Annotated in this window: 45 protein-coding genes, 5 tRNA genes, 1 pseudogene, 1 riboswitch and 1 other annotated feature; of the genes and pseudogenes, 46 read left to right on the top strand and 5 right to left on the bottom strand. The window is 38.4% G+C overall.

The features are described 5' to 3' along the window. Positions 1–34 precede the first annotated feature (34 nt). From IGL30_RS11785 to IGL30_RS11745, 9 genes are all read left to right on the top strand, one after another. Positions 35–108 (top strand) — tRNA-Asp (locus IGL30_RS11785). A 3-nt stretch (positions 109–111) separates the two neighbouring features. Continuing rightward, positions 112–184, top strand: a tRNA-Phe gene (locus IGL30_RS11780). Between the two features lie 4 nt (positions 185–188). Beyond that, positions 189–259 (top strand) — tRNA-Gly (locus IGL30_RS11775). Positions 260–274: 15 nt separating this feature from the next. Beyond that, positions 275–348, top strand: a tRNA-Ile gene (locus IGL30_RS11770). A 12-nt stretch (positions 349–360) separates the two neighbouring features. Further along, positions 361–432 (top strand) — tRNA-Glu (locus IGL30_RS11765). A gap of 343 nt (positions 433–775) precedes the next feature. Beyond that, a riboswitch (SMK box riboswitch) is annotated at positions 776–854 on the top strand. Beyond that, a complete protein-coding gene (gene metK / locus IGL30_RS11760) occupies positions 852–2,045 on the top strand; it encodes a methionine adenosyltransferase (RefSeq protein WP_034868017.1) in 1,194 nt (397 codons plus the stop codon). It overlaps the preceding riboswitch by 3 nt. Positions 2,046–2,212: 167 nt before the next feature. Next, a complete protein-coding gene (locus IGL30_RS11755; protein ID WP_081128890.1) occupies positions 2,213–3,688 on the top strand; it encodes an MDR family MFS transporter in 1,476 nt (491 codons plus the stop codon). A 154-nt stretch (positions 3,689–3,842) separates the two neighbouring features. Further along, the gene (locus IGL30_RS11750) at positions 3,843–4,631 is read left to right on the top strand and encodes an alpha/beta hydrolase (RefSeq protein WP_088745553.1); all 789 of its coding nucleotides are present in this window, start codon (positions 3,843–3,845) and stop codon (positions 4,629–4,631) included. Between the two features lie 130 nt (positions 4,632–4,761). Next, entirely contained in the window at positions 4,762–5,307 is a 546-nt protein-coding gene (locus IGL30_RS11745) for an acyl-CoA thioesterase (protein ID WP_010736958.1), read from the top strand. A gap of 153 nt (positions 5,308–5,460) precedes the next feature. On the opposite strand, the gene IGL30_RS11740 is transcribed toward IGL30_RS11745, so the two are convergent. Beyond that, positions 5,461–6,117: a TetR family transcriptional regulator gene (locus IGL30_RS11740; RefSeq protein WP_088745552.1), complete on the bottom strand. Its 657-nt coding sequence runs from the start codon at positions 6,115–6,117 to the stop codon at positions 5,461–5,463. Between the two features lie 117 nt (positions 6,118–6,234). Between IGL30_RS11740 and IGL30_RS11735 the strand changes: the two genes are divergently transcribed. The 8 genes from IGL30_RS11735 (at position 6,235) to IGL30_RS11700 (ending at position 18,472) form a co-directional block, all read left to right on the top strand. Further along, on the top strand, positions 6,235–7,947 hold the full coding sequence (locus tag IGL30_RS11735; RefSeq protein ID WP_088774983.1) for an ABC transporter ATP-binding protein: 1,713 nt from the start codon (positions 6,235–6,237) through the stop codon (positions 7,945–7,947). 2 nt (positions 7,948–7,949) lie between these two features. After that, positions 7,950–9,719, top strand: coding sequence for an ABC transporter ATP-binding protein (locus tag IGL30_RS11730; protein ID WP_081128884.1), 1,770 nt, complete (start codon positions 7,950–7,952; stop codon positions 9,717–9,719). A 230-nt stretch (positions 9,720–9,949) separates the two neighbouring features. Continuing rightward, positions 9,950–10,990, top strand: a complete 1,041-nt coding sequence (locus IGL30_RS11725) for a collagen binding domain-containing protein (RefSeq protein WP_244661490.1) — start codon at positions 9,950–9,952, stop codon at positions 10,988–10,990. A gap of 102 nt (positions 10,991–11,092) precedes the next feature. Continuing rightward, positions 11,093–12,622 (top strand): hypothetical protein, encoded by a 1,530-nt coding sequence (locus IGL30_RS11720; RefSeq protein WP_375371699.1) that lies wholly within the window; start codon positions 11,093–11,095, stop codon positions 12,620–12,622. A 159-nt stretch (positions 12,623–12,781) separates the two neighbouring features. Beyond that, positions 12,782–14,770, top strand: coding sequence for a prealbumin-like fold domain-containing protein (locus tag IGL30_RS11715; RefSeq protein WP_260221943.1), 1,989 nt, complete (start codon positions 12,782–12,784; stop codon positions 14,768–14,770). 51 nt (positions 14,771–14,821) lie between these two features. Continuing rightward, positions 14,822–16,114 (top strand): pilin N-terminal domain-containing protein, encoded by a 1,293-nt coding sequence (locus IGL30_RS11710; protein ID WP_240210923.1) that lies wholly within the window; start codon positions 14,822–14,824, stop codon positions 16,112–16,114. Then, positions 16,107–17,621 carry a SpaH/EbpB family LPXTG-anchored major pilin gene (locus IGL30_RS11705; RefSeq protein WP_123874940.1) on the top strand — a complete coding sequence of 505 codons (1,515 nt, stop codon included), beginning with the start codon at positions 16,107–16,109 and terminating at the stop codon, positions 17,619–17,621. The genes IGL30_RS11710 and IGL30_RS11705 overlap by 8 nt, the downstream gene beginning before the upstream one ends. Positions 17,622–17,647: 26 nt before the next feature. After that, positions 17,648–18,472: a class C sortase gene (locus tag IGL30_RS11700; RefSeq protein ID WP_088774981.1), complete on the top strand. Its 825-nt coding sequence runs from the start codon at positions 17,648–17,650 to the stop codon at positions 18,470–18,472. Positions 18,473–18,655: 183 nt separating this feature from the next. Here IGL30_RS11700 and IGL30_RS11695 read toward each other — a convergent pair whose 3' ends face one another. The 3 genes from IGL30_RS11695 to IGL30_RS11685 form a co-directional block, all read right to left on the bottom strand. Next, entirely contained in the window at positions 18,656–19,225 is a 570-nt protein-coding gene (locus IGL30_RS11695; RefSeq protein WP_010721030.1) for a class I SAM-dependent methyltransferase, read from the bottom strand. Continuing rightward, positions 19,225–20,181, bottom strand: coding sequence for a TIGR01212 family radical SAM protein (locus IGL30_RS11690; protein ID WP_010736968.1), 957 nt, complete (start codon positions 20,179–20,181; stop codon positions 19,225–19,227). Before IGL30_RS11690 ends, IGL30_RS11695 begins: the two co-directional genes overlap by 1 nt. 246 nt (positions 20,182–20,427) lie before the next feature. Continuing rightward, positions 20,428–21,078, bottom strand: coding sequence for a phosphatase PAP2 family protein (locus tag IGL30_RS11685; protein WP_010721028.1), 651 nt, complete (start codon positions 21,076–21,078; stop codon positions 20,428–20,430). Positions 21,079–21,459: 381 nt separating this feature from the next. Between IGL30_RS11685 and IGL30_RS11680 the strand changes: the two genes are divergently transcribed. The 8 genes from IGL30_RS11680 (at position 21,460) to celB (ending at position 35,002) form a co-directional block, all read left to right on the top strand. Then, positions 21,460–23,460 carry a muramidase-2 gene (locus IGL30_RS11680; protein WP_123874941.1) on the top strand — a complete coding sequence of 667 codons (2,001 nt, stop codon included), beginning with the start codon at positions 21,460–21,462 and terminating at the stop codon, positions 23,458–23,460. Positions 23,461–23,559: 99 nt separating this feature from the next. Further along, positions 23,560–23,770: a binding site (T-box leader), on the top strand. Positions 23,771–23,895: 125 nt separating this feature from the next. Further along, on the top strand, positions 23,896–26,310 hold the full coding sequence (gene leuS / locus IGL30_RS11675; protein WP_034868000.1) for a leucine--tRNA ligase: 2,415 nt from the start codon (positions 23,896–23,898) through the stop codon (positions 26,308–26,310). Positions 26,311–27,385: 1,075 nt separating this feature from the next. Further along, positions 27,386–30,304, top strand: coding sequence for a hypothetical protein (locus IGL30_RS11670; protein ID WP_123874942.1), 2,919 nt, complete (start codon positions 27,386–27,388; stop codon positions 30,302–30,304). A 172-nt stretch (positions 30,305–30,476) separates the two neighbouring features. After that, positions 30,477–30,791, top strand: coding sequence for a PTS cellobiose transporter subunit IIB (locus IGL30_RS11665; RefSeq protein ID WP_010721024.1), 315 nt, complete (start codon positions 30,477–30,479; stop codon positions 30,789–30,791). A gap of 16 nt (positions 30,792–30,807) precedes the next feature. After that, positions 30,808–32,787, top strand: a complete 1,980-nt coding sequence (locus IGL30_RS11660) for a BglG family transcription antiterminator (protein WP_123874943.1) — start codon at positions 30,808–30,810, stop codon at positions 32,785–32,787. 24 nt (positions 32,788–32,811) lie between these two features. After that, complete coding sequence (locus tag IGL30_RS11655) at positions 32,812–33,126, top strand: PTS cellobiose transporter subunit IIA (RefSeq protein WP_014834421.1); 315 nt, start codon at positions 32,812–32,814, stop codon at positions 33,124–33,126. Between the two features lie 14 nt (positions 33,127–33,140). Then, on the top strand, positions 33,141–33,659 hold the full coding sequence (locus IGL30_RS11650; RefSeq protein ID WP_088745546.1) for a hypothetical protein: 519 nt from the start codon (positions 33,141–33,143) through the stop codon (positions 33,657–33,659). After that, on the top strand, positions 33,659–35,002 hold the full coding sequence (celB, locus tag IGL30_RS11645) for a PTS cellobiose transporter subunit IIC (protein ID WP_010721020.1): 1,344 nt from the start codon (positions 33,659–33,661) through the stop codon (positions 35,000–35,002). The genes IGL30_RS11650 and celB overlap by 1 nt, the downstream gene beginning before the upstream one ends. A gap of 159 nt (positions 35,003–35,161) precedes the next feature. On the opposite strand, the gene IGL30_RS11640 is transcribed toward celB, so the two are convergent. Then, complete coding sequence (locus IGL30_RS11640; protein ID WP_123874985.1) at positions 35,162–36,664, bottom strand: UDP-N-acetylmuramoyl-L-alanyl-D-glutamate--L-lysine ligase; 1,503 nt, start codon at positions 36,662–36,664, stop codon at positions 35,162–35,164. A gap of 355 nt (positions 36,665–37,019) precedes the next feature. Between IGL30_RS11640 and IGL30_RS11635 the strand changes: the two genes are divergently transcribed. The 21 genes and pseudogenes from IGL30_RS11635 to IGL30_RS11535 all read left to right on the top strand — a co-directional run bounded on the left by IGL30_RS11635 (position 37,020) and on the right by IGL30_RS11535 (position 57,015). Next, a complete protein-coding gene (locus IGL30_RS11635; protein WP_430618320.1) occupies positions 37,020–37,865 on the top strand; it encodes a hypothetical protein in 846 nt (281 codons plus the stop codon). A gap of 95 nt (positions 37,866–37,960) precedes the next feature. After that, positions 37,961–39,607 carry a putative polysaccharide biosynthesis protein gene (locus tag IGL30_RS11630; RefSeq protein WP_096709859.1) on the top strand — a complete coding sequence of 549 codons (1,647 nt, stop codon included), beginning with the start codon at positions 37,961–37,963 and terminating at the stop codon, positions 39,605–39,607. Between the two features lie 84 nt (positions 39,608–39,691). Next, the gene (locus IGL30_RS11625; protein ID WP_088745542.1) at positions 39,692–40,417 is read left to right on the top strand and encodes a pseudouridine synthase; all 726 of its coding nucleotides are present in this window, start codon (positions 39,692–39,694) and stop codon (positions 40,415–40,417) included. Positions 40,418–40,771: 354 nt separating this feature from the next. Further along, the gene (locus IGL30_RS11620; protein WP_088745541.1) at positions 40,772–41,041 is read left to right on the top strand and encodes a type II toxin-antitoxin system Phd/YefM family antitoxin; all 270 of its coding nucleotides are present in this window, start codon (positions 40,772–40,774) and stop codon (positions 41,039–41,041) included. Continuing rightward, positions 41,034–41,290: pseudogene (locus IGL30_RS11615) on the top strand (Txe/YoeB family addiction module toxin). The gene IGL30_RS11620 and the pseudogene IGL30_RS11615 overlap by 8 nt, the downstream one beginning before the upstream one ends. Before the next feature lie 518 nt (positions 41,291–41,808). Next, positions 41,809–42,756 carry an ABC transporter permease gene (locus tag IGL30_RS11610; RefSeq protein ID WP_088745540.1) on the top strand — a complete coding sequence of 316 codons (948 nt, stop codon included), beginning with the start codon at positions 41,809–41,811 and terminating at the stop codon, positions 42,754–42,756. 13 nt (positions 42,757–42,769) lie between these two features. Then, positions 42,770–43,690 carry a carbohydrate ABC transporter permease gene (locus tag IGL30_RS11605; RefSeq protein ID WP_010721014.1) on the top strand — a complete coding sequence of 307 codons (921 nt, stop codon included), beginning with the start codon at positions 42,770–42,772 and terminating at the stop codon, positions 43,688–43,690. A 37-nt stretch (positions 43,691–43,727) separates the two neighbouring features. Continuing rightward, a complete protein-coding gene (locus tag IGL30_RS11600; protein ID WP_010721013.1) occupies positions 43,728–45,182 on the top strand; it encodes an ABC transporter substrate-binding protein in 1,455 nt (484 codons plus the stop codon). A 223-nt stretch (positions 45,183–45,405) separates the two neighbouring features. Continuing rightward, positions 45,406–46,020 carry a YesL family protein gene (locus IGL30_RS11595; RefSeq protein WP_010721012.1) on the top strand — a complete coding sequence of 205 codons (615 nt, stop codon included), beginning with the start codon at positions 45,406–45,408 and terminating at the stop codon, positions 46,018–46,020. Continuing rightward, complete coding sequence (locus tag IGL30_RS11590; RefSeq protein ID WP_123874945.1) at positions 46,013–47,740, top strand: sensor histidine kinase; 1,728 nt, start codon at positions 46,013–46,015, stop codon at positions 47,738–47,740. Before IGL30_RS11595 ends, IGL30_RS11590 begins: the two co-directional genes overlap by 8 nt. A 4-nt stretch (positions 47,741–47,744) precedes the next feature. Then, positions 47,745–49,193, top strand: coding sequence for a response regulator transcription factor (locus IGL30_RS11585; RefSeq protein ID WP_034867981.1), 1,449 nt, complete (start codon positions 47,745–47,747; stop codon positions 49,191–49,193). Between the two features lie 186 nt (positions 49,194–49,379). Then, on the top strand, positions 49,380–50,015 hold the full coding sequence (locus tag IGL30_RS11580) for a DUF998 domain-containing protein (RefSeq protein WP_123874946.1): 636 nt from the start codon (positions 49,380–49,382) through the stop codon (positions 50,013–50,015). 132 nt (positions 50,016–50,147) lie between these two features. Further along, on the top strand, positions 50,148–50,888 hold the full coding sequence (gene truA / locus IGL30_RS11575) for a tRNA pseudouridine(38-40) synthase TruA (protein WP_025480461.1): 741 nt from the start codon (positions 50,148–50,150) through the stop codon (positions 50,886–50,888). A 192-nt stretch (positions 50,889–51,080) separates the two neighbouring features. Then, positions 51,081–51,893 (top strand): peptide-methionine (S)-S-oxide reductase MsrA, encoded by an 813-nt coding sequence (gene msrA, locus IGL30_RS11570; protein WP_123874947.1) that lies wholly within the window; start codon positions 51,081–51,083, stop codon positions 51,891–51,893. A 316-nt stretch (positions 51,894–52,209) separates the two neighbouring features. Beyond that, positions 52,210–52,896, top strand: coding sequence for a GH25 family lysozyme (locus IGL30_RS11565; protein ID WP_123874948.1), 687 nt, complete (start codon positions 52,210–52,212; stop codon positions 52,894–52,896). 176 nt (positions 52,897–53,072) lie between these two features. Beyond that, complete coding sequence (locus IGL30_RS11560; protein ID WP_010721005.1) at positions 53,073–54,065, top strand: aldo/keto reductase; 993 nt, start codon at positions 53,073–53,075, stop codon at positions 54,063–54,065. A gap of 53 nt (positions 54,066–54,118) precedes the next feature. Beyond that, positions 54,119–54,274, top strand: coding sequence for a hypothetical protein (locus IGL30_RS11555; RefSeq protein ID WP_340139425.1), 156 nt, complete (start codon positions 54,119–54,121; stop codon positions 54,272–54,274). A 45-nt stretch (positions 54,275–54,319) separates the two neighbouring features. Beyond that, positions 54,320–54,793, top strand: coding sequence for a DUF1003 domain-containing protein (locus tag IGL30_RS11550; protein ID WP_404997654.1), 474 nt, complete (start codon positions 54,320–54,322; stop codon positions 54,791–54,793). Positions 54,794–55,073: 280 nt separating this feature from the next. Further along, positions 55,074–55,394 carry a PTS sugar transporter subunit IIB gene (locus tag IGL30_RS11545; protein ID WP_010721003.1) on the top strand — a complete coding sequence of 107 codons (321 nt, stop codon included), beginning with the start codon at positions 55,074–55,076 and terminating at the stop codon, positions 55,392–55,394. Between the two features lie 15 nt (positions 55,395–55,409). After that, entirely contained in the window at positions 55,410–55,727 is a 318-nt protein-coding gene (locus IGL30_RS11540) for a PTS lactose/cellobiose transporter subunit IIA (protein WP_010721002.1), read from the top strand. A gap of 34 nt (positions 55,728–55,761) precedes the next feature. Next, positions 55,762–57,015, top strand: a complete 1,254-nt coding sequence (locus IGL30_RS11535; RefSeq protein ID WP_088745534.1) for a PTS sugar transporter subunit IIC — start codon at positions 55,762–55,764, stop codon at positions 57,013–57,015. Positions 57,016–57,158: the final 143 nt, after the last annotated feature.

Here is a 57,158-nt window from a genome sequence, read left to right as displayed (position 1 = left end):
ATTTTTCAAAGTCACCAAATAAGAAACTAAATATGGTCTGGTAGTTCAGCTGGTTAGAATGCCTGCCTGTCACGCAGGAGGTCGCGGGTTCGAGTCCCGTCCAGACCGTTTGGCTCGGTAGCTCAGTTGGTAGAGCAATGGATTGAAGCTCCATGTGTCGGCAGTTCGATTCTGTCCCGCGCCATAATGCGGGTGTAGTTTAGTGGTAAAACCACAGCCTTCCAAGCTGTTGTCGCGAGTTCGATTCTCGTCACCCGCTTTTAGTTTTTTTTATGGGCCTATAGCTCAGCTGGTTAGAGCGCACGCCTGATAAGCGTGAGGTCGATGGTTCGAGTCCATTTAGGCCCATTAGTTTCACCTGGCCCGTTGGTCAAGCGGTTAAGACACCGCCCTTTCACGGCGGTAACACGGGTTCGAATCCCGTACGGGTCATTAAAGATACTTTCTAAAGTATCTTTTTTTATTTGTAAGAATGATTTCAAAAGACTTAAGATAGTTATCGTAGGCGATGATTGTTTTAGGTCTTTTTATTTGATTCTATAGGTGATCAGAAATAGAATGAAAAAAATTTGGTTCTGCTGCAAAGGATTTGTTGTATACTTATGCTCCTAGACTTTGAACCTTTTTTATTTGCTATTCTTTAAACATGTAGCATAGTGAAGCGAAATGATTACCTGGGATAAAGGAAATAAACAGCATTATCAGTGAACTATTCAAATTTTTAAGTAATTACGTTAAAAAAACAAGCGTAAATTTCAAATATCTGCTATACTTGGTTCGTTGCAAGTTCCCGAGAGGATCCGTCATCGGCGGAGATGCCTTGTAACCGAATTTAACTAGGGGGAATCACTATGGGAGAAAGACATTTATTTACCTCAGAATCTGTTTCTGAAGGACATCCAGATAAAGTTGCTGATCAAATCAGTGATGCGATCTTGGATGCAATTTTAGCAAAGGATCCAAATGCACGTGTGGCTTGTGAAACATCTGTTACCACTGGTCTTGTATTGGTATTTGGAGAAATCTCAACCACTGCCTACGTGGATATTCAAAAAGTGGTACGTCAAACGATCAAAGAGATTGGCTACACACGAGCAAAATTTGGCTTTGATGGGGATACAGTAGCTGTATTAGCTGCAATTGATGAACAATCACCAGATATCGCTCAAGGTGTTGATGAAGCACTTGAGATTCGTGACGAAGCGAAGAGAGATGTATTGGATGAGATCGGTGCTGGAGACCAAGGATTGATGTTTGGTTTTGCAGTCGATGAAACACCTGAATTAATGCCTTTACCAATTGCATTAAGCCATCGTCTAGTTCGTCGTTTAGCTGATTTACGTAAATCTAATGAATTAACTTATCTACGTCCAGATGCAAAATCACAAGTAACAGTTGAATATGATGACAATGGTCAGCCAGAACGAGTGGATACCATCGTTATTTCAACACAACATGATGATGCAGTGGACAATGAAACAATTCGTCATGACGTCATTGAAAAAGTAATAAAAGAAGTTATTCCAGCTGAATTACTTGATGACAACACAAAATACTACATCAATCCTACTGGTCGCTTTGTTATTGGGGGACCTCAAGGAGATGCTGGGTTGACGGGAAGAAAAATCATCGTTGACACATATGGCGGCTATGCTCGTCATGGTGGTGGAGCATTTTCTGGGAAAGATGCTACTAAGGTTGACCGTTCAGCAAGTTATGCCGCTCGTTACATTGCGAAAAACATTGTAGCAGCTGGTTTGGCAAGAAAAGCTGAAGTTCAGTTAGCCTATGCGATCGGTGTTGCACAACCTGTATCTATTTCAATCAATACTTTTGGTACGTCAACTGTTCCAGAAGAAGACTTGATTGCCGCTGTGAGAGAAAACTTTGATCTACGACCTGCAGGTATTATTGAAATGCTTGATTTACGTCGTCCAATTTATCGTCAAACAGCTGCTTATGGTCATTTTGGTCGTACGGATATCGAATTGCCATGGGAAAAAACAGATAAAGTTGATGCAATTAAAGCAAGCTTAGCAAAATAGCTTTTTGATGGCTGGAATGGTTCTCTTTATGGGATCATTCCAGTTTTTTTTATCCTAACGACTGAAGAGAAATCCATGGTCGTTTTTGATTCGTGTTTTTGATAAATGATAAAGCCTATTTTTTTTGGCTAAAATTTATTTGGCAACAATAAAAAAGGAGGAATAAGATGAAAAGAGAAACAAACGTCAAATTAGTAACGATCAGTGTGTTTATTGCAACTTTCATGACAGCAATTGAAGGAACGATCGTGACCACTGCGATGCCTACGATCGTCGGCTCTCTTCACGGTATGGAGATCATGAATTGGGTATTTTCGATTTATTTACTAACGAATGCGATGCTGACACCGATCTATGGCAAACTTGCAGATAAAGTGGGGAGAAAACCTATTTTTATCTTTGGAACGCTATTATTTATTATTGGTTCTTTATTTTGTGGACTTTCTCAAACCATGATGGGGTTGATTGCTGCTCGTGCTGTTCAAGGAATGGGCGCTGGAGCAATGATGCCAGTGGCGTTAACGATCATTGGCGATTTATATACGATTGAAAAAAGAGCAAAAGTTTTAGGTTTGAACAGTTCGGCTTGGGGAATTGCTAGTGTTTTTGGACCATTAGCTGGAGGTTTTATTGTAGAAACGATCAGTTGGCATTGGATCTTTTTTATTAATGTACCGATCGGGCTTTTATTGATGGTTTTGATCTGGCTTTATTTGAACGAGCCACAGAGAGAACATGAGTCGAAACCGATGGATCTATTCGGTAGTTTTAGTTTGATGGCGATGTTGGTTGCTTTACTTCTTGGATTTCAATTGTTAGGGGATCAAGGATTTACTCCAGTAGTGATCGGGCTTTTGATCGGAAGTCTTCTTCTATTATTTTTATTTATTGCAGCCGAAAAAAGAGCAAAAGACCCTGTGATCATGTTGCATCTTTTTGCTAATCCACTATTTGTGGTCGTGAATCTAGCAGCAGCTTTAGCCAGTGGGTTCTTAATGGGCATCGATGTGTATATCCCAATGTGGATGCAAGGGGTATTAGGGCTAAATGCTGCAGTAGGGGGATTGGTCTTAGCACCGCTTTCACTTGTTTGGATGGTTGGTTCTTTCTTAGCAAGTAAGTGGATGACTCAAATGGCAACGAATTGGGTATTGCGAATTGGTCTATTGATTGCCTCTCTAGGCGGTGCCTGGCTCTGGTTAATGCCATTTGAAAGTAATTTTTTATGGTTCTTTGCTATTTCAACGGTCATTGGTGTAGGACTAGGAATCACCATGACTACCTCAACTGTTAGTGCCCAAAATAGTGTGTCTCGAGATCAACTAGGGGTAGCTACCTCGTTCAATACATTGGTGCGGACGATTGGACAAACTGTGATGGTGGCAGTCTTTGGCTTATTGATCAATGGAGTAACACAACGGGAGCTGAATGCGACTAATTTGACGAATGATGCAGATATCATGAATAAGCTAGTCAACCCACAAACAGCTAAAAACATTGCGTCAGAGTTGATCACGCCTTTACGGAAGATTTTATATGAAGGATTGCATCAAGTCTATTTTGTGGGGCTGTTACTAGTAGTGATTGCTTTTGCATTGACATTTGTCGTTCGTGAAAAAAGTGATAGAATAAGAGAGTATTAGTACAAGAAAGTAGTACTAAATGTTACTTTGTGAGGTCGTTTGACCAATTATTTCACAACGATAACCGGTGTTAGAATAGTTGTTTTATCAAAATTTGTCATTATTGGTCAGGTCAAAAACACTATTTTTCACACCTTAGAGAGGATGTTTCAACGTGGCATTTATTCAAGCAAATATTTATTCAAATGTTTTAGAGATGGAAGTAAACCTGAATGTAATCCTTCCACAAACAACAAATAAAGTGATCGGTACGAGTTCACAACAAGCGACAACAGATGTTCCTGTCTTATACCTTCTGCACGGAATGGGAGGAAATCATAGTGTCTGGGAGCGTCGGACGTCGATTGAAAGATATGTCGCAGACCATGGATTAGCGGTCATTATGCCTTCTACTGATCTAGGTTGGTATACCGATACGGCATATGATATGAAATACTGGACGTTTATTTCAGAAGAGCTTCCCGAAATCTGTCATGAACTGTTTCCACAATTAACGACAAAAAGAGAAAAGACTTATGCTGCTGGATTATCAATGGGTGGCTATGGTGCTTTGAAACTTGGACTAGCAAAACCAGAAAATTTTGCTGCAATCATTTCTTTATCAGGAGCCATTTCAGTAGGCAATCGGATGGATGATTTATTGATGATTCGAAAGGCAAAATTCTGGGAGGGCGTATTTGGACCGTTAGATCAGATCAAAGGTTCAGTTAATGATCCTCAGTATTTATTAGAAGAATTAGTAAAGAGTGACAAAACAGCACCTCGTATCTACTTGGCATGTGGAGAATCAGATTTTCTTTATCAAGCAAATCAAGAAATGACCGATTCATTGAAAGCAAATGGAATTGGCGTGACCTTCGAACATGGTCCTGGTGAACATAACTGGGTATTTTGGGATCAGTGGATTCAACGTGCTTTGGATTGGTTATTTGAAGAGAACTAGATAAAGAATCCTTGGTTATTCTTAGCTTTTGAGGCTATTTTTAGGAGGATCGCTAGGGCTGAGACATTGTCTTGGCCTTAGCTTTTTTATAGGACGAATCATCAGGTAATAATTTGAAAGAGGTGTTTTTTTGGAAGAGATAAAGCATTGTAAAGAATCGATAGTCATTCAAACACATCGGATTTTTCCATTCGATCTTAATCCTTTTGGGTTTTTATTTGGTGGAAAATTGATGACGATGATTGATGATGCTGCGTCGATCTCTGTGACAAGACATTGTCGTAGAGGTGCAGTTACTGCTTCTTTAGACAGCTTGAATTTTTTGAAGCCATTGCATGAAAACCATTCTGTGTGTGTAGAATCTTATGTAAGTGGTACTCATCATAAATCGATGGAAGTATTCGTTAAAATTATTGGAGAAAATCTGACAACTGGGGAGCGTTACTTAGCCGCAACTTGTTTTACAACATTTGTCGCTGTTCCGTCTCATATGAATGAAGAAACGGAATTTACAGTACCTAAAGTCATACCTGACACGGCAGAAGAAAAACTAGTGTGCGCAGGATACGAAAAACGTCGCAAACAGCGCTTACAAGAACGAGAAGACTACCGAGCTTTTGCTGCTCAATTATCAACAGACCTTCCTTGGTTAAAAAATGAAGGAATAGATGATTAGACTGCTTCATCTAGGATAAGTGAAATGGCTAAACTAGTAGCTAAACTGACTATTACTTGTGGAATAGGAAGTTTTATTCACGTAGTCAACTCAAACAGTAAACAAAAAATCATGAAGGCAAGTTCGCGAACTTGCCTTCATGTCTTTTTTTGTTTACGATTCTTTTTGTACAGCCAACCCTTGAAGATAGATCGTCACACTATCAAGAAAGAGTTGTTTTTCATTTTCTTGGTGCTGGTGAGCGGTGATACTAGCCTTTAGTCCAACTAGTGCATTTTCTTCGACATAACTTTTCATAGAAAGAATAGCATCTTTGAGTAAGTGATTACCGGTCATGATTTTGTGCCGAAGATTCTGTTCATGCTGTTGATCCATCAGTTGACCAATCAACAAGTTATGAAGAGCAAACACTGCTTGACGACTACGGTCAATCGAAAAGCCCGCTTGGATAAGAATCTGGATCATCATTTCTAAGTGTTCCAAACGACTCGCATAAGAAGGAACGGTATTGATTTCTAGCTCTGCACCACAAGGAAAGTGGGTGTAAAGGTCGTAGTAGTTTTCCATGAATTGAATAAGGCGTTCCTGCCAAGGTAAACGAGGCTCGGGAATGATTAGTTCATTTTCCATGAATTCAGCCATTTTTTGGAGCAAGTCTTGCTTATTTTTGAAATACCAGTAAAGCGCAGGGGCTTTTACTTGAACTTTTTGAGCAAGGTTTCGCATAGATAGTTTTGATAGTTCTTGCGTTTCTGCCAGAATCGCAAAAGCAGATTTGATAATCATTTCTTGGGAAAGCTTTGGTTCCAAATTTAATCAACCTCTTGTATTGCAATATTTTTTTAAACATGGTAAATTGTTAGTCGGCCTTATTTTACAGTGTTAAATAAGACCTGTCAATTTTAATAAAAAGGGGTGTAACAACCAATGGGCTTAATTTTAAGACATGCAAAAAAATACAAAGTTGCTGTATTTATTTCATTGTTTTCTGTAGCGATTATGGTAAGTGCCGCATTATGGCAACCGAAGCTTTTACAACAAGTATTAGAAGCTATTATTACAGAAGATAACGACAAGATGAAAACGATCGGTGTATACTTGATCAGTTTAGCTTTATTAGGACTGGCAGCTGGAGTTTCAAATACGATTTTTTCAGCGAAAGTGGCACAAGGGATCAGTGCTGATATTCGGGAAGAAGCATTTAGTAAAATCCAGACTTTTTCATTTGGAAATATCGAAAAATTCTCTGCTGGAAATCTGGTAGTTCGACTAACAAATGATATTACACAAATTCAAAACCTAGTCATGATTTCTTTACAATCGCTCTTTAGAATTCCATTTCTTTTTATCGGGGCTTTTGTTTTAGCAATGATGACGATGCCGCAATTATGGTGGATCATTGTCGCATTGATCGTAGCAGTTTTCTTGATTACAGCTTTATCATTTACCAGAATGGGTAAACATTTTATGATCATCCAAAAACTGATTGATAAAGTCAATAGTATTGCCAAAGAAAATCTTATGGGGATCCGTGTAGTCAAATCTTTTGTCCAAGAAGACAATCAATTGAAAGAGTTTAGTAAAGTCAGCGAAGATCTAACGAAACACAACATCATTGTGGGAACCTTGTTTTCTGTGATGATTCCATCCTTTATGTTGGCTGCTAATTTAGCAGTAGTTGGCGCAATCTTTTTTGTTAGTGATCTAGCAAAAGATGATCCAACCTTAATCGGTGGTCTGGCTTCTTTCATGAACTATTTGATGCAGATCATGATGGCAATCATTATTGGTGGAATGATGATGATGATGACATCAAGAGCTGCAGTTTCATTGAAACGGATCAAAGAGATTTTAGACACAGAACCAGATTTAACATACCAAGATGTGCCAGAACAGGATTTAACTGGATCAGTCACTTTTGATCATGTTTCTTTCCGTTATCCTGGCGATGATGCAGACACATTGAAAGACATCAGTTTTTCGATCCAACCAGGGGAAATGGTGGGGATTGTTGGTGCAACAGGAGCTGGTAAATCGACACTCGCTCAGTTGATTCCACGATTGTTTGACCCAACAGAAGGAAAAGTGGAAGTAGGCGGCGTAGATTTAAGACAAGTCAATGAAAAAAGCTTACGTCACACTGTATCCTTTGTTTTACAAAAAGCGATCCTTTTCTCTGGAACGATTGCGCAAAACTTGCGTCAAGGGAAAAAAGATGCTTCTGAAAAAGAGATGGAACATGCTTCTGCGATTGCTCAAGCACAAGAATTTATCGAAAAATTAGCCGATCGCTATGAGGCTCCTGTGGAAGAACGTAGTAGTAACTTTTCAGGTGGACAGAAACAGCGGTTATCCATTACCCGAGGTGTCATTGGTGATCCTAAGATTTTGATCTTAGATGATAGTACCAGTGCATTAGATGCGCGTTCTGAAAAGTTGGTTCGTGAAGCATTAGCAAAAGAATTAAAAGGCACTACTACGATTGTGATCGCTCAAAAAATCGCTTCTGTTGTCAAAGCAGACCGGATTCTTGTATTAGATGAAGGCAGATTAGTGGGTGAAGGAACACACGAAGAACTAGTAGCAACCAATCGGGTGTACCAAGAAATTTTCGAAACACAAAAAGGAACGGAGGAGTAGCCATGACTGATTTAATAAAAGCCAGTAAGTTTTTCTATCACTATTTAAAACGGTATAAGGTCTCCTTTTTCTTTATTTTTGTTACAGTCATCATTGCCACTTATCTTCAAGTGAAGGCACCACAATATATCGGAGAAGCCTTTCAAGAACTAGCCAACTATGTTGGGGCTTTGATGCAAGGAGTCGATGATAAGAGTCGCTTCGTTTCCATTATTTGGAAACTATTAATGTTTTATGTTTTAGCGAGTGCCGCAAACTTCATTTACAGTATCTTATTTACGCAAGTGGTGGGTAAATCGACGAATCGGATGCGTATTGGTTTATTCAATAAACTAGAAAAATTGACGATCCGCTTCTTTGATTCTCATCAAGATGGGGAAATTCTTAGTCGATTTACGAGTGATTTAGATAATATCCAAAATAGTTTGAACCAAGCTTTGCTCCAAGTAATCACCAATATCGTTTTACTTTTTGGGATATTGATTATGATGTTCCGCCAAAATGTTGAGTTAGCTTGGGCAACAATTGCTTCTACACCAGTGGCAGTTTTGATTGCTGTTTTGATTATCCAAAAGGCAAGAAAATACGTTGATTTACAACAAGACGAAGTTGGGAAATTGAACGGCTATATGGATGAAAAAATCAGTGGTCAACGTGTCATCATCACTAATGGATTACAGGAAGAGACAATTGATGGTTTCTTAGAACACAATGAGACTGTTCGTAAAGCAACGTTTAAAGGACAAGCTTATTCAGGATTGCTTTTCCCAATGATGCAAGGGATGTCTTTAGTGAATACCGCAATCGTCATTTTCTTTGGTGGATGGTTAGCACTGAATGGGGATTTGGAACGCTCGGTTGCTTTAGGATTGGTAGTCACATTCGTTCAGTATTCCCAACAATATTATCAACCATTGATGCAAATTTCATCTGGTTATAGCATGATCCAATTAGCGATCACAGGGGCACGTAGACTGAATGAGATGTTTGCTGAAAAAGATGAAGTGAAACCAGCGAATGGTCAATCTTTTGATGGGATCGATAAAGGCTTATCTTTGGAACATGTTGATTTTGGTTATAACCCTGATAAATTAGTGTTAAATGATGTATCTATTGATGTAAATAAAGGTGAAATGGTCGCGTTAGTTGGACCGACTGGCTCAGGTAAAACAACGATCATGAATCTATTGAATCGTTTTTATGATGTAAATAGTGGTGCAGTAACGATTGATGGGACAGACATCCGTGAGTATGATTTAGATGCTTTACGAAAACATGTAGGAATCGTTTTACAAGAATCCGTCCTATTCTCGGGTACTATTCGCGACAATATTGTCTTTGGGAAACCTGATGCGACAGATGAAGAAGTGATCAATGCCGCTAAGCAGGCGAATATTCATGACTTTATCATGAATCTAGAAAAAGGGTATGAAACAGAAGTATCTGAAGAAAACAACTTGTTCAGTACCGGCCAGAAACAATTGATCAGTATTGCCAGAACGATCATTACGAATCCTTCATTGTTGATTTTAGATGAAGCAACAAGTAACGTGGACACAGTAACAGAAGCTAAAATCCAAAAAGCCATGGACGAAGCAATCAAAGGACGTACCAGCTTTGTGATTGCCCACCGGTTAAAAACGATTTTAAATGCGGATCGTATTGTTGTTTTACGTGATGGAAAAGTAATCGAAGAAGGAAATCATCATCAGTTGTTGGCAGAAGATGGCTTCTATGCTGAACTTTATCATAATCAGTTTGTCTTTGAATAATCTGTTTTTGATGAACAAATAAGCTAACTAATAGACTACTTAGAAGAGGGAATGGCTCTTTTCTAAGTAGTCTTTTTTTGCATATAGAGATCTCTTTGACTTTAGCTATTGTGAGATAAGAATCGTTATTTTTCAGACTTGTCTGAAAAAGTTGAAGTAAGCTGTTTCAAGAAACCTGTTATATTTCATGTTAAATAAGGCGCTCCTTAAAAACTATAAAAAGGCAGGTAATGGGTATGAAGGTAAAAATAAGGCAGGTGTGCTTACAATTGATGATGCTCTTGACGATTTTGGTTCTTTTGTCCAACCCGCTCTTTTTGATGGGGCCGCTAGTCCATGCTTCCTCAAATGGTCATTTCCAGGTAACTGGACAACCAACAGGTTTTCAATTAGGTGAGGCTTACGGGAACAATGATAACGGCGTCCAATTGAAGATCGATCCTGAAAAAGACGGCACGTATACGAGTGATTTGCCCGAAACAGGCGTTCCAAGCGATACGAATGTCCGCCTTCAAATCAATTGGTGGTTGGTCGATGACGATATTTATCCTAGTGGCGATCTAATGGCTAATGAACGCTATACGATCATTGAAAATATTCCTGACACGTTATTGATTCCAGCAGGTGGTTTATCGGGTGAATTGATGGATGAAACTGGACGATTTTCTTTTGGTACGTTTTATGTAAATGAGGATCGTAGTATAGCGATCCAATTTAATACCCGTATTTATAATTTTAGTGAGATTCAGGGCTCGTTTTCTATTGATACGAGTTTTGATAATATTACCGAAGAATTGATCGTGGATTTGGGAGAATATGGTGTAGTTGAAGTGCCAATCATTGTTAAAGGGGAAGAGATCGTTGAAAAACAGGGGATTAGTTTTAATCGGGATACTGGAATTGTTGAATGGGAAGCGTTGATCAACGAAGAACATCGGGCGTTGACAAATGTGAAAATCACAGATTTCTTTGGTGATAACCAGGAATTTGTGTCAGTTAGTATCCAAAAGAAAGAAGTTGAAGATGAACAGTTCCATCCTTTATTAGCAAGTGATTATAGTCAAGCGCAACAAGACAATCAAATAACTTGGACGATCAGAAATAATGAAGCACCTAAACGAACGGCTTATCGATTAATCATCCGTATCAGAGTCAAAGATCTGAGCCAACCAACTGTTCATAATCAACTCATTGTCGAAAGTGATGAGTTGGGTCGGACAGAAACGAATGACGTCGAATTTGATATCGTAAAACAAAATTTTTCAAAATGAATAGCTAAAAATCCAAATGGATCAGACAAAATTGATTTTTATCGGGCGACAGATGAGCCTGGTCAACCAACGGGGAATCGCGAAGCGTATGACTATGTACTCGTGACTTGGCAAATCGACACGTATTATTACGTCGATGGTGAAAAAGACCCTATCGTCGATCGATTATCCGTCATTCCAGCAAATGCTGCGAGCCATACCTTTGAACAAAATTCACTGCAGATCACCGGAACGAATGCGGAAGGCTTTACAGTCGTTTTCAATGCAGAAAACACAGAGATGACGCTCACACCACCAGGGGATGCGAATGGCACCTACCGAATCACCTACCAAACGAGGATACAAACGACGGATGGACAGGTTTCAGCGGATACGATCCAGTTTTCCAACCATGCGATCCAAGGAAGTTTTGGTGAAGGTAGCGCTGGCGGAATCATTCCTAAACCAAGCATGCCAGGGATCGTAAAACGTGGAGTTGGGGGTGACCAGACTCAGCAGATCCAACATTGGGAGATTTTGTTCAATCAGGAAAACAAATTAGTTGAACAAGTAGAAATCCGTGATTCTTCCATCATCTTTGAAGAGGATCTCGTGCGATTGTTCGATCCTAATAACTATCACGGCTACTATGAGAATAATGTTCGTCCTTTTAAATGGATCTATTATGCTCGCTCATTACTAGAATCGACATTAATCATCACAGATGACGTAGTCAACACATTAGAAAAGGGTGTTGATTTTGAGTTGGTTTTGCATAATCTTTCTGAACCAGGCGAACGATTGATGTTGCCGGATGGGAGTTATTTACATCAAGCGAATAGTGCTTATCAAACAGAGTTTACGATCCGCTTGATTGGAGATTATGAAACAACGGATCAAACCATTAAGATTCATTTTTCAACGAAAGAGCATCAGTTATCTAGTAGAGGTTATTTAAAAATCTGGGATGAAGACCCTTCTCAGTTCAATAGAAGTAATTACTATTCCAGCGATCCAGTAGTCCAAGGGATCTATCCTTGGTTAGGTGGAACATATATCCATCCAGACATTACGTTCTTCAACTACGCCAAAGCAACTTGGCGACAAGGAGACGTTCAGTATTCTCAAGATTCAGTTGGTTATGGAACATTTGGCAATTGGCACTATAGCCTCATAAACGATGGACATAAAAAAGGGTTATTCCTACAGCCAGGACAAAAGTATGAAGAAGCAATCGCTGAAGATGCAGAACAAGCTGATGCTGGAAATATCGGAACGTTTGAATATTGGACAGATGAAAGTTTTTCAAATGAGAGCCGACAACCGGTCTACACTGGAATCGTTGATCGCTACCAAACACTGTTTCGTCTAGAATTCAATCCTTCCAGTGGTCCATTACCAGCAGGAACCGTCATTGAAGATGATTTTTCGACCCTTGCTGGTTGGGAGTTTAAGCCAGACTCTGTTCACGTCTTTCAGGGGACCGCCAACCTAGCTGGTCCGATTGATCCTGATACGAATCAACACCGCTGGAAAATAGCGGCAGGAGATTATGCAGGGAATGAACGACTAGTGGAAGGTACGGATTATCGCCTAGAATATGATCCGCAAACACAATTGATGCGGATCGTTCTCTTAAAAGAGAGTCATTGACCAATCGTTATCTTCTTCATTGCCGATTATGTTGCCACTCAAGAACTAGCTGATAATCCATTACTAGCAGGTTCTTATAAAAATATAGCGACACTGACAAGTCCTGGTGGGCGCAAGACAGAAGTAGAAACGCAAGTCACGATACCGACAGAAAGTTTAGTGATCAAGACGGGTGAAGTAGCAGACGACGACGAACATATCACCTACCGCGTGATCGTGAACCCAGGTGGCGCCAAATACCAGAATTTGTATCTCTTTGATCTCATGGATCATGAAGAAGAAACGACGCTTCTGCTAGATCCCGATACTGGAAAATATCGAATCAACGTTTTTGAAGGAAAATACAATCCCCAGACTCAGCAATTTGAAAAAATACGCCGTTTAATCGATGAACAAGATTTTCTACTGTTGGCACCACAACAACTCTTAGTCCCATATTTGCCAGAGTACATTGGCGTAGATGGGCGAGGTGCTTATCAAATCTTTGAATGGCAAGCAAATCCAGAAAATGACACAAGTGAAGCTCATTGGATCAGTCAGCAAACAGGAAGAGCTTTAAGTGAGCCAGGTGTGAAGGCAGAAACCGCCTTTGACCAGTTAGCTGCGGACGGTTTGATCAATTTATCGCAAAAAACCGCTCATTTCCAATTAGTTGTAGGTGATAATACCGGTCAGTCAGAAGTGACAGATAAAACATTGATCGTAGAATATACTGCCCAAACAACCGCTGATTCTGTCAATAATCGTGCAGGTGTTTTCTTGAATGGAAAACAAAAAGTGACGGAAGAATCCATTACGGACATCACGACGGGCGAAGGTTATGCTTCAGGAATCCACCGAATCGTGGAATTCTATAAAGCCGATCACGAAGGAAATGACCTTACAGGTTCAGAATTCCGTTTAGAGAAAAAATCTAAAGATTTTTTCCAAGAACAATTTCCTGAAAGAGTATTAGGGACATTTACGGTAGATAATCCTACTCAGATCGGTGGTGTTCATGAAGAAGAGGCTTATGGATTGACGAACGGAATCTATCGTCTGACAGAGATTACTCCACCAGCTGGTCCGTTTGCTGTACTACCAGAGCCCATTTATTTCAAGGTACAAGCATCAGGAACGACTAGTAGAGAAGAGGAAATTTTTTTCACCGATGAACAAGGGATTCCAGTGACACAAGAACGAGCAACAATCCAATTAGACAATGGACAGTTCAAGTTGACTGTTGAAAACCGACCAAAGCCTTTCATGATCGAAAAAAATTGGGATTTTACCACGCCTAATGCGGCAGTACCAGAGGAGATCAAAGAAGATTATGAAATTACGGTCAATTTATTAAGGGAACAACGGCATGAACAAAGCGATGAGTGGCGCTTGGATGCTTCATTCACACCCATGACTTTCACTTTGAATCAGGAGAATGAGTTTAAAGTGCTGGTCGAAGAGTTAGCCGATTTAGGTGAGGATTATCGATATATCGTAAAAGAAACCAGCATCATCAATACCAAAACAGGAAAAAACCTGCAACCATATTTTGATTTAAGTAGTGGGGAAGAGGGCGATCAAGTTGATAATCTCAATAAGATCGTGAAAGATGCTAATCAGAATTGGCAAATCATCCTGAAAAATAGCACGACACCTGAAAGTACCCCTGAACGTGTCTATGTGGGATTTGAGAAACAATTTGAATTCAGCGATTTAGATTACTCGAGCATTAACTACATTACCTTTGAATTATTTAGAAGTGTCGAAGAAGGGGAAAAGCAGAAAATCCAAACGATTCTCTTAACGCCAGGAGATACAGGTGAAGGGTTGAAATGGATCAGTAACCGCTTAGAGAAATTTACTCCAGATGGTCAAGCTTATCATTATTACATTAGAGAAATAAGTATCACGGATCACGAAGGTAGTGACCTTTCTGAACGATTTAGGCTAGCTGATACAGATTACATTTTGTTACAACCACATGAAGCTGTCCAAAACTTGGACGAAATGGAAGTCGTACCAATCATGAATACGGAAACGTCTGGCTTATTGCCAATAACAGGTGGACCTGGACTTCGCTTCTTTCTAATTGCAGCCCTCACTACCATTGTTTTATTACTAGGTTGGTTGTTCTATCGCTTGAGAAGTAAGCGAAATAGCAAATAGTAATTAGGACGGTCTGATGGCATTTCAGCAAATGAGAAAGGAGTAGAGGATATGCACAAAAAAAGAATGTTTCAATGGCTGCTGCTAGGTCTGCTGTTAGTAACCGGATTCTTCCCATATAGAGGCTATGCTACTGATCCTGAGACTGTGACGTTCATCTTACACAAGAGAGTCCTTGTAGATGAGTCGATCACAGATCCACAAACCTCTCCATCAAATGGCAGACAATTGACAGAAAATGAATTGGCTAACTTAAATGGCCTAGGTCTGAGTGTTCCTTATAATGGCGCCACGTTTCATGTCTATCATTTGACGGATTATTATCTTCAATCACAAGAAGATGCGCAAGCTTTAGCTAAACGCTTGGGACAGATGAACCCGATCCAGATCGAACAATTTATTGCAGAGCAGCAATTAGAAGAAGTGACAGGTAGTCCTGTCCTAACGCAGACTCATGCTGAATTTGGCGAAGGAGTGGGTGTGGTCGATGTTCCCAGAAAGCACAACGGTCACTATGGAATTTATCTGATCGTTGAGGATCATTCCCAGCAAACTAGTTATTTCAATGTGACAAATGCTGCACCGATAATGATTGGCTTGCCTCTAATGGACCCATTAAATGAAGTAGAGCTGACTCAGATTCATCTTTATCCTAAAAATGCTGGGTATTTTCGACAACCGTATTTTTACAAATATGGCAAAGAAGAAGACACTGAGCAGACCGAACCTCTCGAAGGTGTGATTTTTTCCCTGTTTCGTTATAACGAAGCTGGGGAAAAAATCTATTTAGCGCAAAATCAGGAGGCGTTAGGGGATGTATGGAAACAAAGTGATGATCCCTTAAATGATGAAGCAATCGCAACCTTCATCTCTGATGCTGCAGGGCGTGTCAAGATAGCAGACCATTTTTTGATCGGTGGTGAATACTATTTTGAAGAATTGCAAACTCTTCTGGGGTATGAGATCAGTGAAGAAAATCGGCAGATTCCATTATTTATCCCAAATACTTGGAAAAATGAATCAGGTGAGTTTTTATTCATGACACTTAATGAACAAAAAATGTCGGAACCTTTTTCTGATGAACAGGACGAATCGGTAGAGAAAGGACCTAGAATCTATAATATTTCACGAGCAGGAGAGTCTCAAAAGGACGATGATCTGCCAACAGATGATGGGAGTGAACAAGGAGGAACAGCGACAGGGACGGAACAGCTATTCAATCGTCTGTTACCACGTACTGCAGAAATGAGACAAGCGCTAGCTATTTTAGGCATTGCGTTATTATTACTGGCTTACTTGTTAAGGAAGTACATGAACAAAACTAGGAGGGAAGAAGATGACTGAAAGTAAAAAGAATAAATTCAGGATATTCGTGATGCTTGCTACGTTGTTGTTTTCGGCATTCAGTATTTTAGGAATGAGTCTTCCAGTAGCAGCAGCCCCAGAGCATGTGAATGTCACGCTTCATAAACGTGTTTGGCAGGATGAGATCCCGAAAGAAGCGTATCAACAAAATACTGGTGAACTAATGGAAAACTTTGGCGGCGATCCGTTAGACGGCGTGACATTTTCTGTCTATGATGTCACAGAACAATATTTTCGTTCTATCAGAGAGGATGGGAAAACAGCACGAGAAGCCTTGGAAAGAATCCAGTCTGATGCGGCTTTATATAAAAGAGCCCCTGATTATGCCAGTGGCCCTTTGCAGACTCAAGTGACAGCAACAGCAAGTGGCGAGACCGATCCAAACAGACAGGGGATTGCGGTCTTTGACCAATTACCTCGAAAAGATGCCCAAGGTAGAGATGCTGTTTATCTCTTTGTCGAAGAAGAATCACCAGCGAATATATATGAAATGGCATACCCACTACTTTTGGCTTTGCCAGTCTATGCTGGTGATGGAGAACTAACAGAGATCCACCTCTATCCTAAAAATATTTTGAAAGAACATTCGAAAACTTTAGTAGATAGCGGTCGGTTTAATGAAGTAACAATCACTCAAGATGGGAATCAAGTAACCTACTATGATGTTGGAACAGATGACATCTTAAATTATCTGTTGACGTTTGCTGTTCCCCGTGACTTAGGTAACAAAGCATTTTTCGAAATCACGGATACACCAACTAATGGATTGCGACTAACGACCCCTGATTCAATCGAAGTATTGATTGATGGTGTAGCGGTACCTAGTAGTTATTTTACGATTGATACAGCTACTCCGAATGTTGGGTTTACGATTACTTTCCACATTGACAATGAGGAAGTGGTTGAATTATTACAAGGAAAAACGCTCACGATTTCTTATGACATGTCGCTCACGGGTGATGCAATCACTCAACTATCTGATAATACCGCCACAATCGATTTTGGCTCGGATCCTACGATCTTAGATGGACCAAAAGTCAAGACGAATGAGCATCAATTTAGAAAGATCAATAGTCATGATGGTAATCCATTAAGTGGGGCGGTCTTTCGGATTTTTAAAGATTCTGATGGTCAAGTATTGTACGCACGTCTGAATGAAGAGAATGTCTTGATTGGTTGGGATGATGTCGGGACAGAAATAACCTCAGGACCAGATGGCTATTTTGATATTCGGGGCTTTAAAGCGGGAACCTACACGTTGGAAGAGGTGACGGCTCCAAGTGGTTACGTCATTTTAGATCCTTATACCACTTTTGAAATTGATTCAACTGCTTCAGAGACACCTTTAGTTACGATCGAAAACCAACCTCAAGGGCTTTTACCGGAAACCGGTGGTATGGGCATCTATATTTTCCTGCTGATCGGGGGACTGATTCTCTTAGCAGCCTACGTCGTTTATCGACAAACGAAAAAAGAGCACATGTAAACAGGTTTTGAAGGAGGGAATATATAATGTCCCAAAAACAGCGACCAAAAAAGTGGCTTCGGATCGTGATGTATCTCCTTTTTTTAACAGGTGGATTAATTGCGAGTTATCCTTTTTATGTCAATGCCTTCAACCAACTCGTTGATCATTATCGTATCAATGAGTCTCAAAAAACGAAAGCAGAACAGCAACAGGCACGAGAAAGAGCCAAAAAGTATAATCAAGAACTAGCAGAAAGAGGTATGGGAGCGGTCACGCTCCCAACCTACACTGGACGGAAAGAAGCGGACCTCGCTAATTATTTAGCAAATCACTTGATTGGTTCGATTCAAATTCCTAAGATTAGGATCAGTGTTCCGCTGTTTGACCATGCAAGCCCAACGATCCTCCAATATGGTGCTGGTGTTTTGGAAGAAACGTCCTATCCTACTGGCGGCAAAAATAATCATAGTGTGATCTCTGCCCATAGTGGGATTCCTGAAAGAAAACTTTTTACGGATCTCGATCAACTGGAGTTGGAGGATATTTTCATTATCACCTATGCAGAAGAAAAGTTGGCCTATGAAGTGAATGACATCACTATTGTGACCCCTGACGACGTTAGCTCTCTAAAAATTTATCCAGAGGAAGATCTCGTGACTTTAGTCACCTGTACACCGTATATGATCAATTCCCATCGATTATTAGTCAGAGGACATCGAGTGCCTTATACAGAAGAACTAGCCCAAAAAGAAGCGAATGCAGAACAAAGACAATGGTGGCTCAATCTCATGATCTTACTCATTTTATTGCTCTTTGTAGGAAGTCTATCCCTGTTCATTCTGCGAGTCATACGTGAAAAGCCAATATAATAGAAAAAGACATGTTGGATTACTTGAGAGAACCAACAATGAGAAAAAGCCCATAACCATAGAAAGCTTAGTGAAAACTTTCTAGTTATGGGCTTTTTTATATTCGTCAAATAACAAAACTGTCCAAAAAACGTTGATAAGCCATAAAGAAGCGAACGGAGTAATTGAACAAAGCCAATTATTTCAACATTTTTTCTTCTCCACACAATACAAAATCGGTGGATTGTTTTTTTGATTAATAAATTGATAGTTTAAAACATTATACTGATCTTGAGGGAGCATTTGACAAAACTGTTGTACCATATCCAGTTCTGATTTCCCACCTTCATGACCATAGTAGACGACGATAATCATGCGTCCTCGAGGGGCTAAACGTTTCAGTATCTCTTCCATTGCGATTTTCGTTGTTTCAGGTAAAGTAATGATTGCTTTGTCACTCTTAGGAAGATAACCTAGATTGAAAATCCCTGCTTTGATTGGTTGCTCTGGAGCCACGACATTCCCCAGTGTCTCATGACCTTGTAAATAAAGAGAGACTCGATCGGTCAATGCTTGTTCAGCGAGTTTTTCTTTCGTGGATTGCAAGGCAGCAGGTTGGATATCAAAACTGTAAACATGTCCGGTCTTCCCGACCAATTCAGCCATAAAAAGCGTATCGTAGCCATTACCCATGGTGGCATCAATAGCATGGTCACCTGGTTGCAGGATTTCTGTTAATAACGTATGGCTAAAGTGTAAAGCAGTTTGTAGCATTAGCAACGCACTCCTTTACGAACATCAAATTTCCCTTGATAACTATTGCGACGAACCAATTCTTCATCTATCGCATTCAAGACTTCCCACTTTTTCAAACTCCACATTGGTCCGATCAACGAATCCCAAGGGGCATCACCGGTAAGCCGATGGATAATGATTTCTTGAGGGATCATTTCCAATTGATCACAAATCACGTTGACATAATCAGGACGGGTCATCAGTTGTAAACGACCTTCATGATAATCACGAAGCATCCTTGTTTTGCGCATCAAGTGCATTAAGTGAAGCTTGATTCCTTGGATATCTGAATCAAGGATCGTACGTCGGACATTTTCACGCATCATTTCTAATGTTTCACCAGGTAAACCGTTGATTAAGTGAGTGCAGACACGAATGCCATGTTTTCGTAATTTATTCACACCATCAAGGTAAGTTTGGTAGTCATGTGCGCGATTGATCAGTGTAGAGGTTTCTTCAAAAGTCGTTTGTAATCCTAATTCGACCCACAGATAAAGCCGTTCATTTAGTTCTGCGAGATAATCCACGACCGCATCTGGTAAGCAGTCTGGGCGAGTACCAATCGACAACCCGACAACACCAGGAAGGTTGATCACTTGTTCAAAACGCTCACGAATGATTTCTACAGGTGCATGAGTATTCGTGAAATTTTGGAAATAAACGATATATTGGGTTACCCCTGGCCATTTTTGATGCATCATATCGATTTCTTTATGGAACTGAATAGGTAATGGGTCTTCGGGAGCGACGATCATATCACCTGATCCAGAAACACTACAAAAAGTACAGCCCCCGTGAGCCACTGTACCATCACGATTGGGGCAGTCAAATCCTCCATCGATTGGCACTTTGAAAATTTTTCCGCCAAATTCATTTCTTAACGCATAATTCCATGAGTGGTAGCGTTTATTTCCATCTGAATATGTAAATTCCATTGTTATCCTTCTTTCTTAATGGTGCTAAATTCATCACTTTCTTCTACTCGTATTGAACGATTCAGATCATTATACCTGATGAATGACGTAAAATCTAAGCACTTTATAACGAGAATCGTTCTTAGGATCAAGTAAAGAGACAGATTAACTAATCATCAAAGAAAAAAGTTAACTGTCTCTCCACAATTTTTTATTGATTTGGATGATTTGTAACAAAAGTTCTCACTAAAAAATACTTGTGTGAGATCAAGATGTTTTCTGCGTGTTTAGCCATTTTTCTTTTTGGGTTCGATAAATTGGATACGTGAAGCATAACCACGAGAGGCTAAGTAAAAAGCCACCTAGAATATCACTTGGAAAATGAACGCCTAAATAAATACGGCTAATCCCAACACTTACTATAATAAACGCTAGAAGTATTTGAATCAATGGACGAAAGACCTTTTTTTGAATAATGACAGGAATTAGAAAAATCAGTGTACCATATAAAATCATACTACCAGCTGCATGACCACTAGGAAAACTGTAACTGTGCTCTACCACAAGGTGTTCAAGGGTTGGGCGAACGCGCATCACGAATAGTTTGATCACAGGATTGATGATCCCAGCAATGGCAATAAAATTAACCGCTAACCAAATCATTTCAGGTCTTTTTTTCTTCCACCATAACAAAAATGAAACCAGCAAGAAGACTAAGATGACCGTGAGTGGATTGCCAAATTTTGTCATAAACAGCTGATAAGCATTCCAATGGGGATAGGGAGCGCGGATCATTTCTGTTATTGATTGATCAAATCCCGCCAGTAAAGAAATACGGTATTTGACAATGTAGCCTAAGACTAAAAAGAGCAGTAAAAAACAAGCTCCAGCTACATGAAAAGTTGTACGTTGCTTCATAAATATCCTCCTTTTCAACAATGACTCATTATAGCATTATTCTCTCTATAAATAATATCCATAATTATTTATAGAATCGAGCACTTAATCAAAAAATAAAAAAGGTATTTTATTTGTAAATCACTTTGTAATCTCCTAGACATTTTCAAGTAATATAATTGACATACTTTGTCTGGGAAAGTTTAAATCGATTATTTGTTAAAAGTCGTTAAAATCAAGCGGGGAAAGGTGCTATTTTTTTCTCAGTGTTGAACATTACGAAAGGTTACAGTCTGATTACAATAAGCAGTCACACACTTAAATAACTTTTAATAAAGATTAAGAGAAGTTATAATTATTATAATAGTATAGAAATTGTAGATAGAAGTTGGAGGATAGAAGATGGAAAACATTGCAAGAAAAGAACGTAGACGTTTAAATGAAACCAAACGTTTTCGTAAAGTAAAACGTAGTGCTGCACTTGTCGGTACGGCGATGGTCGGCTGTTCTGTGGCAGCGTCATTGATTCAGCCTGTACAAGTAGATGCTGATCAAACCCCCACACAATTCGGTGCCAGAATCAATACAGCAGCGTTTATTGCTGAGATTGCTACGTATGCACAACCAATTGCTCAAGCCAACGATTTATATGCCTCAGTCATGATTGCTCAAGCAGTCGTCGAAAGTGGTTGGGGAAGTAGTGCCTTGTCACAAGCACCTTACTATAATCTATTTGGGATTAAAGGAAGTTATCAAGGTCAAACTGTTTATATGGATACACTCGAATATCTTAACAATAAATGGGTATCTAAAAAAGAACCATTCCGTCAGTACCCTTCTTTTGCAGAGTCATTTAATGACAATGCCTATGTTTTAAGAAATACCTCTTTTGGTAATGGCTATTATTATGCAGGTACTTGGAAAAGCAACACTAAATCTTATACTGATGCTACTGCTTGTTTGACAGGTCGTTATGCAACTGATCCAGGGTATGCTGGAAAACTAAACAATATTATTACAACCTATGGATTGACCAAATACGATACACCAGCTAGCGGCAACGCTGGAGGCGGTGCAACGATTGGAAATGGCGGGAATACGGGAAATACATCCAATTCTGGAAGTACTAGTGGGAACTCAGGCGGTTCTGCAACTACGACTGGTACGACTTATACTGTCAAATCAGGAGACTCCGTTTGGGGAATCTCTCATTCATTTGGAATCACGATGGCGCAGTTAATCGAATGGAATAATATCAAAAATAATTTTATCTATCCAGGACAAAAATTAACGATCAAAGGTGGCCAATCTGCAGGTTCTTCAACCACTAACACTGGTAATAATGCTTCTTCTGGAAATACTTCTGGCAACACGAATACGTCTGGCAGTACGGGACAAGCAACTGGTGCAAAATATATGGTTAAATCAGGCGATTCTGTTTGGAAAATTGCGAATGATCATGGGATTTCGATGAACCAACTGATCGAATGGAATAACATCAAGAATAACTTTGTTTATCCAGGTCAACAGTTGGTTGTTTCAAAAGGTAGTTCTTCAGCAAGCGGTTCTACTTCTAATACATCGACAGGTAATACATCTAGTAATACGGCAAATACAGGAAGTACTACTTCTGGAAGTACTTATACTGTCAAAGCAGGCGAATCGGTTTGGAGTGTTTCGAATAAATTTGGAATTTCCATGAACCAACTGATTCAATGGAACAATATTAAAAATAATTTTATTTACCCAGGGCAAAAATTGATTGTCAAAGGTGGTTCATCTTCAAGTAATGCGTCCGCTTCGACAGCTAATAACAAGAACACCGCATCAAGCAATACCAGCTCAACTGCGACAGGGCAAGCGACTTATACTGTCAAGGCAGGCGAATCAGTATGGGGTGTTGCAAATAAAAATGGGATTTCCATGAACCAGTTGATTGAATGGAACAATATTAAGAATAACTTCATTTATCCAGGACAGAAATTGATCGTCAAAGGTGGAAGCAGTAAAGCAAGCGCAACAGCAACAACCAAACCAACAGCTTCAACGCCAGCTTCTACAACTCCAACGGCTTCTTCAACGGGTGATACGAAGTATACTGTCAAAGCAGGCGAATCGGTGTGGGGCGTTGCCAATAAACACCATATTACGATGGATCAGTTGATTGAATGGAACAACATCAAAAACAATTTTATTTATCCAGGACAAGAAGTCATCGTTAAAAAAGGCACTGCACAATCAACGCCAGCGAAATCAGATGAAAAAACCTATACCGTCAAAGCAGGTGAATCAGTATGGGGCGTTGCCGATAGTCATGGAATCACCATGAATCAATTGATCGAATGGAATAATATCAAGAATAACTTTATTTATCCGGGACAACAGTTGATCGTCAAAAAATAAGCAATGACACATGGCAGGAAATCAGTAAATGTGTGAAATAATATTTGAACTTGTAGCATTTATTTGTTACTATGAATCTACACTTTTGAGTAAATAAAAATCAACGCCTGAAAAGGAAGTAGTAAAAAGTCGAAAGTTTTAGAGAGCACATGGTTGGTGGAAATGTGTACGGACGCTTTTGAACTCGCCTTTGAGTTGCGCCTACTGAAATCACAAACAGAGTAAGTAGGAGCGGTGACGACCGTTACAACGTTTGAGGCCTTTGTGAAAAGGCAAAATTAGGTGGTACCACGTAGATTACGTCCTATAAAAAGAGCAATCTTTTTATAGGACTTTTTTGTTTTCTTCAGATGAAAAAAACAAAAAGGTGAGGCTAGACTTCACTAAACTTCGACAGATTGATGTGGAAGTACAAATAGATCAGGGGGATAGAAAATGAGTTATAACCATAAAGAAATCGAAAAGAAATGGCAAAAATACTGGGCAAAAAACAATACCTTCAATACCCATGATGATCCTGAAAAACCAAAGTTCTATGCGTTGGATATGTTTCCATACCCATCAGGTCAAGGATTGCATGTTGGACATCCGGAAGGCTATACAGCAACAGATATCTTATCTCGTTTTAAACGCAGTCAAGGATTCAATGTCTTGCATCCGATGGGATGGGATGCGTTCGGACTACCAGCCGAACAGTACGCATTAGATACAGGAAATGATCCAGCTGAATTTACACAAAAAAACATTGAAACATTTCGTCGTCAAATCAATTCTTTAGGGTTTAGTTATGACTGGAATCGTGAAGTCAACACAACTGATCCAGAATATTACAAATGGACACAATGGATCTTTACAAAATTGTACGAAAAAGGCTTGGCATATGAAGCAGAAGTAGCAGTTAACTGGGTACCTGAGCTTGGTACGGTGATCTCTAATGAAGAAGTGATCGATGGAAAAAGTGAACGTGGCGGCTACGATGTCGTCCGCAAACCAATGCGTCAGTGGATGCTAAAGATCACTGCATACGCAGATCGTTTACTTGATGATCTTGATTTAGTAGATTGGCCAGATAGCATCAAAGAAATGCAACGCAACTGGATCGGTCGTTCAGTAGGAGCAAATGTTGAATTTAAAGTTGCTGGAACAGACAAAACGTACACGATTTTTACCACACGACCAGATACACTATTTGGCGCAACGTACTCTGTTTTAGCTCCTGAATTAGACTTGGTGCAAGAAATCACGACGCCAGAACAAAAAGCAGCAGTTGAAGCATACATCGAAGAGACAGCTAAAAAATCAGATTTGAAACGTACAGATCTAGCAAAAGAAAAAACGGGTGTCTTTACTGGAGCTTATGCCATCAATCCAGTTAATGGAAAAGAGATCCCGATCTGGATCGCTGACTATGTGTTAGCTTCTTATGGTACTGGAGCAATCATGGCTGTACCTGCTCACGATGAACGTGATTATGAATTTGCAAAAACCTTTGATTTAGAAATTCTTCCCGTGATCGAAGGAGGAAATATTGAAGAGGCTGCTTATACGGAAGATGGTCCTCATATCAACTCTGAATTTTTGAATGGCATGAATAAAGCAGAAGCCATTGCTAAAATGAATGAATGGTTAGAAGAAAATAGTTGTGGGAAAAAAGAAGTCAGCTATCGTTTACGTGACTGGTTATTCTCACGTCAACGTTACTGGGGGGAACCAATTCCGATCATCCATTGGGAAGATGGTACAGTCACAGCTTTACCAGAAGAAGAGCTGCCATTACGTTTGCCTAAAACGACTAATATCAAACCAAGTGGAACAGGAGAATCGCCACTTGCCAACATCGAAGAATGGGTGAATGTTGTCGATCCTGTGACTGGCAAAAAAGGTCGCCGTGAAACCAATACAATGCCACAATGGGCTGGAAGTTCTTGGTATTATTTACGTTATATCGATCCACATAATAAAACAGAATTAGCGAACTATGAGAAATTAGAACGCTGGTTGCCAGTAGATATCTACATTGGTGGAGCAGAACATGCCGTTCTTCACTTGCTGTACGCTCGTTTCTGGCATAAATTCTTATATGATATCGGTGTTGTACCTACGAAGGAACCATTCCAAAAATTATACAACCAAGGAATGATCTTGGGAGAAAACAACGAAAAAATGTCTAAATCACGTGGCAATGTCGTTAATCCAGATGATGTCGTGGCCAAATATGGCGCAGATACATTACGATTATATGAAATGTTTATGGGACCATTAGATGCATCGATTGCTTGGAGTGAAAATGGACTAGAAGGAAGCCGCAAATTCTTAGATCGTGTTTGGCGTTTGATCGTGGATGAAAACAATAAGATGCGTGATCGAATCACCACTTTAAATGATGGGAAATTAGATAAAGTGTATCATCAAACCGTCAAAAAAGTTACGGAAGATTACGAAAATCTTCACTTCAATACAGCCATCTCTCAATTAATGGTGTTTGTCAATGAAGCGTATAAAGTGGATGCACTACCTTATGAATATATCGAAGGATTTGTTCAATTGTTGGCACCGATCGCACCACACATGGGTGAAGAACTATGGGCAATCTTAGGAAATGAGGAAGGGATTTCTTACGCAGCTTGGCCAACTTATGATGAGTCAGCTTTAGTCGAAGATGAAATCGAAGTTGTCTTCCAAATCAATGGTAAGGTCCGAGGAAAAGCTAATGTTTCACGTGACTTACCAAAAGATGAACTTGAAAAAATAGCGATGAACAATGAAACGATCAAAGAAAACATTGCTGGAAAAACCGTTCGTAAAGTGATCGTTGTACCAAATAAATTAGTAAATATCGTAGCTAATTAAAAAGCAGGAACAAGTGAATTATAAGAGATTGTTGAAGGAGCTTTCGATGAAACCCAGAGCCACTTTCAGAATGAAGAACAGATCATTAAAAACAATTTTGGCTGTTTCAGTATTTTAAGATGTTTTATAAGTCGCAATCAGTTCAGCAAGTTTATAACTGACTAAACGTAGGAAAAGAGATTATGACAAAAGTGTCTAGCTCCGAGAAATAAGCCGGAGAAGAGGTTGAGCCAAGTGTTGGCTCAACCTCTTTCTTCGGCTTATTTTCCGTTAGAGCTTGAAACACCGTGGATAAGATCGTGAAAGAGGCGGATAGCTCCGAGCAGATGCTTAAATACTATTTATTTGTCTTGGGTCGCTTCCTCTCAAACTCTTTTATAGAAAAATAAAGTGAAGAGAAACTAAAACAAAGAAAATTTCAATTGAAGAGTTAGAACCATTCACCGAGTGGAAGTTTGCTGACGTTTTTTTTTTGTGAATGACTATCTAAGATGAACAGTTATTTTTTGTTAGTTACAAAAGTGAAAAAAACAAAAAGTATTTTATTAAAATTGCTTATGTCTCATAATATTTGCATCGTGATACCTTTTGAACGTAAACAAATGACACATTTTTTTAAAACATTGTTATTTTTATTTAGTTGGCATGTTTTCTTTTTTTTTAATACCAAGCTATAGTATTACGCTATTTTGTTTTTTTTATTTTAGAAAAATGACAGGCCGATGAAACAACCGCAAATCTGTTAAAAATTACCATTCTATCGGTAAAAAAAGGTTTTGTTCTAAGCGGATAATCGTAGATAATTTTAGTGTAGGTGTTTCATATGTTTTTGGAGGTGAGTATACGTAAGATTAAAATGAAAAATTTTTCTTTACATAGTGATTTTTGTTATGTTAATAGTCAAATAAACTATCATCTCATGAGCAAAAAAGTAACCTTTTACAAATATTAGGAACGTTCACATTAGGAATGTTCATAAGAAATAATAAAAATTTTGTTTATTTAATCTTTCCTTTTAGAGAATTTGAGCAAGGAAAAAGAGTGAGTGTATTAGTAAGAGAGGAGGACAGAAAATTTGAAAAGCAAGCATTTGCGAACGATAACAACCTCTTTGTTGTTGTTCCAAAATTGTCTTTATCCATTAACCGTTTTTGCTGAGGAAGCACCACCAGAACTAGATACGGAGTTTGTACAGGATTTACAAAATCAAGGGGAACAACCAGTGATGCAAGAACCTGTTTCACCTGAAACAGCTGCAAACGACTCAGCAGAAGAGTCAATCGAGGTAGAGGAGCCAGTAGAAGAAAATACAGAGGAAATCGTAGAAGAAGCACCTGTAGTTGAGGAAGTACCGATCGTTGAAGAACAAGAAGTGGAAGAAGTACCAACTGAAATACCAACTGAACAGCCAACTGAAGTAACGGAACCTGTGACTCCATGGGAAGATCCTGTACCACCAGTCCTTCGACAAAGTGCTGAGTTAAGGAAGAATAATTTACCAAACCTAGATAAATATCGACCTGATCTGATAGCAAATGGGAAAAAAAGTTATATTGAGAAAACGTTAGCGACACAGATTAATCGCACTATTATGTTGGGAGCTGCCGTTGGTTCGAAGACTTCCTTTACTGTGAATGTGCCTACCTATGAGAAGGTCACTCAAGATAAAGATCATGGTTGGATTTCTTGGATAGCAAGTAATCTAACCACAACGGATGATTATCCATACGATACGATGTATTATGGGAATCATTCATCTTACCGCGGAACGTATACGTTAACGATTCCATCTGATCAAAGTGTCAATGGGTACCAAGTGACGGTTACGAAGCCTAGTATTTCTTCTTATGCCGCATCTTTTACCGTCACGATCACTAGGCTGGCATCGACCAGTGCAAAAGAAGATCGATTAGTACTTAACGGAGACGTGAAACTAGGGACGACGGCTGTAGCCTCCCAATACTCTGTTTTAGACTCGATCCCGATCGAAGATGTTTCGTATGTCAATGCTTTGCTGGGAACGATTACAGTGAAGAAAGAGCAACCTGAATTTGAGATTAAAAATGAAGTGACCGTTGAAGCACAAAGAGGAAAAGAACTGTCTACGAGCATCCTAAAATCGTGGTTTTCTACGATATCGGAGAATTCAGGGAATTATGACTATAGTCTGTCTTCCGGACCGGCAGAATGGGCACCAGAGACTAACGGACAAGCAACAGTCGCTGTCACAAATAAAGCAACAAATGAAACAAAAGAATATGAAACGAAATACTCCGTCGTAGACACTAAAGCACCCACCGCAACACTTAAAAAAGAGATCGTGTTTGAAGCAAGGCGTACAGGTGCGCTCACGCAAGCAGAACTACGAGAACTGTTGATTGAGAGTGATCTGCAAGATAATTGGAGTTTACCAGAAAAGATTACGATCGGATTGACTAACATCGGATCCGCAAATGAACCGTTTGAACTTGTTGGAAAGGCACCAAGTATGTGCAGTAATATTTTTATTACCTTAACAGATGAAGCTGGAAATACGGCTCGATACATGAAAAATATTTCAGTCGTTGACACGCAAGCACCAGAGGGCAAGCTTAAGGAGTCACTGTTTTTTGAAAAAGGCAGTAAAGAGCCAGATTTACGAGAGTTATTAGATGGCGAACCCACCGACAACTGGTCGCTACCAGAAAATATCAAACTTGCGTTAAGCTTCAAGGACGGCAAGCAGTTTTCAGAATTACCTGAAGGGGCGCACGAGTTTACGTTAACCTTGACGGATGAAAGAGGAAATGCTAGAGAACTTAAGGGTAAGTTGTACATCGGTGAACGGTTTGAAATAAAGTCTGAAGTGGTTGTTGAAGCCCAACGAAGCCAAGAATTATCTCGGACGATTCTAGAATCATGGTTTGATAAACGACCAAAAGATACCGATGATTATGAGTATCGTCTGACTAATGGACCGAAAGAATGGGCACCTGGAGCAACTGGAGAAGTAACAGTTGCTGTGAAAAACAAAACAACGAATCACACGCAAGAACTTACTACTAAATATACAGTAGTAGATACGAAGGCACCGACAGCAGAGTTTGAACGGAGTGTTTCATTTGAAGCAAGACGTACAGGCAGTCTTAGCCGAGAAGAGTTAATGAGTGTGATTAAAGAAGGGACTTTACAAGATAATTGGAGTTTACCAGAAAAGATTACGATTGGGCTGGAGGATCTTCAAGGAGGAAAGTTTGAAGTTGCTGGGAAAGTGCCTTCATCTACTGCGTATGTTGTAGCCTCTGTTCTAACAGACGAAGCAGGAAACCAACAACACTTTTCACCTATAAATCTATTGATCGAGGATACAACACCTCCAGAAGGAAAGCTAAGAGATTCACTTGTCTATGAGCAAGGAAGTGAAATGCCGGATTTACGAGAGTTGTTAGATGGCGATCCAACTGACAATTGGTCCTTACCAGAAAATATCCGACTTGAGTTAACTTTCGAGAATGGCTTAGAATTTTCTGAGTTGCCTGCAGACGATCATCGATTTACGCTGAAATTGATTGATGAATTTGGCAATAAAACAGAACTAGACGGAATATTGATGATTACATCTAACGCACAATACATCGATGTCACCATTCCTGCACGTATGAGTTTTGTACAGGAGGATATTCTAGCTGGTATCGCTTCACCAAATTATGAGATCAAAAATAATTCCAACCGTCCGGTATCCGTTTATGTGGATACCATGACTAGTCTTGAAGAAACCGAACGATTAACTGAACTGACATTAGGTTTGCAAAATACGGATCATGAACAAGAGGTAGTTTTAGTAGCAAATGGTCAAAATCTATCAGAAACCGTTGAACTTGTCACTTTAACAAGTGAACAGAATGCTTATGAGTTCTCTTTCTTTGGAACAGCAGGTGACAACATCTTGTCGGAAACTTTAGATGCTCCAATCAGACCTAGTTACTTGATGCAGTTGCATTTTAAAACACCATGAGATATAGACCTATTCAAAAGAGATCGTGAAAGCATCGGATAGTTCCGAAAACAAACAGAAAGAATTTTTTTGTATGTTTTTTTCTTCCTAATCGATACGGAAGTATTTCTTTTGTAAAGAAAACGTTTACAATCTATACTTTAAATAGAACGAAAAGGAAGGAGCAAATAAAATGAAAAAAGCATTGATTATTTGTGCAGCAGGGATGTCATCTTCTATGATGGCTTCTAAGACCACGGATCTATTCAAACAAAAGGGGGAAGAAATCGAAGTCGATGCGGTATCTGCGACAGAAGGCGATAAAATGATCAAGTCAAGCGACTTTGATTTATTTCTCATTAGTCCTCAAACCACGATGTTTTTAGATAAGTTTGTTAAACTAGGAAAAACGGTTGATAAACCTGTGGTTAGTATTCCCTTTCAAGCGTATGTTCCGATTCCCACAGGTATTCAGAAATTAGCGGATTTGATTGAAGAAAATATCTAACTAGGAGTGGATAAAGATGAAACAGATCGAAAAAGCATTGTTAGGGCTATTGATCAACTATCAAAAAAAATATATCACTAGTCATGAGCTTGCTTCTGAATTGTCTTTATCTGATCGAACAATCCGTAAATACATGGTTGATGTCAAAGAGAAAATTGAAAAAAACGGAGCAAAAATTATTGCCAAACAAGGACAAGGATATCAGTTGGCGATCTTAAAGCCTTTGGCATTTGCATTTTTTTTAAAACATCAAAATATCGCAGCTGATCAAGGCATGTCTGAAATGGAATTTTTTGAAACTGAAGATCGTCAAAAATATCTGTTAAATAAGTTATTGCTAGAAGATGAAGCCATTTTTATGGATGAATTAGAGTCGGAACTCTTTATCAGCCGTTCTAGTTTATCCAATGATCTAAATGAGATAAAGGCAAAAATTGAGCCCTATGCGTTAAAAATTTGTTCTAAACCACGACAAGGAATGTGGATCGAAGGATCAGAGCAAAACAAGCGCCATTTTATTATGGACACGTTTTTTGGTGATCAAGCAACGAACTCTTTAAAAGATTATTTAGTGAACAGTCACTTTTTCAATGAATTCAATTTTGAAGAGGTTTTAATCATTATTTTAGATGAGATCCGAGAAGCAAATTTAAAAGTTTCTGATTTTATCATGCAAAATCTAGCATTACACCTAGCCTTAACGATCAAGCGAATCAACGAAGGATTCCCCATTGAAGCTTTAGATTTTAGTGAAGAGTTAGTGGATCGCCGTGAATATCAAGTAGCAAAAAAGATCGTTCAACGAATGAATCGTGTGACAAAAGTACCTTTTCCAGAAGCGGAAATTCATTATCTGACGTTGCATTTGGTTGCTAAGTCTAACCCCATCGAAAAAATAAATGATGAGCTGCTTTACAAGGAATTAGCAAGAGTGATTGAGCAGCTTGCCGACTTTTTTGGCGATTCACTGATTGAGGATCAACAATTAAAAAATGGTCTGCTTAATCATTTGACGCCAATGGTGGTTCGTCTACGGCAAGGGATTACTTTAGAGAATCCGTTGACTGAGGATATAAAAAAAGAAAATATAGTCGCCTTTGAACAGACGAAAAGAATATTTAGTCAAATGCCTATGCTACGACAATTCACGATCAATGAAGATGAATGGGCGTATCTTACCTTACACATCATGGCAGCTTTAGAAAAAGTCAGAACAGCGAAAAAAATACGTGTATTGATCATTTGTGCAACTGGTTATGGAAGTGCGCAATTGTTGAAGAATCGTGTGCTTGCTGAGTTTGGCGAAATGCTCTTAGTGACCAATGTCAAAGGTTATTACGAGATCAATGAAATGACTTTGATGGGCGTAGATATGATTATTTCATCAATCGATTTATCAACGATGATTTTTAAGATCCCCGTATTACATGTGAGTGTCTTTTTGAATCCACTAGATAGCCAAAAAATTCGACAGACGATTGCGGACTTACAACCTTGTCCGTCAAAAAGAATAAAAACTACTTGCACAGATTCTCCGAAAAAAAGACAGGATTATCATGGCCAGCTTTCTGAAAGATGGTACAAAGTCTATTCTGAAAGACCAACTAAAGAGACGGTGATTTTAGACCTACTCTCGCTTTTAGAAAAAGACGAAGTAAAAGATTATACCCTTGAAATGATGGCACAAATCAGCAAGCGAGAGAAAATGGGACAGATTGTCTTCAGTGAAACCGTTGCAGTCCCACATCCAGCTATTCCAGTAGGGGTCACGACAAAAATTGCAGTCGCAGTGATTCCGGAGGGGATGTTTTGGGATGATTACCAACAGATCAAATTTGTTTTTCTCGTGTCACCATCTTTTATTGAAAACGAAGAAATTACTATAGTGACAAAAGCAATTGTGCAATTAATTGATCGCACAGATTTGCAACAACAAATTTTAATTGAACCAACGTTTGAAAATTTTAGCAATCATTTTGACGAGGTGATTGAATAAGGAGGAATACGTGTGACTGGAAATATGACGAGTGAAGAATTACAAGTCATCGCTTTTGATATTATTTTGCATAGTGGAAATGCCCGAACATTGATTCATGAAGCCTTCAAACTTCTACGGCAAGGAGAAAAAGCGGAAGCAAGTCAACAATTAGATAAAGCAAATGAAGCTATTTTAGAAGCGCATAAAGCCCAGACAAACTTGCTAAAAGAATATGCAAGTGGGCAAAAAATCGAGATGGAGATCATTATGGTCCATGCCCAAGATCATTTAATGACAACAATGACCCTTTTAGAAGTTGCAAATGAAATGAGTTATTTGTATCAACAAAAAGCTTGAAAGAGGAGATTAAGGTGGATGAAACTAAGAAGCAACAATTAGCTTTAGAAAAGAAACAATTTAGTTTGAAAATCATGTACTTCAATCGTTATCTTGTGATTCGTTATTTGACAGCCTTTTTCTTTTTCATCAATCTTAATTGGCTAGTACTACTATTAATCGCAAGAAGCAGTGCCTGGCTACTGCCGCTTAGCTTGCTGGGTTTGATCGTTCCTGCTATCGGTGAACAAGTCATACTTTATCGTACGCACACGAACCGAGCACCTTGGACGAGCAATTATTTTAAGATTCAAGGAATGATGAACGTAGGAATCAGTGGCTTACTACTTACCCCATGGTATCGCTCATTTTTTCCATTTATGTCTAATGATCATAGCACCAAGCTATTTTTACTCGCATTATTTGTAAGCGGTATCTTTGTTTGTGGCTTTTGCTGGTTCCGCTTAGAAAAAATTGAACGTAATCAAGACCGTCAATATCAACGTGTTAAACAATATGAAAAGATTTCACAATTAGGGAAGGGGAGTAACTAATGTTTAAATTTTTGGAAAAGTATTTGATGGGACCGATGGGAAAAATTGCACAAATGAAAATCGTTCGGGCGGTAATGGCAGCAGGGATGGCTTCGATTCCATTTACGATTGTCGGGTCGATGTTTTTGGTTTTGAATATCTTACCTTTACCATTTCCATTTCTTGAAGGGTTTTTCAACGCTACATTTTTTAAAGTCAGTGATTTGTACATGATCATCAACACGATGACCATGGGGATTTTATCCATTTATTTTGCTATTGTTTTTGCTTATGAACTGACTTCAATCGAACGAGATGAACAAGGGTTGAATGTCAATCCTTTAACTGGTTCGCTGCTTGCGGTATTTGCTTTCTTCATGTGTATTCCGGAATTAGTGTTATCCGATGGGAAAGTAAGCTTGATCGCTAGTATCTCAGATACGGAAACTGTCGTGAACGGAATTCGGATGGGCTCATTTGTCGAGCGGCTAGGCACTTCCGGTATCTTTACAGCAATCATCATGTCATATATAGCTGTTGAATTATATTGCATCTGTGTCAAACGGAATTGGGTCATCAAGATGCCTGATGTAGTACCTCCAGGTGTTTCTCGTTCCTTTACAGCTTTGATCCCTACATTTGTGATTGGCTTCGTCGTGATGCTTGTTAATGGTCTGTTGGTTGTATTAGGAACAGATATCTTCAAAATGATTGCGATCCCATTCGGGTTTGTTACTCAATTAACGAACACATGGTTAGGGATCATGGTGATCTATTTCTTGATCCATGCACTATGGATCGTGGGTATCCACGGCGCCAATATCATTACTTCTTTCTTGACACCAATCGTATTAGCGAACATGGCAGCAAATGCACAGGGAGCGAATTTCCCGCTTGCTGGCGAATTTAATAATTCCTATGTGACAGTAGGAGGATCAGGGGCCACATTAGGATTGATCTTCTTCATTGCCTTTTTGGCTAAATCCGATCAATTAAAAGTACTAGGGAAAGCTTCACTAGTTCCAGGTATCTTTAATATCAATGAGCCAATTATTTTTGGGATGCCAATTGTTTATAATCCATATCTGGCTGTTCCATTTTTCCTAGCACCGATGGCATCGGCTTCACTAGCTTATTTTGCCATTCGCTTCGAGATCGTTAAGCCAATGCTGGCGCAAATGCCTTGGCCTTCGCCAGTTGGTGTGGGCGCATTTGTCGGTAGTGGGGGAGACTGGAAGGCGGCTGTTTTAGCAGTATTATGTGCAATTTTAGCGTTCTTCATTTGGTTACCATTCATCAAATACTATGACAATAAACTGTTGACTGAAGAAAGAGAAAAAGCAGCCGAATTAGCTGCGGAATAAAGCCATGTGATTTGCTTCAAGTAATTCAATAAAAACAAAGATAGAAAACTACGATAAATATGAAGCGACCTCCAAAAAATCTAATTTTTGGAGGTCGCTTCAATACGTTTCGCATCTCGTGTTTTTTTTATTGTAAACAAGTGGTATTCATTGAAATACTCAATCTTCCATCAATTCTTTGACGACTTCATAATCGCCTTTATAAGGAACATCTATCCCATTGATTTTTTGATAAGGGTCGACTCCTTTTCCAGCGACTACAACGGAATCTTCAGGATTGCTGATCGCTAATGCTTGTCTGATCGCTTCTGGACGATCCATTTCATAATGAACCTCAAGCTCAGCATTAGTGATAGCTGCATTGATTTCTTCAGCGATTTTTTGTGGATCTTCAAACGCTGGATCATCCGCTGTTAAAAAGACGACGTCAGCTGTTTCTGATAATACTTTTCCGAAATCCTGACGGCGAGAAACTGCTTTGTTTCCGGGACTACCTAGAACAACGATGACCCGACCCTTCGGATGTTCTTTTTTGGCAAATTCTAATAATGTTTTTAAACTGAGATAATTATGTGCATAATCGACATAAACATGACTGCCATTTTTTTGGATCAACTGATCCATCCGTCCAGGCACACGTGCTGCTTTGAGTCCTTTTTGGGCATCCTCGATGGAGGCGCCAGTCAACGCAGCCGCAATGATAGCACTTGCTGCATTTTCTTGGTTGAAATCACCGGCTAATTGGATCTCATAGTCTGCTTCGATATCAAGTTTTCCGTTGTGTTTGATCAAGTGAAAGGCATGGTTCCCTGAAGTTAAACTTTTTACTTCATAATCAGATTCGGCAGAACGTCCATAAGTGATGTAAGGGACGTTTGCTAACTCAGCCGTTTCCTGTAAAAGATCGAAATGATCACTTTCATGATCTAAAATCACAGTTTTAGAATTTAAAATCAATTGACGTTTGCAATAGAAATAATCATCAAAAGTTGGATGTTCAATGGGGCTGATATGATCAGGAGAGATGTTCAGGAAGATTCCTACATCTAGCGTTAAACCATATACCCGTTGCGTTTTGTAAGCTTGTGAGGATACTTCCATCACTAAATGTGTCATGCCATTTTTTACCGCTTCCGCCATCATGCGATACAAGTCTAATGATTCAGGCGTTGTTAAATGGGATTTAAAAAAAGTTTGTCCATCTAAAGTCGTGTTCATTGTTGAAAGCAACGCTGTTTTATTGTTTGTCGCATGATCTAAAATGGCTTTGGTAAAATAAGCTGCCGTTGTTTTTCCCTTAGTTCCAGTGTAGCCGATCACTTGCAATTGATTTTGGGGATACTGATAAAAAGCCATGGAAAGGATCGCCATCGCTTTGCGAATATCAGTCACGATGATACCAGTTGCTGTATTTTCGTAAGGCTGTTCAGCGACGTAGTAGCTCAAACCATTCGAGATCGCACTTGTTAAATACTCTTCTTTGAAATTCAGACCTTTACAAAAAAACAGCGTCTCATGATCTACTTGGCGTGAGTCATAACTTAACTTTTTGAATACAAATTGCTCAGGAGCATCTAAATGCCAACCTTGAACAGAAACAAATTCTTTTAATAAATTTTCTTTGATCAATAATTTACGGATATCTTCTAAAGAGAAGCTCATTGAATCATCCCTCACTTTATTATTCATTGGGTTCTGATCCATTATAGCATATTTCAAAAGGCTTACGGGAAGGGAAGAAGGAGAATAAAGTTAGTTGATTGCAAAAAGGAAAAAGCTAGCGTAAGACGATGACCTCACTGATTACAGGGCTAGTTTTTTGTAAAAAGATGAGAGGAAGAAAAGATTTACTCAATTTTTTTGATATTAGTATAGAAATGTTTTAACCTTTAAGTACAAGGATCTTCTGTTTTCAAGATGTCTTTGATTACTATAGAGAGGAGGATAAGGAAATTCCTGATTCCAATAAGAAATGATAGATTGATTAAGAAAAATATGAAAATGAAAGGGAAATAGAATGGTTGAAATAGAAGAGAAGCAAATTCTAGTTTTGGGGTTGAAATCAGAAAGAGATAAGTTTATTCTCTCGTATTCAGATGAAAAGTTAACCCGAGAAAACTACATTGATACTTATAACAATAAAATAAAAGAAGCTATTTTACAGGAAGCTGAAAAATTGACCACTAAAGAGAGGTGGCAGAATTTTACCAAGAATTTATATTCCTATATTCCCATAAATATTAAAATGGATCCTATAGGGAAACATTATCTTCAATCTTTGCAAGAAAAAGAGAAAAATAAATTAGAAAATATTTATAAAGATGTACATATATTGAAGTTAAAAGAAAAATGTTTGTTCGAAAAAGTTGGAGAAGTTATTTCCCCTATTTTACATGCCAAAAGAGGATGTAAAATAGGGATCGATGCTGCTATAAAAAATGCCAATACTCAATTATTTTTTGTTATAGACGGAATAAATATGCGGAATGTTGTTCATAAAAAAGATTTGTATAACCGAAGTATTACAAATAGAGAACTGAGATATATTTATCGTCATCGCTACGCTTTAGAGGGGAAAATCACATTTTTTTCTAATGGAAAACAATGTGAAGCACCTTGGGAAAAAGATCCGCAACTATGGAGTGAATACAAGCATTCCTCACAAAGCTTTATTTATAAATATAGAGATATAATTAGTAAAAAACAAGGCATGTTGAAGTCTGGAGAACATTCGAGTATAAAACAACCACTCAATCACTTAACGGAAAAGGCTATCAATGAACAGAAACACAGGAACAGTTTGTTATCTAATTCTAATGAAAATATAAAAATAAAACAAAACAAAGAGTTATCTAAAGAATAGTGAATTTACAGAAAAATCACACAAAAAAGATTGCCAGTTTCCCATTTTGCTATTAAACTGTTAGTAATGTTTTGAAGAAAGTTGGAATCTGATCGATGACTAATCAACGAAAACCAGCAATGGAAAATTTAACACCTCAAGAAAAAATGGCTCGTGGCTCTGCTTGGATGACAGCTAGTAATATCATTTCCCGGTTACTCGGTGCGATCTACATTATCCCATGGTACGCATGGATGGGAGAGAATGCGAAAGCTGCCAATGGATTATTCAATATGGGCTACAATATTTATGCTTTGTTCCTACTGATTTCAACAGCTGGGATTCCGGCAGCGATCGCAAAGCAAACCGCTCGCTACAATTCATTAAATGAATATGGGACCTCTCGGCGTTTATTTATTCGAGCATTACAGATGATGGGTGTACTAGGACTCTTATTTTCATTATTTATGTATGTGGCTTCGCCTTGGCTCGCACATGCTTCTGGTGGCGGAGCAGAATTGATTCCAACGATGCGATCACTCAGTATCGCGGTACTTGTTTTTCCTTGTATGAGTGTCATACGTGGGTATTTCCAAGGAAACCAAGAAATGATGCCGTATGCACTTTCCCAAATCGTGGAACAAGTCGCACGGATCTTTTACATGTTGCTTGCGACCTTTATTATTATGAAAGTCATGAAAGGCGATTATGTCACAGCAGTTACTCAGTCGACTTTTGCTGCATTTATCGGAATGTTAGCAAGTATTTTGGTTTTGTTGTATTTTTTGAAAAAACAACAGGCGTATTCAGCGGCACGTGTCCAGTATAGTCATAACCAAGTCAACGTAGCGACAAAAGAATTGTTACTAGATACGATCAAAGAAGCGATTCCGTTTATTATTGTTGGGTCAGGAGTGACGATCTTTAAATTAGTAGATCAGTTTACCTTTATTAAAATCATGTCAGCAACGACTGAATATTCCAAAGATCAGTTATTGGATCTCTTTTCAATTTTCAGTGCAAACCCAGATAAATTGACGATGGTCGTGATTGCGCTTGCTACTTCCATCGCTTCTACTGGGTTGCCGTTGATCACCGAAGCGGTGACGATCAAAGATCATCGTGGTTTAGCGAAACTGACGAGTGGTAATTTACAATTGTTTTCGTTCTTTATGTTTCCTGCTACCTTTGGCGTGATCCTGCTAGCCTATCCTTTAAATACGTTGTTTTATGCACCTGATAAACTAGGAAGTCACGTGTTGATCCAAGCCAGTTTTGTGGGGCTGTTCCTTGGTCTATATATGTTAGTTTCCAATATGCTTCAAGGGATGTTTGAAAATGCCGCAGCGATCCGTTATCTTGCAATCGGTTTTGTCGTGAAGGTGATCTTGCAATATCCAGCGATCCGTCTGTTTGAAGTCTATGGTCCACTATTTGCGACGATGATCGGTTTTGCTGTTTCTTGCACGCTGATTTTAAAAAAAATGCGTCAAGTTGCACGTTTCAAACCAAGTTTTGTTTGGCGGAGAACGCTATTGATTTTTATTTTGACACTGATCATGCTGGTAGCAGCTGGGGTCACGAAGTCTGTTTTCGGCTTATTCCTAAATCAAGACAGTAAAATTCAGTCATTGTTCTTGATTTTATTTGTAGCTGGTGTTGGCGGTACGGTGTACGCATACTTAGCGTTAAAAATTCGATTAGCAGAACGTCTTTTAGGACCAAGTATGGTTCATTTACGCCATCGATTAAGGATCAAGTAGTAAATAAAATTTGAAAAAAAGAAGTTAGGAATAATGTTCCCTATTATCCCTTAACTTCTTTTTTCAATCAAATGGAGGAAAAGCATGCGATTAGACAAATTTTTAGCGGATGTCGGATTAGGCAGTCGCAAAGAAGTCAAGGCACTGATCAAAAAAGGGCACATCAAAGTGAACGATCAAACCGTTAAAAGTGACAAATTCCAAGTAGATGAATGGGCGGATCAAGTGACTTATGAAGGCGAACAGTTCATTTACCAAAAAGATTTTTATTATATCCTCAATAAACCAGCTGGAGTAATTTCAGCCACTCAAGACAACTACGATCAAACAGTGCTTGATCTATTCGATGATACTTCTTATCGGGAAGACCTTTTTCCAGTCGGGCGTTTAGATAAAGATACAGAAGGCTTATTGGTTGTGACAAATGATGGCGGCTTGGCTCACCGTTTACTTTCCCCAAAGAAACATGTCGAAAAAGAGTACTTCGCTGAAGTCAACGGTATCATGACCGAAGCCGATGTACAGGCATTTAGTCAAGGATTGACCATTGACGGTGGCGAAGAAACCAGACCTGCTCAGTTATCGATTGTTTCAGTCAATTCGGAAGATGAAACATCGGTGATTCGCTTGATCCTGCATGAAGGAAAATTCCATCAAGTCAAACGGATGGTCAAAGCCGTAGGAAAAGAAGTCACTTATCTTAAAAGAATCCGAATGGGGAATTTCCTGCTCCCAGAAGACTTGGCACTCGGCGAGTATCGGCAAATGACAGCTGAAGAAGTCAAGCAGTTAGAGGGAAAGGAATTGTAATCAAACGAAATACGATGAAGAAACAAAAGCCAGCTAGCCTGTTTTTAGGCTCATTGTCAAATGATAAAATGATAGTTAGGGTATCTTTGATAAGCTAAGTAAAAGACATCTTGAATCCTTCGATGAATTGGTTCGCCCAATTCATTCTAAAGGAGTTCAAGGTGTCTTTTCTATTTTTTGAATCCTAAAAAAGATGTTGGCGAATTTCACCAACATCAAAAAGTATAGAATCGTTATTTATAGAGAGATCAGGTTAATACTAGCTTTGAAGTCAAGAAATAGCAGTTTGTCTTTACTTTAATTATTTAATTAGTTGTACAATATTTTTGTAGAAATAAAAAAGAAGTGAAGGGAATGAAAGCAGTAGCTTATTCAAATTTCCGTCGAAACTTACGTAGTTATATGAAACAAGTGAATGAAGATGCCGAAACGCTTATTGTAACAAGTAAAGATGTAGAAGATACTATTGTTGTATTATCGAAAAGAGATTATGATTCTATGCAAGAAAGGTTGAGAACACTTTCTAATAATTACGTTATGGAAAAAATTCGTCGAGGTGATGAGCAATTTTCTAAAGGTGCATTTAAGACACATGACTTAATCGAGGTTGGATCTAATGATTAAGGCTTGGTCTGGTGATGCTTGGGATGATTATCTTTATTGGCATGAACAAGGAAATAAAAGCAACATAAAAAAATTAACAAGTTAATAAAAGATCTCGATCGTTCTCCCTTTGCTGGATTAGGAAAGCCCGAACCATTAAAGCATGATCTATCTGGAAAATGGTCAAGAAGAATTACCGATGAACATAGATTGATATATAGAGTTGAAAATGAGACGATATTTATTTATTCTGCAAAAGATTACTATTAGTAGATTAAAACTATGTCAAGGGACAAAACGTTTAAGTTTTTGTCCTTTCTTATTATATTACAGACACATCACTTTAGTTTATATAAAGCAATATAGTTGCTGTTAACAAAAGAGTGAATAGAAGCAGTATAGGATTGATCGTCTGTTCAAAACTCCTGTTCAACTAATCGTGAGTATTGTCTATCTCAAAACGAATATATCTTGTACAGTAGCAACTTAAATACCTACTAGAATATCAGTGATTTTCATTCTAATGAGCGGCTGATTTTTCTGCATGTTCGACTTATTTATCGGTTTATCTATACCTGACACCCTTTTTTTATGCTCATTTCATTCGTGTTTATTTAGAAATTACTGCCATTAGCCAACGGTTTTTTGAAAAGATTGATCGCTAAAAGTGAACCTCTGCCTAATTTTGTTATCTATATTTTGTATCATTTTATCTATAATTTGTTTATTTATTCCTTTTGTTGTAAGCGCTATAATTGGCTTGTGAATGACACGAAAGGAGTTTTACGATGAAAAAAAGAAAGGGGTTAAATCATTTTTTTGCTAATCTATGGCGCTACAAAGCTTTAGTACTGATGGCTGTGCCGGGGATGCTATGGATGATTTTTTTCTTTTATATCCCAGTATTAGCAAACGTAGTAGCATTTAAAAACTTCCATATTTCTGCTGACGGGTTTTTAGCTAGTTTAAGAGAAAGCCCTTGGGTTGGTTGGGAAAATTTCCGCTTCTTATTTACTTCTGATCAAGCTTTCTTGATCACTAAAAACACCATTTTATATAATGTTACTTTTATTCTTTTGAATTTATTGATTTCCGTTGTTTTTGCCATCATTATGAGTGAATTACGGAATAAACGACTGGTAAAAGTTTACCAAACAATGTCGTTACTTCCTTACTTTCTATCATGGGTCATCATCGGGTATTTTGTTTATGCCTTCTTGAGTCCTGACAAAGGAATCTTTAATCAGTGGATCACTGGGCATGGTGGAGAAGCGATCAACTGGTATAACGAACCGAAGTATTGGCCGTTTATTCTTATCTTTATCGGCACGTGGAAAGGGATTGGCTATAACAGTATCATTTATTTTGCTTCTGTTATGGGGATCGATCCTACTTATTATGAAGCAGCGATGGTGGATGGTGCCAGCAAATGGCAACAAATCAAACATGTGACGATTCCACAATTGATTCCGTTGATGACGATCTTAACGATTCTAGCTGTCGGGAATATTTTCCGAGCAGACTTTGGTTTATTCTACAATATCCCGAGAAATTCCGGGGCACTTTATGATGTCACACAAGTATTGGATACTTACATTTATAATGGCTTGACCTCTACTGGTGACTTTGGAATGACAGCTGCAGCGGGATTGTATCAATCCGTTGTCGGGTTTGTTCTATTGATGATCACAAATACGATTGCTCGTCGTTTCGACAGCGAATCAGCATTGTTCTAGGGAGGAGAAAGAAATGAAAAAAAAGAAAGTCGAACGAGTACAGATTCGTTCATTTAACAAAACAACCAATTTTTTCTCTAACTTGTTGATCGCATTGTTTGCTCTTTCTTGCATCTTACCGTTTCTATTCGTGATTGCGATTTCTTTTACGAAAGAATCCGCTTTGACACAATATGGCTACAGTTTTTGGCCAAAAGAATTTAGTACATTTGGGTATACTTACTTATTCGGTCAAATGCAAGACAAGATTTTCCAAGCTTTATTTGTGACGATCCTTGTCACTGTTCTAGGGACTTTGATCAATAGTACAGCGACTTCTTTATACGCTTATGCGATTTCACGATCAAACTTCCCATTTCGGCGCTTCTTTACCGTATTTTGTTTGATCACGATGTTGTTCTCACCAGGGATGGTTGCGAACTATTTAGTAATGACGAATCTCTTGCAGTTAAAAGATACGATCTGGGCATTGATTTTGCCAATGGCGGTCAGCCCGTTCAATATCATCGTGATGCGAACGTTCTTCAAACGCTCGGTTTCAGATTCGATCATTGAATCTGCAAGAATTGATGGGGCTAGTGAGCTGCGAATCTTTGTGCAAATCGTTTTACCGCTGGCAATTCCAGGGATTGCAACGATCAGTTTGTTTGCTGCCTTAGGGTATTGGAATGATTGGTTTAATGCGTTGCTTTATATTCAAGATGATAAACTGGTTCCTTTGCAATATTTATTGATGAAGATCCAAAGCAATATTCAATATTTGACACAAAATTCAGGAGCGGGCAGTCAATTGACAGGCGGACTTGCTTCTGTTCCGGGAGAATCAGCTCGAATGGCGATCGTCGTGATTTCTACTTTACCGATTGCGATCAGCTATCCATTCTTCCAGAAACATTTTGTTAAAGGATTAACGATTGGTGGAGTAAAAGAGTAATGCAATAAAAATATAAAACAATTTAGGAGGAAGAAAAATGAAGTTATGGAAGAAATTAGCCTTTACTGGCGTTTCTGCAATGATGGTTGGAACATTGGCAGCCTGCGGATCGGGGACAAAAGAAAAAGCTGAAGCAAGTGATTCAACAACCCTTCAAATGTATCAAATCGGTGATAAACCAGAGAATTTCGATCAATTGATGGACATTGCAAATAAACGGATCGAAGATAAAATCGGAGTCAAAGTCAATATCAACTACATCGGTTGGGGCGATTACGAGAAGAAAATGAATGTCATTATTTCTTCTGGTGAAAACTACGATATTGCCTTTGCCAACAACTATGTATCAAATGCGCAAAAGGGTGCATTTACTGATTTGACAGAATTAGCACCAAAATATGCGAAAGAAGCGTATGATTCTTTAGATGAAGCGTATATCAAAGGAAATTTAGTTAACGGAAAATTGTATGCCTTTCCAGTAAATGGCAATGTGTTTGCCCAACAAGTGTTGACTTTCAACAAGCCGTTATTAGACAAATACAATTTATCGATTGATGGGATCGAATCTTATCAGGATGCGGAAAAAGTGTTACAAGAATTCCATAAAAAAGACCCAAATACAGCTGCTTTTGCGATTGGACAAGGATTTAAGGTCCAAGGAGATTTCGATTATCCATTAGGGAATACATTACCATTTGCGGTTGATTTGAACGGCGATGACACTAAGATCATCAATCAATACGACAACAAAACGTTTATCGAATTATTACGTACGATGCACAGCTGGTATAAACAAGGATTGATTCCTAGCGATGCTGCTACTAGTAATAAAGATTACCCACTTGAAGGGAATACTTGGTTAATGCGTGGCGAAACGCAAGGACCATACGATTATGGCGATACGATCTTGACTAATGCAGCGAAACAAGAATTGGTTTCAAAAGCAATCACTGTTCCATTGAAGTCAACTGGACAAGCACAAATGGCCAACTTTGTCGTATCAAATACCTCTAAAAACAAAGAAAAATCAGTTGAATTTTTAGGTTTATTAAATAGCGATCCAGAATTATTGAATGGTTTAGTTTGGGGTATCGAAGGCGAAGCATGGAAAAAAGATGGCGATGACAAGATCAAATTATTAGATGGGTACCAACCAAACATGCACATGTCTGCTTGGAATACCGGTAACAATGAAATCTTATACACACAAGATACGATCACAGATGAAATGATCGCGGAAAGAGATAAATCAATCGAAGAAGCAAAAACTTCTCCAATCTTAGGCTTTAGTTTCAATACAGATAGCGTAAAAACAGAACTAAGTAATATCTCAAATGTCATGAATCAATACCTAGATGGATTAAATACTGGGACAGTTGATCCTGATGAAACATTACCAAAACTGAAAGATGCTTTGAACAGAGCAGGTTATGACAAAGTATTAACAGAAATGCAAAAACAATATGATGCATTTCGTAAGGAAAGTAAATAATTCAAGAAACTGAATTAGTTTCTAGAAAGAAGCAGAACTTTTTCCGAAATTTGCATGTCGAATTTTTGGAGAGTTCTGCTTTTTGATTAGTGTCCGAAGAAATGAAAGAAAAGCAACCAAGTAGCTAAAAGTTCATTAGGTTTTTTATCAAACTGGTTCTTTTACTTTTTTACTACTCTTGTATAATGAAAGGGAATACAATGTTTTTTATGGAGGGAATCGCATGTTAGGTAAAGCACTAGAAACATTATTTATCAGAGTGTGGGTGGTCATGAAATTAACTTTTTATTTTTGGATCTATACACTGATGGGAGCCATCGTATTAGGGATTGGACCTGCTTATAAAACAGTCAACGAATTGTTTTATCTTTATGGTTTTGAATATAAAGAGATTACGTTTAAGCGAGGGTGGGAAACATTTAAACAAACATTTGTCCGTGGGAATGTGTTGTTTGGTTTATTTTTAGCGGGGACATTTTTGCTTGGCTATAATTTATACTTATCTGTTCAAATTCAAGGAATCCTTTTTTTGATTACTGATTTTATTCTGATTTTTAGTTTACTTTATATTTACTCCACTTATCAGTATAGCTTGATTTTAGATAGTGAATACGAAATTTCGATTCCTAACCTACTTAAGTTAAGTTTTGTTTCAGGCTTTTCCAGTTTTTCGACCTTTTTGAAATTGTTGATTGGCGGAGGCATTATTTTTTGGCTAACTTGGAATTATAAAGGACTGATTCTCTTTGGTGTGATTGGCTTATTGACTGTTTGGAATGGGCTGGTGACCAAACAATGGCGGGAAAAACTGGATATGCAGTTAGAAAGCTATGAATAAATGGCGTATTTTATTTTCACAAGGAACACTTCTGAATCGTCTTTTCCGAAAATATGCGCTCGTCCTGATTTTATTAACAACGGTGGCGACTGCTATCATCAGTGTTCATACGTGGGTACAAACGCAAGAGCAAGCCAAGCGAACGACAAGTGAGGCGTTACAAAGTACCAGTCGTACACTGAACGATAAAACGACACTAAGTAAAATCATTAAAGACCAATTATTGGGGAACTCTGATAAAATCGAGAATGCGACTACTTATCTGACAAAACCGATCAATGAATATTTGATGTACGCTTATGATCAACAACAAAAAACGACCGATTTTGTCTCTTTTCCTTATCTAATGAGAGATATTTATGTCAGCTATGAGGAAGTCAGCTCCGTCTATGTTGTTTTCAGTCAATTGCCTGAGTATCTGGAATCTTCTAGAGCAAATAAAGGTGGGGTGATTAAAAGTGGTACGCCTAAATTGACAGATGCGTTTTATATCAAAATGTCGATCACGCAAGGTGAAAGCGAAGTCGGGAGCATGTTCGTCGGTTTTGAAAAAGCAGAATTGGATGCGGCATTAAAGAGTTTGAATACCTTTAGCGGCTTATCATTGTATATGATCTCTGGTACCACCAACCGTTTATACACATTCCATGATCAAGGAATGACAAAGGATAAACTAGCAACCCAAGAACAATTGATTACAACCAGCCTTCAAGAAAATTCCACTTTGCCACTGATAAACCTTGAAAAAAATAATTTCATCCAGTACCAACAATTACCCGATGATTACCGGATATTGGCTACTTTAGATCGTTCGATGGTTAGACGAGCGGTTATCCAAGATTTAGCACCATTGATTTTCGGTGTATTTCTATTAGATGTCAGTCTGTTATTCTTTTTATACCAAACCTTCAAGCGCTATTCGCAACAAGTAGATCTCGTGATGGATGCAATGAATGAAACGGCCAAAGGGAATTTGGAGACGCGGATCGATACGACCCAAACGGAATATGAATTAAAAGACCTTTCTATAGGGATCAATGAGATGTTGGATAGCATCAACCAATATGTTGAAGATATCTATAAATTGGAAATCAAACAGCAAGATGCCCACATGCGTGCATTACAAGCACAAATCAACCCTCATTTTCTCTATAACACGTTAGAGTATATTCGGATGTATGCATTAAGTGAAGGCAGCGAAGAATTGGCAGATGTGGTGTATGCTTTTTCGGCCTTGTTGCGAAACAATACTAATCAAGAAAAGACGATCAGTTTAAAGGAAGAACTGGACTTTTGCGAAAAATATGTCTATTTATATCAGATGCGTTACCCCAACCGGATCGCCTATCATTTTTCCATTGATCCATCATTAGCAAGTATCGAAGTACCGAAGTTTGTGATTCAACCATTGATCGAAAATTATTTTAAACATGGGGTCGATTTTACACGTTTTGATAATGCCTTAAGCGTGAAAGTGTTTCGTGAAGGGCAGCGAGTCCAGATTATTGTGAAGGATAACGGCAAAGGGATCACACCGGAACGCTTGGCAGAGATCGAATCAAGATTGGCGCATCCTAAAGTCGAATTGTACCAATCGATTGGTTTGCAAAATGTGAATGAACGTTTGCGTGCTAGTTTTGGTCATAGTTATCAGATGAAGCTAAGTACCAATCAAGAAGGAGGATTGTCTGTCACTATTACATTTAAAGAAAAGGGGTAGGAACATGTACCGAGTGTTATTAGTCGACGATGAATATATGATCTTGGCAGGGTTGCAAAAAATTGTTGATTGGGCAAGTTTGGGATTTCAGGTAGTCGCAACGGCAGAAAACGCGATGCAAGGATTGTCTGTTTTAGAAAATCAATCCATTGATTTAGTTATAACAGATGTCACGATGCCCGAAATGAATGGTTTAGAATTTATCGAGGCGGCTCAAAAGGAACATCATGCGTTTGAATTTATGATTCTTTCTGGTTATCAGGAATTTGATTATTTAAAAAGTGGGATGCAATTAGGGGCCATCAATTACTTGATGAAGCCAGTTAATAAAACCGAACTGATTGCTAGTTTAACCAAAGTGAAGCAGCAATTAGATCATCAAATTGAACAGAAAAACCAGCAAGAAATCTATCAAGAAGTCCTTTTTAGTCAGTGGCTCAATGAAGAATTAGATGAAGTGAGTGAAGAAGAGATTTTAGACAAAATCGGAGGGAAACAACGAAGAGTTTTACTCGCTCAAGTGTCTAGATCCGTCGGGAAATCAGTGAATCAGTGGCTGAAAAACCACCAAGAACTTTTTTATTATCAACGAAACTTTGGAGACATGGAACGCTTTACTTTGTTGCTGGAAGAAGCGTCAGTTTCTGCATTTTGCCGCTTCATTCAAGAGAAGAGTATGGAAGAAAACTGGTTAATCAGTATTGGAGATGAAACAGCAGATCCTGATAAAATCCCTGAGAGTTATCAACATGCCAAAGATAATTTACAACTGCATCAATTTTACGGCGAAAAAGACCAACATATCTTTTTTGCCGAACAAGAAGCAGCGAAAGAACAGGCAATTGATTTTTCTTCGTTTAATCGTGTGTTGAAAAGCGGGCAATTGGCTAGTGCCCAACAAATGATTACTCAATTTTTTGACCAATTCCAAACTGCTGTGATGACACCGGATGATATCCGTCATTTTAGTTTTTTGTTGTTTATGGATATCCACCGGGAATTGATTCGGCTAGAAGACGATGAATATTTAAAAGGGATTCAACAGATCAATCAAGCAAAAACAGTCCAAGAACTGCATCAACTCTTACTATCTTTGATCAAGGAACAGCAAAAACAAGTCCGATATAGCGAGAATGTCGAACGAGTGATGACGATCTTACACGAACACTACCGAGAACCTTTAACCTTGAAAGAAGTTTCAGAAAGCCTACATTTGAATGTGATGTATTTGGGGCAATTATTCAAAAAAGAAACGAAAAAAAGTTTTTCAACTTATTTAAATCATCTCAGAATGGAACAAGCGAAATGGTTGCTGCTGCATAGCAATCAAAATATCAATGAAATTTCTAGTGAGATCGGCTACAACAACACAACCTATTTTTCAAAGTTGTTCAAAAAAATCGTCGGCAAGTCACCAAAAGAATATCGTGAAAAGAATGGAATGATCGTATAAAATCAGCTACTGTGGTTCAGAGGAAAGTGCTCATTACCCTCATCAAGTAAATCCAAGGTGCTGCATGTCTTGAAGCTTGTTTAAATTAGTATAATTCGGTACAATTTTTCTAGATGATGTCTAGAATTTTGAAAGAAAGCGAGCATGAAACTTTCTTTTTTCTGGTTGGTGAAAAGAGGATGCAGGATGGATTTTTTACGTAAATATGGATTTTATTTTTTATTGTCAGGAGTAGTAAGTGATTTTCTGACGCCGTATGTTTTAGGGATTTTTTATCCCAAACTTAATCAAATAACTGCTGTGATCAGTCTTTTTGGGGATGTTGGTAGTCCCGTACGAAAAGCATTTTTGATTTGGTCGGTCATATCTGGCTGCTTGTATGTTTTGGCAATGCCAGCGTTATATCAAGCTTTTGTTACTACTTCAAAACCACTTGCTTTATTAGTGACAGCTGCCATCGGTCTATATGGTGTTACAGATTGTATTTTTACCGGGTTATTTAGTGTGGACACGAACGAAACTTCTTGGAATTTTTCGACTTGGATTCACAATCTTGGTTCAGGGATTGGGTATGGTGGATTTATTTTGTTCCCTTTATTTGTTTTCTTATTGTATCGCAAAATGGGCGATGCGCAATTAACTCAATCGTTTTTTATTTTACTAGTTGCCAGCTTGGTTTTTGCAGGAATTTATGGTGCAGCACGTATTCCCGGATTAAATCAATTGCCGGTTTTGAATCAGTTAGGTTTTTGTCAACGGATCAGTTTCTTCTTTAATTATTTACCAATTGTGTGGTTAAGTATCTTACACATTAGGGCATAGCGGACTGTAGCCCTAACTAAATGCTGGAAATTAGTAAAACTGATTGAAACCACAGGACAAATGTGTCAGACTAAACCTTGACCGCACATCGTGATGTGCAAATGTATATCGTAGGGGAGTCTAATGAAAGACATGAGAAATATCAAATTAACGATCGAATATGATGGGAAACGTTACTCAGGCTGGCAACGTCTGGGAGATGACGATAAAACGATCCAAGGCAAAATCGAAGCAATCATCTCACAGATGACTGGAGAAAAAATTGAGATCATTGGATCGGGGCGCACGGATTCTGGGACACATGCCAGAGGACAAGTGGCAAACTTTAAAACGACTTCTCAAATGAGTCGCAATGAAATGCTAACTTTTCTCAACCGCTATTTACCAAGAGATATCGTGATCAAGAAAGTGGAAGAAATGCCTGAACGCTTTCATGCTCGATACAATGCGACAGGGAAAAAATATAGCTATTATGTGTGGAATAATCCCATTCCAACTGTTTTTGAACGAAATCATAGTTTCTATTTTCCGCAAGAACTAGACCTGGAAAAAATGAATGAAGCTTGTCAAAAACTAATGGGAAGTCATGATTTTATCGGGTTTTCTGCCTTGAAAAAATCAAAAAAATCAACAGTTCGTACGATCCATGAACTCTCAATCGAACAAGAAGGCGGCATGTTGCACTTTACCTTTGTGGGCAATGGCTTTTTGTATAAGATGGTTCGGATCTTGATGGGTACACTCTTGGAGATCGGTACAGGAAAATTACCTGTTTCGGCGATTGATGATATTTTTGAGAATAAAGTAAGACAACAGGCAGGAGAAACCGTGCCGGCACATGGTTTATTTTTAGACGAAGTGTATTACCAATAAACATTCATATCAAATAGAACAAACTGAGAGAGTCGTTTGATTGCCTGTAGCAGGCAAAAGAATGGCTGTCTCAGTTTTTTTGAGTAGCCTACGCTCTCCCATGACTCCTCTAAGCGGTCTATTCGCAATTTCGCTAGTTTCGTGATACATTCAGGACGAATTTACATATTTGACCAAGAAGTGAGGGGAAAAGTGGTGGAGCAAGAGCTAGCAGAATTATACAATCTCATTTTAAACCCTAATACCCGTGAATGGGAGCGGACATTGTTGATCCAAGCGAAAAACCAAGCAGGGGAAAGAAAACAAAGAAAAGAAATCCTTGAAATGATTGAAGTCTCTTTACGACCACTAGCACTTCGGGGGAATTTGACGCCTGACGTCATGGACTTTTATTTGAAGATCACCCATGATCCGATGGGACAAGTGTCTTACGACTTTGCGAAACACCAGATCACCGATGAACGCTATCAAGAAAAAGCCGTCTTTGCCGGGGGCTGTTTCTGGTGCTTAGTCGAACCGTTTGAAACACGGCAAGGGATTATTTCCGTGTTGTCCGGATATACTGGCGGGGAGGTCGAACATCCTAACTATGACCAAGTTAGCAGTGGCACGACTGGGCATGTGGAAGCAGTGGAGATTATTTTTGATCAGCGAATGATAAACTATGAAGAACTATTAGCGATTTTTTGGCAAGTCACCGATCCAACAGATGCCTTTGGACAGTTTCAGGATCGTGGGAATCAATACCGCTCCATCATTTTTGTAGAAAATGAAGAACAAAAAATACTAGCAGAAAAATCCAAGCAACAAGTGATCGCTTCGTATCAGTTTGCGGAACCAATCGTCACACAGATTAAGCCAGCAACAACTTTTTGGCCTGCTGAAAATTATCATCAACAATTTTACAAAAAACAACAACAACGTTATAAGAAAATCAAGAAGTCTCATCAACAATTTTTATTTTTTAAGCGGGCAAAGAAAAAATGGTCTGGGGGAGACGAATAAGTAATCGTGTAAGTGGAAGATGTTCTGTAAAAATCAGTCATTCCCTTAAAATTGCTAGATGATTTAATAACGATTAAAATCTAATAATACTTTTAAGTAAGCGCTGTTGATTAAGTGGTACACTTATTTGAGAAACCTCTCTCAAATAAAAGAAAGAAGGTACCTATGATGAAGAAAAGGCGTTTATTGGTTTTTAGTGTTCTTTTTTTATTTTCAGTATTTTCAATATTTTCAACATTTTTTGTGGTCCATACTTATGAAAAATCAGAAAGCACCCAAACAATTATCACTGAAAGCAAACAGCATTTACTAGACAATGTGGTGGCAAAACAACGTTCGAGTAAATTTGTTGGATTCGGGGTCAGGCATTTCTGCTTCTGAAAATAGTAGACCGCCAAAAGATTTTATTGATGTTTCCTCACATAATGGTTATTTATCTGTCGAAGCATATGAAACAATGAAAAACTATGGGATCACAGGTGTAGTAGTTAAGTTAACAGAAGGGGATTCTTATAGGAACCCACTGGCCCCTGAACAAGTTGCGAATGCTATCCAGGCGGGGTTGAAAGTGAGTGTCTATCATTATGCTTGGTTTAATTATGCAGAAGACACCGAAAAAGAAGCCTACTATTTATTAGCCTATCTAAAAGAATTAAATTTACCTTATTCTACTGTAGTTGTGAACGATAGTGAAAATCCTCAAATGAATCTAGCAAGAGTGACTGAAAATGCGCAAGTGTTTAGTCAGGCCATTCAAGCAGCTGGTTTTTCCCAGGTGGTTCATTATTCCAATCTTTCATGGTTTACGAATGGAACTTTAGACTTGGATGTCTTAGGAAAAGAGAATTGCTGGGTAGCACAATGGCCTCAGAATCCTTCAGAAAACGAACTTTTACATATAGAAAAAGCTGCTTGGCAATGGGCAAGTGATTTATACTTTCCAGAATTTACCGAAAAACAATTCGATATCAACACCGATTACCTAGGGATATTTACCAAATGATCCATGGTGATGATTGAGGCTAAAGAGGATTTTTGTTAGTAATTCGCCAACGATAAGCGTATAATGCACATAGAACGATAGTTATCAAAAACGAAATACACGTACGCATACTAGGAAAAAGAAGTGACGAGTCACATTTTTTGAAAGCGTATACTTGGTTAAGAGGAGGATAAAAAATGTATGTAGCAAATCAGCAGCGATATGAAAAAATGACGTATCGAAAAACTGGAAAATCTGGGTTGAGATTGCCTTTGCTGTCTTTAGGATTATGGCAAAACTTTGGTGATTATGATCCTATAAGTAATCAACGGGAAATTTTACGTGGCGCCTTTGATATGGGGATCACACATTTTGATTTAGCCAATAACTATGGTGGTCCAGCAGGAGCAGCAGAGAAAAACTTTGGTCGGATCTTTAAAGAAGATTTTCAAACGTATCGTGATGAAATGATCATTTCAACCAAAGCAGGTTATCACATGTGGGAAGGACCTTATGGGGAATGGGGTTCCCGTAAATCGATCATTGCTAGTTGTGATCAAAGCCTCAAACGGATGGGGTTAGATTACGTAGATATCTTCTATCATCATCGTCCTGATCCAGATACACCTTTGGAAGAAACGGCAGAAGCGCTTATGCAATTAGTTCGTCAAGGGAAAACACTGTATATTGGGATCTCCAACTACAACGGGGAAGACACGAAGAAAATGTCTGCTATCTTACGTGAAATGAACGCTCCATTTATTATCCACCAAATGCGTTACAATATGTTTTCAAGAGAGTTATTAGAAGAAGATTTAGCACCTGTTTTAGAAGAGACCGGTCTGGGAGCTATTACTTTTAGTCCTTTAGCGCAAGGGTTATTAACTAAACGCTATTTACATGGGATTCCAGAAGATTCTCGAGCCCATCGTAAAGAAATTCCTTTTCTATCAGAAGATCAAGTGACACCTACATTGGGTAAGATCAAGCAATTACAGGATTTAGCTGATTTGCGTGGACAGACGTTAGCACAAATGGCTTTAGCATGGAATCTACGACAAGAGTCAGTTACCAGTGTGCTTGTAGGCGCTAGTCGACTTAGTCAATTAGAAGAAAGTGTTCGGATGATGGATAATCTTTCCTTCTCACCTGAAGAAGAACAGAAAATTGAACAAATCTTAGGACACTAATGAAAGCTGTTTTTTCCTTTTTCTCAGAAAAATAACGTAAAGGAGGAGTTGCCATGGCTCATCAAGATTACGTTCATCTGAAAACAATTGATACAGATATTCGTTCATTTATTTTACAAAAAAATAAGAAACTGACCATAGAGTCCCAAATCCCTTTTATTACTTTTATGAATTATCATTTTGAGTATATAAAAGAAAAAATCATTTAAGACCAGAATGAAACAAAAAAAATTAATCAAGAAATGCTAGAGCAGTTGAAAAATAAGCAAATCATTAGTCAAAATTTAAATACAACGATCAATCAAAAAGCGACTTTTGGTCAAAAATCAGCAGATGCAATTGCCAAGTTTGGTGGTAGTTGGCCGTTTATCTTTCTCTTTGTAGTGATTTTAGGTAGTTGGATCTTGTTGAATACGTTACATTTTTTTGGCCTATCATTTGATCGATATCCGTTCATTCTTTTGAACTTAGTGCTTTCTTGTTTAGCTGCTATCCAAGCACCGATCATTATGATGAGTCAAAACAGACAAGCAGCTAGAGATCGGATAGCAGCCGACCATGATTATCAAACAAACCTAAAAGCTGAGTTAGAAATTAGTTTGTTGCATGAAAAAATCGATTATTTGATGTCACAGCAATGGCAACAAATGCTAGAATTACAACAATTACAAATTGAGTTATTAACCCAATTAAACAAAAAATTTCAAGAAACGACCAAAAGTGAATAGTAGGACAAGGAGATGAAAATAAGCTGGAATTCGCTCAAAGGAGTCATTTTTGCGAAACTACGGCTTATTTTTTTTGATACCATGAATTAGCTACATAAAGTTATCAGAGAAATGATCAACGTTTGCACACTAATTTTAGTGTGCAAAGAAAAAAGAAGTGTGCATCTATACAGTGCCCTCTTGAAAGCGTTAGCACGACAAGGGATTAAAGCGCTTTAAAAGTTGGCACGGTAATTGCTTTATATAAAAGTGTAAGATACAAGAAAGGGAAGTGTAGAAAATGGAAAAGAAAACAATCATGCTTGTATGCTCAGCTGGAATGAGTACTAGTTTATTAGTAACAAAAATGCAAAAAGCGGCAGAAGAAAAAGGAATCGAGGCTGATATCTTTGCAGTATCTGCTTCAGATGCAGACAATCAATTAGAATCAAAAAATGTAGACGTTTTACTTTTAGGTCCACAAGTACGTTTTATGCAAAATCAATTTGCTGAAAAATTAGCACCAAAAGGAATTCCTTTAGATGTAATCAATATGCAAGATTACGGTATGATGAACGGTGCCAAAGTATTAGAACAAGCAGAATCATTAATCAATAAATAATGGAGGAAACCAACAATGCAAGAGCAAAAAAATCTTGAAGCAATCATGGGTTTGATCATGTTTGGCGGAAATGCAAAAAGCGATGCAATGGAAGCGATTGCTGCAGCGAAAAAAGGAGATTTTGAGTTAGCTGATGCAAAAATCAAAGATGCAGAAGAATCTTTAGTGCAAGCTCATCACTCTCAAACAGAAATGTTAACACAAGAAGCACAAGGTAATCATATGGAAGTGACTTTATTAACGGTTCACAGCCAAGACCATCTGATGACTTCGATTGCATTTACAGATCTAGCAAAAGAAATCATTGATTTATATCGACGTTTAGATGCTTAAAGTAAACTGGTGAAATAGAAAAGAGGAAAGAAACATGGATAAATTTGTTACATTTATGGAGAAACATTTTATACCTGTGGCATCAAAAATTGGTGCTCAACGTCATTTAGTAGCGATTCGTGATTCATTTATGGTCAGTATGCCTTTGATGATTTTAGGTGCGTTAGCAGTAATGATCAATAACTTGCCTATTCCTGGTTTCCAAGAATTAATGAATAAAATTTTTGGTGGCGAAGCTTGGAAAGGATTTGGCGCAGCTGCTTGGAATGGTACATTTGCGATTCTTTCAGTTTTGATCGCCTTTCTACTTGCGTATCATTTGGCAAATGGTTATCGTAAAGACGGCGTTTCTGCTGGAGTAATTTCTTTAGGTTCATTCTTCGCATTAGGCGGAGCGTTGGGCATGAGCTCAAACGGTTTATTTATTGCAATTATTGTTGGGATTATTTCAACAGAAATCTTTGTTCGTTTAAGTGGAAATGAAAAATTAATCATCAAAATGCCTGATGGCGTGCCACCAGCTGTAGCTAAAGCCTTTGCTTCATTATTACCTGCAATGATCACGATCTCATTCTTTGCTTTGATTGCTGCGATCTTTGCTGCATTTGGTGTAGATGATATCGTAGGCGCGTTTTATACAATTGTCCAAGAACCATTCATGGGATTAGCCAATTCTTATCCTTCAGCTTTGTTGTTAGCATTCATTACACCATTCTTATGGTTCTTTGGATTACACGGAGCAAACATGGTAGACCCTTTGATGCAAACAATCAATGCACCAGCAATCGAAGCGAATGTTAATGCGATTGCTGCTGGTCATAGCGCACCATACATTGTAAACAAACCTTTCTTTGATAGCTTTGTCAACTTAGGTGGTACAGGGGCAACATTAGGTCTGTTACTAGCGATTTATTTAGTGGGACGTAGAAATAAACCTTATATGGTTGTTACGAACTTGTCGATCGCACCAGGTGTTTTCAATATCAATGAACCAACAATGTTTGGTTTACCAATCGTATTGAACCCAATTATGTTTATTCCGTTTATTTTAACCCCAATGGTTTTAGTATCTGTTGCTTATTTTGCTACTGCTACCGGACTAGTTCCAGCTGCAACGGTGATGCCACCATGGGTAACACCACCAGTAATCGGTGGGGTATTAGCAACAAAAAGTATCGCTGGCGGTGTCTTAGCTGCTATCAACTTAATCTTATCTGTCTTGATTTACCTACCATTTGTGAAAGTAGCGACAGTTCAAGAAAAAAGAAAAGAAGCATTAAACGGCTAAAAGCACATAAAAGAAAGAAACAGCACATACAATCAAAAGTAGCTATTCTTTAGTGAAAAGATCTTGTTTCGTTTAATGAGCGATCAAAAAAAACAGTTGTCTGACAGAGGTCATGACAACTGTTTTTTTTGGATAAATGGCTC

The organism is Enterococcus sp. DIV1089c (assembly GCF_050530965.1).
Taxonomy (GTDB): Bacteria; Bacillota; Bacilli; order Lactobacillales; family Enterococcaceae; genus Enterococcus_B; species Enterococcus_B hirae.
Note: the sequence above shows the minus strand (reverse complement) of the source record. Positions and strands in the feature narration are given on the sequence as shown.

What these genes read in the sequence shown, in the direction of transcription:
- IGL30_RS11695 (WP_010721030.1), bottom strand. Translation starts at nt 19,225, where the DNA reads ATGCTACAAACTGCTTTACACTTTAGCCATACGTTATTAACAGAAATC.
- IGL30_RS11610 (WP_088745540.1), top strand. Translation starts at nt 41,809, where the DNA reads ATGAAAAAAAGAAAGGGGTTAAATCATTTTTTTGCTAATCTATGGCGC.
- IGL30_RS11630 (WP_096709859.1), top strand. Translation starts at nt 37,961, where the DNA reads ATGACTAATCAACGAAAACCAGCAATGGAAAATTTAACACCTCAAGAA.
- IGL30_RS11555 (WP_340139425.1), top strand. Translation starts at nt 54,119, where the DNA reads ATGGCTCATCAAGATTACGTTCATCTGAAAACAATTGATACAGATATT.
- IGL30_RS11565 (WP_123874948.1), top strand. Translation starts at nt 52,210, where the DNA reads ATGTGGTGGCAAAACAACGTTCGAGTAAATTTGTTGGATTCGGGGTCA.
- IGL30_RS11540 (WP_010721002.1), top strand. Translation starts at nt 55,410, where the DNA reads ATGCAAGAGCAAAAAAATCTTGAAGCAATCATGGGTTTGATCATGTTT.
- IGL30_RS11600 (WP_010721013.1), top strand. Translation starts at nt 43,728, where the DNA reads ATGAAGTTATGGAAGAAATTAGCCTTTACTGGCGTTTCTGCAATGATG.
- IGL30_RS11735 (WP_088774983.1), top strand. Translation starts at nt 6,235, where the DNA reads ATGGGCTTAATTTTAAGACATGCAAAAAAATACAAAGTTGCTGTATTT.
- IGL30_RS11685 (WP_010721028.1), bottom strand. Translation starts at nt 21,078, where the DNA reads ATGAAGCAACGTACAACTTTTCATGTAGCTGGAGCTTGTTTTTTACTG.
- truA (WP_025480461.1), top strand. Translation starts at nt 50,148, where the DNA reads ATGAGAAATATCAAATTAACGATCGAATATGATGGGAAACGTTACTCA.
- IGL30_RS11710 (WP_240210923.1), top strand. Translation starts at nt 14,822, where the DNA reads ATGCACAAAAAAAGAATGTTTCAATGGCTGCTGCTAGGTCTGCTGTTA.
- IGL30_RS11640 (WP_123874985.1), bottom strand. Translation starts at nt 36,664, where the DNA reads ATGAGCTTCTCTTTAGAAGATATCCGTAAATTATTGATCAAAGAAAAT.
- IGL30_RS11590 (WP_123874945.1), top strand. Translation starts at nt 46,013, where the DNA reads ATGAATAAATGGCGTATTTTATTTTCACAAGGAACACTTCTGAATCGT.
- IGL30_RS11730 (WP_081128884.1), top strand. Translation starts at nt 7,950, where the DNA reads ATGACTGATTTAATAAAAGCCAGTAAGTTTTTCTATCACTATTTAAAA.
- IGL30_RS11690 (WP_010736968.1), bottom strand. Translation starts at nt 20,181, where the DNA reads ATGGAATTTACATATTCAGATGGAAATAAACGCTACCACTCATGGAAT.
- IGL30_RS11635 (WP_430618320.1), top strand. Translation starts at nt 37,020, where the DNA reads ATGGTTGAAATAGAAGAGAAGCAAATTCTAGTTTTGGGGTTGAAATCA.
- metK (WP_034868017.1), top strand. Translation starts at nt 852, where the DNA reads ATGGGAGAAAGACATTTATTTACCTCAGAATCTGTTTCTGAAGGACAT.
- IGL30_RS11585 (WP_034867981.1), top strand. Translation starts at nt 47,745, where the DNA reads ATGTACCGAGTGTTATTAGTCGACGATGAATATATGATCTTGGCAGGG.
- IGL30_RS11545 (WP_010721003.1), top strand. Translation starts at nt 55,074, where the DNA reads ATGGAAAAGAAAACAATCATGCTTGTATGCTCAGCTGGAATGAGTACT.
- IGL30_RS11655 (WP_014834421.1), top strand. Translation starts at nt 32,812, where the DNA reads ATGACGAGTGAAGAATTACAAGTCATCGCTTTTGATATTATTTTGCAT.
- celB (WP_010721020.1), top strand. Translation starts at nt 33,659, where the DNA reads ATGTTTAAATTTTTGGAAAAGTATTTGATGGGACCGATGGGAAAAATT.
- leuS (WP_034868000.1), top strand. Translation starts at nt 23,896, where the DNA reads ATGAGTTATAACCATAAAGAAATCGAAAAGAAATGGCAAAAATACTGG.
- IGL30_RS11705 (WP_123874940.1), top strand. Translation starts at nt 16,107, where the DNA reads ATGACTGAAAGTAAAAAGAATAAATTCAGGATATTCGTGATGCTTGCT.
- IGL30_RS11620 (WP_088745541.1), top strand. Translation starts at nt 40,772, where the DNA reads ATGAAAGCAGTAGCTTATTCAAATTTCCGTCGAAACTTACGTAGTTAT.
- IGL30_RS11755 (WP_081128890.1), top strand. Translation starts at nt 2,213, where the DNA reads ATGAAAAGAGAAACAAACGTCAAATTAGTAACGATCAGTGTGTTTATT.
- IGL30_RS11725 (WP_244661490.1), top strand. Translation starts at nt 9,950, where the DNA reads ATGGGTATGAAGGTAAAAATAAGGCAGGTGTGCTTACAATTGATGATG.
- IGL30_RS11660 (WP_123874943.1), top strand. Translation starts at nt 30,808, where the DNA reads ATGAAACAGATCGAAAAAGCATTGTTAGGGCTATTGATCAACTATCAA.
- IGL30_RS11605 (WP_010721014.1), top strand. Translation starts at nt 42,770, where the DNA reads ATGAAAAAAAAGAAAGTCGAACGAGTACAGATTCGTTCATTTAACAAA.
- IGL30_RS11680 (WP_123874941.1), top strand. Translation starts at nt 21,460, where the DNA reads ATGGAAAACATTGCAAGAAAAGAACGTAGACGTTTAAATGAAACCAAA.
- IGL30_RS11700 (WP_088774981.1), top strand. Translation starts at nt 17,648, where the DNA reads ATGTCCCAAAAACAGCGACCAAAAAAGTGGCTTCGGATCGTGATGTAT.
- IGL30_RS11580 (WP_123874946.1), top strand. Translation starts at nt 49,380, where the DNA reads ATGGATTTTTTACGTAAATATGGATTTTATTTTTTATTGTCAGGAGTA.
- IGL30_RS11535 (WP_088745534.1), top strand. Translation starts at nt 55,762, where the DNA reads ATGGATAAATTTGTTACATTTATGGAGAAACATTTTATACCTGTGGCA.
- IGL30_RS11625 (WP_088745542.1), top strand. Translation starts at nt 39,692, where the DNA reads ATGCGATTAGACAAATTTTTAGCGGATGTCGGATTAGGCAGTCGCAAA.
- IGL30_RS11665 (WP_010721024.1), top strand. Translation starts at nt 30,477, where the DNA reads ATGAAAAAAGCATTGATTATTTGTGCAGCAGGGATGTCATCTTCTATG.
- IGL30_RS11595 (WP_010721012.1), top strand. Translation starts at nt 45,406, where the DNA reads ATGTTAGGTAAAGCACTAGAAACATTATTTATCAGAGTGTGGGTGGTC.
- IGL30_RS11560 (WP_010721005.1), top strand. Translation starts at nt 53,073, where the DNA reads ATGTATGTAGCAAATCAGCAGCGATATGAAAAAATGACGTATCGAAAA.